Annotated in this window: 51 protein-coding genes and 1 pseudogene; 16 read left to right on the top strand and 36 right to left on the bottom strand. The window is 61.0% G+C overall.

Annotated features, from left to right (window positions below; translation table 11 throughout):
- Positions 1 to 206 precede the first annotated feature (206 nt).
- The 4 genes from I3J13_RS24545 to I3J13_RS24530 all read right to left on the bottom strand — a co-directional run bounded on the left by I3J13_RS24545 (position 207) and on the right by I3J13_RS24530 (position 3,565).
- Positions 207 to 515 (bottom strand): Dabb family protein, encoded by a 309-nt coding sequence (locus I3J13_RS24545; protein WP_003522330.1) that lies wholly within the window; start codon positions 513 to 515, stop codon positions 207 to 209.
- 58 nt (positions 516 to 573) lie between these two features.
- Entirely contained in the window at positions 574 to 1,212 is a 639-nt protein-coding gene (locus tag I3J13_RS24540) for a hypothetical protein (protein ID WP_080852456.1), read from the bottom strand.
- Between the two features lie 569 nt (positions 1,213 to 1,781).
- Positions 1,782 to 3,041 (bottom strand): DNA-packaging protein, encoded by a 1,260-nt coding sequence (locus I3J13_RS24535; protein WP_196380552.1) that lies wholly within the window; start codon positions 3,039 to 3,041, stop codon positions 1,782 to 1,784.
- On the bottom strand, positions 3,038 to 3,565 hold the full coding sequence (locus tag I3J13_RS24530) for a hypothetical protein (RefSeq protein ID WP_196380551.1): 528 nt from the start codon (positions 3,563 to 3,565) through the stop codon (positions 3,038 to 3,040). Before I3J13_RS24530 ends, I3J13_RS24535 begins: the two co-directional genes overlap by 4 nt.
- Positions 3,566 to 3,907: 342 nt before the next feature.
- Here I3J13_RS24530 and I3J13_RS24525 point away from each other — a divergent pair, with 342 nt between their 5' ends.
- Entirely contained in the window at positions 3,908 to 5,548 is a 1,641-nt protein-coding gene (locus I3J13_RS24525; protein ID WP_196380557.1) for an alpha/beta hydrolase, read from the top strand.
- 23 nt (positions 5,549 to 5,571) lie between these two features.
- Here the strand turns inward: I3J13_RS24525 and I3J13_RS24520 are convergent, their stop codons facing one another.
- On the bottom strand, positions 5,572 to 6,411 hold the full coding sequence (locus I3J13_RS24520) for an SDR family oxidoreductase (RefSeq protein ID WP_196380550.1): 840 nt from the start codon (positions 6,409 to 6,411) through the stop codon (positions 5,572 to 5,574).
- A 142-nt stretch (positions 6,412 to 6,553) separates the two neighbouring features.
- On the opposite strand from I3J13_RS24520, the gene I3J13_RS24515 reads away from it, so the two are divergent.
- On the top strand, positions 6,554 to 6,922 hold the full coding sequence (locus I3J13_RS24515; RefSeq protein WP_196380549.1) for a winged helix-turn-helix transcriptional regulator: 369 nt from the start codon (positions 6,554 to 6,556) through the stop codon (positions 6,920 to 6,922).
- 197 nt (positions 6,923 to 7,119) lie between these two features.
- Here I3J13_RS24515 and I3J13_RS24510 read toward each other — a convergent pair whose 3' ends face one another.
- Positions 7,120 to 7,551 carry an Lrp/AsnC family transcriptional regulator gene (locus I3J13_RS24510; RefSeq protein ID WP_003522324.1) on the bottom strand — a complete coding sequence of 144 codons (432 nt, stop codon included), beginning with the start codon at positions 7,549 to 7,551 and terminating at the stop codon, positions 7,120 to 7,122.
- Positions 7,552 to 7,695: 144 nt separating this feature from the next.
- On the opposite strand from I3J13_RS24510, the gene I3J13_RS24505 reads away from it, so the two are divergent.
- On the top strand, positions 7,696 to 8,796 hold the full coding sequence (locus I3J13_RS24505) for a saccharopine dehydrogenase family protein (RefSeq protein WP_196380548.1): 1,101 nt from the start codon (positions 7,696 to 7,698) through the stop codon (positions 8,794 to 8,796).
- A gap of 155 nt (positions 8,797 to 8,951) precedes the next feature.
- Here the strand turns inward: I3J13_RS24505 and I3J13_RS24500 are convergent, their stop codons facing one another.
- Positions 8,952 to 10,412 (bottom strand): protein adenylyltransferase SelO, encoded by a 1,461-nt coding sequence (locus I3J13_RS24500; protein ID WP_196380556.1) that lies wholly within the window; start codon positions 10,410 to 10,412, stop codon positions 8,952 to 8,954.
- Between the two features lie 250 nt (positions 10,413 to 10,662).
- Here I3J13_RS24500 and I3J13_RS26080 point away from each other — a divergent pair.
- From I3J13_RS26080 to I3J13_RS24485, 4 genes and pseudogenes are all read left to right on the top strand, one after another.
- Positions 10,663 to 11,340: pseudogene (locus I3J13_RS26080) on the top strand (phosphatase PAP2 family protein); the annotation flags it as partial.
- A gap of 21 nt (positions 11,341 to 11,361) precedes the next feature.
- Complete coding sequence (locus I3J13_RS24495) at positions 11,362 to 13,509, top strand: autotransporter outer membrane beta-barrel domain-containing protein (RefSeq protein WP_236001142.1); 2,148 nt, start codon at positions 11,362 to 11,364, stop codon at positions 13,507 to 13,509.
- A 255-nt stretch (positions 13,510 to 13,764) separates the two neighbouring features.
- Positions 13,765 to 15,480 carry a glycoside hydrolase family 32 protein gene (locus tag I3J13_RS24490; protein ID WP_196380546.1) on the top strand — a complete coding sequence of 572 codons (1,716 nt, stop codon included), beginning with the start codon at positions 13,765 to 13,767 and terminating at the stop codon, positions 15,478 to 15,480.
- A gap of 68 nt (positions 15,481 to 15,548) precedes the next feature.
- A complete protein-coding gene (locus I3J13_RS24485; protein ID WP_078051557.1) occupies positions 15,549 to 15,722 on the top strand; it encodes a hypothetical protein in 174 nt (57 codons plus the stop codon).
- A 19-nt stretch (positions 15,723 to 15,741) separates the two neighbouring features.
- Here I3J13_RS24485 and I3J13_RS24480 read toward each other — a convergent pair whose 3' ends face one another.
- From I3J13_RS24480 to I3J13_RS24440, 9 genes are all read right to left on the bottom strand, one after another.
- Positions 15,742 to 17,130 carry an MFS transporter gene (locus I3J13_RS24480; protein ID WP_196380555.1) on the bottom strand — a complete coding sequence of 463 codons (1,389 nt, stop codon included), beginning with the start codon at positions 17,128 to 17,130 and terminating at the stop codon, positions 15,742 to 15,744.
- A 165-nt stretch (positions 17,131 to 17,295) separates the two neighbouring features.
- Positions 17,296 to 17,661 carry a type II toxin-antitoxin system RelE/ParE family toxin gene (locus tag I3J13_RS24475; protein WP_196380545.1) on the bottom strand — a complete coding sequence of 122 codons (366 nt, stop codon included), beginning with the start codon at positions 17,659 to 17,661 and terminating at the stop codon, positions 17,296 to 17,298.
- Positions 17,651 to 17,920: a ribbon-helix-helix domain-containing protein gene (locus tag I3J13_RS24470; RefSeq protein ID WP_080817383.1), complete on the bottom strand. Its 270-nt coding sequence runs from the start codon at positions 17,918 to 17,920 to the stop codon at positions 17,651 to 17,653. The genes I3J13_RS24475 and I3J13_RS24470 overlap by 11 nt, the downstream gene beginning before the upstream one ends.
- 69 nt (positions 17,921 to 17,989) lie before the next feature.
- Complete coding sequence (gene mazF / locus I3J13_RS24465) at positions 17,990 to 18,349, bottom strand: type II toxin-antitoxin system toxin MazF (protein ID WP_196380544.1); 360 nt, start codon at positions 18,347 to 18,349, stop codon at positions 17,990 to 17,992.
- Positions 18,349 to 18,615 carry a type II toxin-antitoxin system antitoxin MazE gene (mazE, locus tag I3J13_RS24460; protein ID WP_196380543.1) on the bottom strand — a complete coding sequence of 89 codons (267 nt, stop codon included), beginning with the start codon at positions 18,613 to 18,615 and terminating at the stop codon, positions 18,349 to 18,351. The genes mazF and mazE overlap by 1 nt, the downstream gene beginning before the upstream one ends.
- Positions 18,616 to 18,683: 68 nt before the next feature.
- Positions 18,684 to 18,884, bottom strand: coding sequence for a heavy-metal-associated domain-containing protein (locus I3J13_RS24455; RefSeq protein ID WP_196380542.1), 201 nt, complete (start codon positions 18,882 to 18,884; stop codon positions 18,684 to 18,686).
- A 53-nt stretch (positions 18,885 to 18,937) separates the two neighbouring features.
- Positions 18,938 to 19,360, bottom strand: a complete 423-nt coding sequence (gene cueR, locus I3J13_RS24450; RefSeq protein WP_142778905.1) for a Cu(I)-responsive transcriptional regulator — start codon at positions 19,358 to 19,360, stop codon at positions 18,938 to 18,940.
- Positions 19,357 to 21,939: a heavy metal translocating P-type ATPase gene (locus I3J13_RS24445; protein WP_196380541.1), complete on the bottom strand. Its 2,583-nt coding sequence runs from the start codon at positions 21,937 to 21,939 to the stop codon at positions 19,357 to 19,359. The genes cueR and I3J13_RS24445 overlap by 4 nt, the downstream gene beginning before the upstream one ends.
- Positions 21,940 to 22,113: 174 nt before the next feature.
- The gene (locus tag I3J13_RS24440) at positions 22,114 to 22,722 is read right to left on the bottom strand and encodes a class I SAM-dependent DNA methyltransferase (protein ID WP_196380540.1); all 609 of its coding nucleotides are present in this window, start codon (positions 22,720 to 22,722) and stop codon (positions 22,114 to 22,116) included.
- A gap of 107 nt (positions 22,723 to 22,829) precedes the next feature.
- Here I3J13_RS24440 and I3J13_RS24435 point away from each other — a divergent pair, with 107 nt between their 5' ends.
- On the top strand, positions 22,830 to 23,072 hold the full coding sequence (locus tag I3J13_RS24435) for a type II toxin-antitoxin system RelB/DinJ family antitoxin (RefSeq protein ID WP_196380539.1): 243 nt from the start codon (positions 22,830 to 22,832) through the stop codon (positions 23,070 to 23,072).
- Between the two features lie 213 nt (positions 23,073 to 23,285).
- Here I3J13_RS24435 and blaOXA read toward each other — a convergent pair whose 3' ends face one another.
- A complete protein-coding gene (blaOXA, locus tag I3J13_RS24430) occupies positions 23,286 to 24,110 on the bottom strand; it encodes a class D beta-lactamase (RefSeq protein WP_020811374.1) in 825 nt (274 codons plus the stop codon).
- A 170-nt stretch (positions 24,111 to 24,280) separates the two neighbouring features.
- Positions 24,281 to 24,772, bottom strand: a complete 492-nt coding sequence (locus tag I3J13_RS24425) for a YcgN family cysteine cluster protein (protein ID WP_142778903.1) — start codon at positions 24,770 to 24,772, stop codon at positions 24,281 to 24,283.
- A gap of 267 nt (positions 24,773 to 25,039) precedes the next feature.
- Here I3J13_RS24425 and I3J13_RS24420 point away from each other — a divergent pair, with 267 nt between their 5' ends.
- A complete protein-coding gene (locus tag I3J13_RS24420) occupies positions 25,040 to 27,232 on the top strand; it encodes a transglycosylase domain-containing protein (RefSeq protein ID WP_196380538.1) in 2,193 nt (730 codons plus the stop codon).
- 260 nt (positions 27,233 to 27,492) lie between these two features.
- Here the strand turns inward: I3J13_RS24420 and I3J13_RS24415 are convergent, their stop codons facing one another.
- On the bottom strand, positions 27,493 to 28,398 hold the full coding sequence (locus tag I3J13_RS24415) for a LysR family transcriptional regulator ArgP (RefSeq protein WP_196380537.1): 906 nt from the start codon (positions 28,396 to 28,398) through the stop codon (positions 27,493 to 27,495).
- 376 nt (positions 28,399 to 28,774) lie between these two features.
- On the opposite strand from I3J13_RS24415, the gene I3J13_RS24410 reads away from it, so the two are divergent.
- Positions 28,775 to 29,383 carry a LysE/ArgO family amino acid transporter gene (locus I3J13_RS24410; RefSeq protein WP_059753851.1) on the top strand — a complete coding sequence of 203 codons (609 nt, stop codon included), beginning with the start codon at positions 28,775 to 28,777 and terminating at the stop codon, positions 29,381 to 29,383.
- Here the strand turns inward: I3J13_RS24410 and I3J13_RS24405 are convergent.
- Complete coding sequence (locus tag I3J13_RS24405) at positions 29,380 to 30,768, bottom strand: M20 family metallopeptidase (RefSeq protein ID WP_196380536.1); 1,389 nt, start codon at positions 30,766 to 30,768, stop codon at positions 29,380 to 29,382. The genes I3J13_RS24410 and I3J13_RS24405 overlap by 4 nt on opposite strands.
- Positions 30,769 to 30,879: 111 nt before the next feature.
- On the opposite strand from I3J13_RS24405, the gene I3J13_RS24400 reads away from it, so the two are divergent.
- A complete protein-coding gene (locus I3J13_RS24400) occupies positions 30,880 to 31,467 on the top strand; it encodes a DUF1214 domain-containing protein (protein ID WP_003522305.1) in 588 nt (195 codons plus the stop codon).
- A complete protein-coding gene (locus I3J13_RS24395) occupies positions 31,460 to 32,008 on the top strand; it encodes a DUF1254 domain-containing protein (RefSeq protein ID WP_035261158.1) in 549 nt (182 codons plus the stop codon). The genes I3J13_RS24400 and I3J13_RS24395 overlap by 8 nt, the downstream gene beginning before the upstream one ends.
- 19 nt (positions 32,009 to 32,027) lie before the next feature.
- Here the strand turns inward: I3J13_RS24395 and I3J13_RS24390 are convergent, their stop codons facing one another.
- Positions 32,028 to 32,216: a hypothetical protein gene (locus tag I3J13_RS24390; protein WP_035261156.1), complete on the bottom strand. Its 189-nt coding sequence runs from the start codon at positions 32,214 to 32,216 to the stop codon at positions 32,028 to 32,030.
- Positions 32,217 to 32,777: 561 nt separating this feature from the next.
- On the opposite strand from I3J13_RS24390, the gene I3J13_RS24385 reads away from it, so the two are divergent.
- Positions 32,778 to 33,713, top strand: coding sequence for a DUF2336 domain-containing protein (locus I3J13_RS24385; protein ID WP_206696303.1), 936 nt, complete (start codon positions 32,778 to 32,780; stop codon positions 33,711 to 33,713).
- Positions 33,714 to 33,769: 56 nt separating this feature from the next.
- On the opposite strand, the gene I3J13_RS24380 is transcribed toward I3J13_RS24385, so the two are convergent.
- From I3J13_RS24380 to I3J13_RS24370, 3 genes are all read right to left on the bottom strand, one after another.
- Positions 33,770 to 34,123: a DUF1491 family protein gene (locus tag I3J13_RS24380; RefSeq protein ID WP_059753859.1), complete on the bottom strand. Its 354-nt coding sequence runs from the start codon at positions 34,121 to 34,123 to the stop codon at positions 33,770 to 33,772.
- Between the two features lie 261 nt (positions 34,124 to 34,384).
- A complete protein-coding gene (locus I3J13_RS24375; protein WP_162935910.1) occupies positions 34,385 to 35,284 on the bottom strand; it encodes a peptidoglycan-binding domain-containing protein in 900 nt (299 codons plus the stop codon).
- Complete coding sequence (locus tag I3J13_RS24370; RefSeq protein ID WP_196380553.1) at positions 35,256 to 36,788, bottom strand: sensor histidine kinase; 1,533 nt, start codon at positions 36,786 to 36,788, stop codon at positions 35,256 to 35,258. The genes I3J13_RS24375 and I3J13_RS24370 overlap by 29 nt, the downstream gene beginning before the upstream one ends.
- A 488-nt stretch (positions 36,789 to 37,276) precedes the next feature.
- On the opposite strand from I3J13_RS24370, the gene I3J13_RS24365 reads away from it, so the two are divergent.
- Positions 37,277 to 37,702, top strand: a complete 426-nt coding sequence (locus tag I3J13_RS24365; RefSeq protein WP_003522299.1) for a DUF5330 domain-containing protein — start codon at positions 37,277 to 37,279, stop codon at positions 37,700 to 37,702.
- 197 nt (positions 37,703 to 37,899) lie between these two features.
- On the top strand, positions 37,900 to 38,316 hold the full coding sequence (locus I3J13_RS24360) for a SufE family protein (protein ID WP_003522298.1): 417 nt from the start codon (positions 37,900 to 37,902) through the stop codon (positions 38,314 to 38,316).
- Positions 38,317 to 38,319: 3 nt separating this feature from the next.
- Here I3J13_RS24360 and I3J13_RS24355 read toward each other — a convergent pair whose 3' ends face one another.
- The 10 genes from I3J13_RS24355 to I3J13_RS24310 form a co-directional block, all read right to left on the bottom strand.
- Positions 38,320 to 39,147: a DUF6456 domain-containing protein gene (locus tag I3J13_RS24355; protein ID WP_196380535.1), complete on the bottom strand. Its 828-nt coding sequence runs from the start codon at positions 39,145 to 39,147 to the stop codon at positions 38,320 to 38,322.
- Entirely contained in the window at positions 39,140 to 39,562 is a 423-nt protein-coding gene (locus tag I3J13_RS24350; protein WP_137003095.1) for a helix-turn-helix domain-containing protein, read from the bottom strand. Before I3J13_RS24350 ends, I3J13_RS24355 begins: the two co-directional genes overlap by 8 nt.
- Positions 39,563 to 39,953: 391 nt before the next feature.
- On the bottom strand, positions 39,954 to 40,382 hold the full coding sequence (gene ros, locus I3J13_RS24345; RefSeq protein WP_003509257.1) for a MucR family transcriptional regulator Ros: 429 nt from the start codon (positions 40,380 to 40,382) through the stop codon (positions 39,954 to 39,956).
- Between the two features lie 433 nt (positions 40,383 to 40,815).
- Entirely contained in the window at positions 40,816 to 41,148 is a 333-nt protein-coding gene (gene mnhG, locus I3J13_RS24340) for a monovalent cation/H(+) antiporter subunit G (RefSeq protein WP_003522295.1), read from the bottom strand.
- Positions 41,145 to 41,531 (bottom strand): cation:proton antiporter, encoded by a 387-nt coding sequence (locus I3J13_RS24335; protein ID WP_003522294.1) that lies wholly within the window; start codon positions 41,529 to 41,531, stop codon positions 41,145 to 41,147. Before I3J13_RS24335 ends, mnhG begins: the two co-directional genes overlap by 4 nt.
- Complete coding sequence (locus I3J13_RS24330; protein ID WP_003522293.1) at positions 41,528 to 42,007, bottom strand: Na+/H+ antiporter subunit E; 480 nt, start codon at positions 42,005 to 42,007, stop codon at positions 41,528 to 41,530. The genes I3J13_RS24335 and I3J13_RS24330 overlap by 4 nt, the downstream gene beginning before the upstream one ends.
- Positions 42,004 to 43,581 (bottom strand): Na+/H+ antiporter subunit D, encoded by a 1,578-nt coding sequence (locus tag I3J13_RS24325; RefSeq protein WP_196380534.1) that lies wholly within the window; start codon positions 43,579 to 43,581, stop codon positions 42,004 to 42,006. Before I3J13_RS24325 ends, I3J13_RS24330 begins: the two co-directional genes overlap by 4 nt.
- Positions 43,582 to 43,600: 19 nt before the next feature.
- On the bottom strand, positions 43,601 to 43,978 hold the full coding sequence (locus I3J13_RS24320) for a Na+/H+ antiporter subunit C (RefSeq protein ID WP_003509263.1): 378 nt from the start codon (positions 43,976 to 43,978) through the stop codon (positions 43,601 to 43,603).
- On the bottom strand, positions 43,978 to 44,397 hold the full coding sequence (locus I3J13_RS24315; protein WP_020813166.1) for a Na+/H+ antiporter subunit B: 420 nt from the start codon (positions 44,395 to 44,397) through the stop codon (positions 43,978 to 43,980). The genes I3J13_RS24320 and I3J13_RS24315 overlap by 1 nt, the downstream gene beginning before the upstream one ends.
- Complete coding sequence (locus I3J13_RS24310; protein ID WP_196380533.1) at positions 44,394 to 46,778, bottom strand: putative monovalent cation/H+ antiporter subunit A; 2,385 nt, start codon at positions 46,776 to 46,778, stop codon at positions 44,394 to 44,396. The genes I3J13_RS24315 and I3J13_RS24310 overlap by 4 nt, the downstream gene beginning before the upstream one ends.
- A 253-nt stretch (positions 46,779 to 47,031) precedes the next feature.
- On the opposite strand from I3J13_RS24310, the gene msrB reads away from it, so the two are divergent.
- The gene (msrB, locus tag I3J13_RS24305) at positions 47,032 to 47,439 is read left to right on the top strand and encodes a peptide-methionine (R)-S-oxide reductase MsrB (protein ID WP_003522288.1); all 408 of its coding nucleotides are present in this window, start codon (positions 47,032 to 47,034) and stop codon (positions 47,437 to 47,439) included.
- A 212-nt stretch (positions 47,440 to 47,651) separates the two neighbouring features.
- Here msrB and I3J13_RS24300 read toward each other — a convergent pair whose 3' ends face one another.
- On the bottom strand, positions 47,652 to 48,149 hold the full coding sequence (locus I3J13_RS24300; RefSeq protein WP_196380532.1) for a GNAT family N-acetyltransferase: 498 nt from the start codon (positions 48,147 to 48,149) through the stop codon (positions 47,652 to 47,654).
- 116 nt (positions 48,150 to 48,265) lie between these two features.
- Positions 48,266 to 48,934, bottom strand: coding sequence for a PAQR family membrane homeostasis protein TrhA (trhA, locus tag I3J13_RS24295; protein WP_003522286.1), 669 nt, complete (start codon positions 48,932 to 48,934; stop codon positions 48,266 to 48,268).
- Positions 48,935 to 49,288 lie beyond the last annotated feature (354 nt).

The following is a 49,288-nucleotide window of genomic DNA, read 5'->3' as shown; positions in this document are numbered from 1 at the left end:
AGCTCAGGTCTCTTCGGCGTTTTCTTCGGGGCAACTCAAATCGCAAAGATCAATCTCGAAGATAAACTCTGACTGTCAGGGATGTCTCCGAACACATGTCAGGGATGTCTCCGGTCTTTACAACAAGCCCAAGGATGACGTCGCGCGTGAGGCACCCTGTCCGCACAGCGGCAATATCTCGCGCCGACCTCGGTGAAACCTGACGTCTACCGGATCGGCGCTTTCACCGCCGTATCGCTGTCGAAATCGGCGGCGACGCGGGTTTCGCGCAGCGGCTTTACCGTGCGGGTCGAAAGATCATAAGCGGGATCGGCCTTGTAAGCGGCGAGCGCCGCCTCGTTTTCGAACTCACCGTAGACGATGAAATCGACCGAATTTCCCCATTGGTCCTTCTTCACGTTCTCGCCGATTTCCAGCTTCAGCGAATGCGGTATTGCGGTGAGGCCGGAAAGCCCCCTGCGCACGGCGTCGCGGTTTTCCTCGGGAACGGTGAAAAAGACGATATGGCGGATCACGGTGTCACCTGTCATGCAGAATTCGGAGGCAGCCTTTTCGGCACCGGGTAACGGGTTATCATCTGGCCCGCCCGGGTTCAATCCGCGCCGCGACAAGCGCATGATGAAATGCGCGCCCGTAACCGCCCACCAGCCGCGCCCGGTCGCTGCCATTGATGATGGCGCGGGCGCCATCCCAATCCTCGCGCCTGTCGCTGAAGAAATCGGAGAGCCTGCGGCCGGTAAAACCGCCGCCCGCCATGCCGTGGATCAGGATCGCGGTGGCCACCTCCGCCTCCATGGCGCGCTCGGGCCGTTCCAGAAGATCGACGCCGGTCAGCGCCGACATGGCCTCGTAATTGCGCCGATGCGTCAGCTGCACGAAGCCGCGCCCCAGCCAGCTCTTACCCTCCGTGTCCGGCCGCCAATAGGGCTTGCGCACCATGGGCAGCCTGCCCGCCGCAAAGGCGCGGTCGAGCCTTGCCATCGCCTCGGCATCGCTTGCCGCCAATGTCTCGCGCACCGGCTGCATGGTCGCCGCCGTCTCGTGAAAGGCCGTCGCCAGCATATAGGCGAGCCAGCGCGGATCGCCGCCCGGCATCGACTTTTCAAATCCTGCCAGCATCGTTTTCGTGCCGGCAAGCTGGGCCGCGCGCAGGCGACCGCCAAAAATGGAAATCCGCGCCGACGCGAAGAATCGCGCCTCGTCATAGGCCATGATGGCTCCTGAAAATGTTGGGCGATACGACGCCCGGTTTTTCCACATGCAGGCCGCCGGAACTAAATCGATTTGAAAAAACCTTAATCGATTTTAATCCGCGCCCCGGGGTTTTGGGGTAAAAAATTCCTTGAATTCCGGAACCTTAGCGCGCTAACTCCATTCACCGCGCAATCCCGCAGCGTTAACCATTCAAGGAGGAATGCCACCATGACAGCGACAATCCCCCAGACCGTTTATGACCGTCTCGAAAACGAGTGGCGCCAGATGCGTGAAACCGGCTCTCAGCCGAAACCGGCGCAATCCCCGAAGAAATAATATCCGCCAGACGCCCGAATTCGGGTGACTACGGCACCGCGAATTTCTTCTCCCCGGCGGGGAGAAGATGGCCCGAAGGGTCAGATGAGGGGGCAAGTTCTCCGCATATCTCTACTCTCTCAACACATCTTGACCGTGGCCCCCTCATCCGGCGCTGCGCGCCACCTTCTCCCCGCTCGGGGAGAAGAAACCAGGGGCATCCGCTCGACCGGTAATTGCCTCTCCTTCGTGGCAGCCAATAATCGCCGTCCTCACATGCCCCGTACCTTCGGTTCACTCACCACCATCGTCGTCAGCGCCGTTATCGCCCAGACGAGCGCATCCAGCCGGTCCGGCGAGCGCCCGGAGGATAGGCCGTCAGGGCCGAAATCCGTCATCTGGTCTTCCAGCTTTTCAAACCGCGCGGCGTGGCGCACCCTGCCCTGTTCATAGAGTGCCGCAACCGGTTCGGCGCGGGTAAATTTGCCGCGGCTCGCCCGCACTAGGGTCAGCGGCAGGTTGGCGTCGATGCTCTGCAGCATGGCGCGCACCATCTCGCCGCCCTGATTGACCTCCGCCACCACCCGGTCGGCCTCGTGGCGGCGAAAGGCGGCGACCACGGCGCGGGCCCAGCCGGCCGGCGTTTCGCCCTCCACCGAACAATCCGCCAGCACGTTAAGCCGCCCGGACATTCCGAGCCCCGCCACGACAATGCCGCAGCAGGAATGTTCACCAACGCCGGCGGGCGGGTCCACCGCCACCACGATCCGCGTGAGCGGCTCATGCGCCGCTTCGATGATCGCTTCCAGATCGGCGCGTTTCCACAGCGCGCCCTCGCGCTCGTCGATCAATTCACCGCCGATTTCCTGACGCCCCAGCCGCGTGCCGCCGTAACGGTCCTGCATGGCTTTGAGAAAACCGGGCGAGAGATTGCGCGCATTCATGGCCGTCGGCATCCGCGCCACCCGCGTCGAGGGATCGGCAAGAAGCGCCTTCAGCAGAGGAATGGGCCGTGGCGTGGTGGTCACCAGTTGCCGGGGCGTTTCACCCAGACGCAGGCCGAATTGCAGCATGTCCCAGGTTTCCTGCGGATATTTCCATTTGCCCAGCTCATCTGCCCAGGCCATGTGGAATTGCGGGCCACGCAGGCTTTCCGGGTCTTCCGAAGAAAACACCTGGGCCATCGCGCCATTCGGCCAGAGGAGCCGCCGGCGCGATACCTCGAAGGCGGGGCGATGGCGGCGGGCGATGCGGCATATGCCGGAAATGCCGTCGATCATCACCTCGCGGGCGTCGCCCAGCGTTTCGGCCACGAGCGCGATGCGCAAATCCGACTGCTTGCCGGCGGAGGCGACACGATGCACCCATTCCGCCCCGGCCCGCGTCTTGCCGGAACCGCGCCCGCCGATCAGAAGCCATGTCCGCCAGTCGCCCTCCGGCGGTTGCTGCGGCAGGTTGCCGATGAAACGCCAGTCACGCAGGAGGTTGAAGACCTGCGCCGGCAAATGGGGTCCGGTCGGCATATCCGTCATGTGTCGGCTTCTGCGGAGGGGCTGTGGGCCGGATCGACCTCCATCTTCGCGCGGCATTTCTGTTCAGCCAGTTCGTCGATGCGGTTGAGGAAATGCGCCACCGCCGCTTCGTAGTCCCCGGCCTCAGTTTCGTCTTCGCTGAAAAGAGCTTCCCTCTCTTCCGCCAGCACCCGTTGCAGGGCGTCGATCCGCTCCAGGGTGCGGACGATCAGCGAAAGCTGGTCCGTCGCAGCCTTCACATCGGCGCGCGCCAGCTTGCCCGAAGCATCCTCCGCCGTCGCCAGAAAGGCCGCTTCGCTCGCCTGGCGGAGATTGCGGTACAGGCAGAACTGCTCGCGCATCTCCTCCGTCAGCTCGTTCAGCAATTGCCGCAGGCTGCCGTTGCGCGCCGCATCTTCGGCGGCCAGCCTGTCGGCCCGAGACTTCGTCTCCGGCGCGGCTTCCGGCATGTCCTCAGCCGCATAGGCGGGCGTTTCCGGCCAGACGCCGTAGAGCGCCGGATCGCAATTGCTGGAGATTGTCATGGGATTGGCCTGCGAGAGAAAGATCAAATAAAGAGGAGCGTGGGAACAAGGCACATCTGCATGCACCTCACTCACCCTCATTCCTGTGCTTGTCACAGGAATGAGGTGGTGAAGAAAGCGCAACGGGCAATCCAAAGGAGAACCCATTGCCGTTCAGCCGCAAATCTCCGACCGTAGCCAAACACTATCAAACCACCGTCACGCTGTAAAGGATTATTTTCCTATTTTCATGATTTTTATCCTTCCCGCAGGATTTGCACCCTCGTCCGTCACATATTACACTCAGCACCAGGCGCTGAGTACAAGGGGCGAGTCAAGTTGGTGAAACAATGGGTTGAGCGGTTGTTTGCAGGTCTTTCGGCAACCGGCATCGTCTTCGGCACTATTCTGTTCTGCGCTTCGCTCACGCCCTCGCTCCTGCCGCGTACATGGCTGATGCAGGGGGTGCTGTGCGGCTTTTCCTTCGCCATCGGTTATCTGATCGGTGTGGCTTTGCACGCCATCTGGGCCTATCTGGAGCTGCCCGAACCCTCGCGCCACAATGCGCGCGGCATTCGTTTTCTCATCGCGCTCGCCGCCGCCATCACCGCCATCGCGTTCTTATGGCAGGCGAAGGACTGGCAGAACTCCATACGCGTTTTGATGGAGCTCGATCCGCTGCCCAGCGCGCATCCCACCAAGACCGGCGGCCTTGCGGTGCTGGTCGCCGCCATCCTCATTGGCGCGGGCCGGCTGTTCCAGCTTATCCGCCGGTTCTTTGCCGCGCGCAGCCGTCATTTCCTGCCGCGCCGCCTTGCCAATGTGCTGGGTATCGCGGTGGCAATCATCCTCTCATGGATGCTGCTCAATGGGCTGATCTTCGATATCGGCCTTAGATTTGCCGATTCCTCGCTGAAGCAGGTGGATGCGCTGATCGAACCCGACGTGCCGCGTCCGTCAGATGCGCTCAAGACCGGCAGCAGCGCCTCGCTGATGACATGGGAATCGCTCGGCCGACGCGGGCGTGAATTCGTTGCCGAAGGCCCTGATGGCGCGGAGATATCCGCCTTCACCCATCGCCCGGCAAAGGAGCCGCTCAGGGTCTATGCGGGCCTCAACTCGGCGTCGACGCCGGAAGAAAGAGCGGCCTTAGCGCTGGAGGAACTGAAACGGGTCGGCGGTTTTGAGCGCAAGGTGCTTCTGGTGGTCATTCCCACCGGGACCGGCTGGATCGACCCGGAAGCGCTCGATACGGTCGAATATCTGCATGACGGCGATATCGCCAGCGTCGCCGTGCAATATTCCTATCTCTCAAGCTGGATCGCGCTGCTGACGGAGCCGGATTACGGTGTCGAGACCGCGCGCGCCCTGTTCGAGGCCGTCTATGGCTACTGGACCACGCTGCCGAAGGAAACGCGGCCGAAGCTTTACCTGCATGGTCTCAGCCTCGGTTCGCTCAACTCGCAGAAATCCTCGGATCTCTACGATGTGCTCTCCGACCCGTTCCAGGGCGCGCTGTGGAGCGGACCGCCCTTTTCCAGCCCGACATGGCGCATGGCCACCAATGGCCGGGTGAAGGGCACGCCGGAATGGCTGCCGCGCTTCCGCGATTCCTCCGTCATCCGCTTCGCCAACCAGTATACGACCGCGCATATGCCCGATGCGAAATGGGGCCCGATGCGGATCGTCTATCTGCAATATGCCAGCGACCCGATCACCTTCTTCGAGGCCGCCTCGCTTTACCGGCGGCCGCAATGGATGGCGCATCACGGGCCTGACGTTTCGACATCCTTCCGCTGGTTCCCGGTGGTGACGCTGCTGCAGCTCGGTCTCGATGTCGCCGCAGCTACCACCGCGCCCATCGGTTATGGCCATGTCTATGCGCCGGAACATTATATCGATGCATGGACGGAAGTAACCGCGCCAAGCGGCTGGAACCCCGAGGATATCCAGCGGCTGAAGATGTTCTTCAAGGCCCGCCGCGGCTCCACCGATCCGGCATAAACGCGGCGGGCTTACTTTGAGCCTCAGCCCTTCAGCCGGTCCAGATTGTCGGCGATATAGGTCTCCAGTGAACGCGGCGCATGGCCGGTCAGCGTCTCGACATCGCCGGTCACCACCGCCGTCCAGCCTTCGCGCACGGGATAAAAGATCGAGGCGAGGAACGAGGCATAGTCCTGCGGCACGCCGGCGCCGGTGAGGATGCCGATGAAGACCTCATCCGAAACGGCGGCGTAAGAAACCGGCTTGCCGATCGCCTGCGATATCAGCGCGGCCGCTTCGCCGTAACCTAGGGCTTTCGGACCCGTCAGGTTGAAAGCCTTGCCATTAAAGGCGTCAGAGGTCAGGGCTGCGGCAGCGCTGTCGGCGATATCGCGCACGTCGATAAAGCTCGACTTGCCCTCGCCGGCCGGCACGGCGATCTGGCCGTGGTCGATGCCCGCCTTCCAGTAGCTGTGGAAATTATCGGCAAACCAGTTGGGTCGCAGGATGACGTAGGGCGTGCCCGAAGCGATGATCTTCAGCTCGATCTGGCGATAGGGAATGGAATCATCGGCATCGACACCGAGGACGCTCAGGAACACGATCTTCACCTTGCGGCGCGCCGCTTCCTCGACCACAGGTGTCAGCGCGTCGATGGCATCCAGACGCCCACCCGCCAGGATGAGGAACAGACGGTCAACACCATCGAAGGCATCCGCATAGGTCGATGCGTCGGTATAATCGAAACGCACGCCTTCCGCGCCACCCGTGGCCTTGCCGCTGCGCGAGGCGGCCTTCACGCTTTCGCCCTTCGAAAGGAGCGCTTTCACCAGCGGCGTGCCGATGGTGCCGGTGGAACCGATTACGAGTATCTTGCCTGTCATCTCAAATCTCCGTAGTATCTAATGGAAACCATGTTTCGAAAACACAGGTACTGCGTTTGCGAAATCATGAAAAGAGAGCACTTTTCGGTTAGCTGGTTTCCTTTCGGAAACCGGCATGGCCGTGAAACGACGGAACAAATCCATGGAACGTATCTATGACGTCTATGAAGACCGCTGCCCCACCCGCATGGTGCTGGACAGGATTGCCGACAAATGGGCGCTGCTGATCCTCGACCGGCTGCGGGTGGAAGCGGTGCGCTTCAACCTGCTGCGGCGGGAGATCAAGGGCATTTCGCAGAAAGTCCTGTCGCAGACGCTGAAGAAGCTCGAGCGCGACGGGCTGATTTCGAGGCAGGTGTTCCCGACCGTGCCGGTGACGGTCGAATATTCGCTGACGCCGCTGGGGCGGACGCTGACCGACACGGTGGCGGCGCTTGCCCATTGGGCGGAGGAGAATATCGACGCGGTGATGGCGGCGCAGAGGGCTTATGATGAGCGGGTGGTGGTTTAGATCGAGGCGCGGCATACCCACGCGCCCCTCATTCCTGTGCTTGTCACAGGAATCCAGCCAGCCCAAGTCCTTGGGCTGAAAGGACTTTTCTCGCCGCGCAGACGCGCGTCGGCTGGATCCCTGTGACAAGCACAGGGATGAGGGAGAGAGCGTCTGGATAACAGTCAGCGCTGCGCCTGCCGCACTCCCCAAAATCCCTACCGCGAAATCCGCGTCGACAGAATGATCGACGACAGCGTGCGCTCCACGCCGTCAAGCGCGCCGATGCGGTCGATCAACCGGTCGAGATCGAGGATCGAAGGCGCGGCCAGAATGGCGATGAGGTCGAAGGTGCCGCTCACCGAATGCAGCGTCGTCACCTCCTTGATGGCGGCAAGGGCCGCCGTGACACCGGGCAGCGCCTTCGGCCCGATGGTAATCAGCACATGGGCGCGCACCAGCCCGGAAAGATAACTTTCCGAAAGCCTGAGGCCATAACCCGCGATCACCCCGTCCGCCTCCAGCCGCTCGATACGGGCCTGTACCGTGGTGCGCGAAAGGCCGAGTTTGCGCGCCAGTTCCGCCACCGGCATGCGGGCATTTTCGGAAAGCAGGGCGAGCAGCGCCCGGTCCTTGTCGGCAATCGTCATAGTGACCAATCCTGTCGTCTTATTGCCTAATATTAACCCGCTATTCGCACATAGTGAAGCTGCGAATCGTCAATAAAAACTGGCATTCTGTTATTGAAGCGCATCTGCGCTGACACATTTGCATTCACTGCGGGGAACAAAAACATGAAAAACATTGTCGTCATCGGCGCGGGCAATATCGGCTCGGCCATCGCCTGGATGCTGGCCGCATCAGGCGATTATCGCATCACCGTCGCCGACCGTTCGGCCGATCAGCTGGCCAATGTGCCGGCGCATGAACGGGTCGATACCGAGATCGTCGACATTACCGACCGTCCCGCTCTGGAAGCACTGCTGAAAGGCAAATTCGCCGTGCTCTCCGCCGCCCCCTTCCACCTGACGGCGGGCATTGCAGAGGCGGCCGTTACCGTCGGCACGCATTATCTCGATCTCACCGAGGACGTCGAATCCACCCGCAAGGTCAAGGCTTTGGCGGAAACGGCCGAGACGGCGCTCATTCCGCAATGCGGCCTTGCGCCCGGCTTCATCTCCATCGTCGCCGCCGATCTGGCCGCCAAATTCGACAAGCTGGACAGCGTGCGCATGCGCGTCGGCGCGCTGCCGCAATATCCGTCCAATGCGCTCAACTACAACCTCACCTGGAGCACGGACGGGCTGATCAACGAATATATCGAGCCCTGCGAAGCGATCGTCGAAGGCCGCCTTACCGCCGTTCCGGCACTGGAGGAACGTGAGGAATTTTCGCTCGACGGCGTTACCTACGAGGCCTTCAACACCTCGGGCGGCCTCGGCACGCTCTGCGCCACGCTGGAAGGCAAGGTGCGGACGATGAATTACCGCACCATCCGTTATCCCGGCCATGTGGCGATCATGAAGGCGCTTCTGAACGACCTCAACCTGCGCAATCGCCGCGATGTGCTGAAGGACCTGTTCGAAAACGCCCTGCCCGGCACCATGCAGGATGTGGTCATCGTCTTCGTCACTGTCTGCGGCACCCGCAACGGCCGTTTCCTGCAGGAAACCTATGCCAACAAGGTCTATGCCGGCCCGGTTTCCGGCCGGATGATGAGCGCCATCCAGATCACCACAGCCGCCGGCATCTGCACGGTTCTCGATCTGCTCGCCGAAGGCGCCCTGCCGCAGAAGGGCTTTGTGCGACAGGAAGAAGTGGCGCTGCCGAAATTCCTCGAAAACCGGTTCGGCCACTATTACGGCGCGCATGAGCCGCTGGCGCGGGTTGGTTGAAAAAACATCTCCTCCCATTTCTTCGTCATACCGGCCTCGAGCCGGTATCCAGCCAGCCCAAGTCCTTGGGCTGGAAAGACTTCTCTCGCCGCGCAGACGCGCGGCGGCTGGATGCCGGATCAAGTCCGGCATGACGGCGAGGATTGATGAACCCGTTACGTCCCGCAAAACGTCCTGAACACCCGCTCATGGCTCATCGGCGGCTGCATATAGACGAAATTGTCCGGCCGCTCCTCGAAAGGCGTGGCGATTGCTCTCAGCATGGCATGGAAGGGCTCGAAATCCCCCTCTTCCACCGCTGCTTCGATCAGTTCCTCGATGCGGTGGTTGCGCGGGATGATGGCCGGATTGGCGGAGAGCATCGCGGCTGATCGTTCGGAATCGGAAATCTCCTCGCGACCGGCTCTTTCCCGCCAGCGCGCCAGAAATTCGTCCGCCCCGGCAATATCGATGAACATGCCGCGAAACGGTTCGGCATCGCCATTGGCCGCATGGGAAAGACGCCGGAAGGTCAGCGTATAATCCGCCTCCGATGCCTGCATCCGCGCCAGCAGCGCCTGCACCAGATCGATGTCGCCCTCTTCCTCCAGCGTCAGGCCAAGCTTTTCGCGCATGCCGGCAAGCCAGCGTTTGGGAAAGGCGGCGGCGAAATCGGCGAGAACGGCATTGGCGAGTTCGGCGGCTTTTTCCACCTGCGGATCGAGCAGCGGCAACAGGCATTCCGCCAGCCTTGCTATGTTCCATTGCGCGATGCCCGGCTGGTTGTTGAAGGCATAACGGCCCTGTGCATCGATGGAGGAAAAGACCTTGTTGGGATGATATTCGTCAAGGAAAGCGCAGGGGCCGAAATCGATGGTTTCGCCGGAAACCGCCATATTATCGGTATTCATCACGCCATGGATGAAGCCCACCATCATCCAGCGGGCGATAAGGTCGCATTGCCGTTGCGCTATGCCTTGCAGCAAGGCGAGATAAGGATTGTCTGCCTCTTTCGCCTCGGGATAATGACGATCGATCACATAGTCGGCAAGCTTCCTGATCGCCTCGTCATCCTCGCGCGCCGCGAAGAACTGGAAGGTGCCGACACGGATATGGCTAGCCGCAACGCGGGTGAAAACACCGCCCGGCAGGCCGACTTCGCGCTGCACCCTCTCGCCGGAGAGGACGGCCGCCAGCGCCCGCGTGGCGGGAATGCCGAGTGCAAACATCGCCTCCGACACGATATATTCGCGCAACACCGGGCCAAGGGCCGCGCGCCCGTCGCCCCGGCGCGAAAACGGCGTCGGGCCGGAGCCCTTGAGCTGGATATCGCGGCGCTTGCCGTTCCTGTCGATCACTTCACCCAGCAGAATGGCGCGGCCATCGCCGAGCTGCGGCACGAAACCGCCGAACTGGTGGCCGGCATAGGCCATGGCCAGCGGCTCGGCCCCCTGCGGTACAACATTGCCGGAAAAGATCGCCGCCAGCCTTTCATCGTCAAGGCCTGCCACATCGAGAAGGAGTTCATCGGCCAGCCCACGATTGAAGGCGATGAGCCGCGGCGCCTTCACCGGCGTCGGCAGCACGGCAGCGCTGAACCGTTCCGGCAGGCGGGCATAGGAATTGTCGAATTTCATCACGGGTAAACTCCATCGTTAGAGGGAGATGTAGGGTATCGGAGCCCATTTTGCAGGATCAGGCGCTCCTTCCGCACAATTAAAATCACACGCAAGGCGCTTATTTCGGGGCGAAGTTGATCTTTTTCATCCTGCCGCCAAGACTATCAACATACCGTCATAAACAAAATATACACACCGGCTTCAAAGAAATACTTAAGTATAATTATTATTAATTATCAATAATATAAGCAATATAGGCTAAATATATATGTCACAAAAAATATGCATTACTTCATTGTCCGCTCTATTTTTGTCTGTATCGACTTCCGTTTATGCGCAAGACACAGCCCTTTCGCGTATAGAACAATTTCGGGAAGATTGGTACGCCGTACTTTCCGAGAACGTCGTTCGAGGCTATCCCGCGCCGGGTTCGTGGGAGGCCGAGGCCGACCGCATCGAGGTCAATCGGCTTAAGGCCACCACCGGGCCGCGCCGGGATCTGGCGCTTCTGGACAGGCAAGATTCCAGCTCGGCTGTCTACCGAAGCTTCGCACCAAACGCACTCGGCAGCCATGCAGGTTCAGTCAATCTTCTTACGAATCCCTACTATCGTAACGCGCGCGGCTACGTGGAGGCGGCCAGCCTCATATACGATTGGGATGAGGAAAGGTACCGGTCGCTGGATTTCATCCTGAAGGATTTTTACCAGCGCGCTCGCCCGCAACAGGCGATGCCTGGGGGCAATTATATCGACGGTTACGAATCCCTCGGCGGCTCCTCCTATCCGAGCGGTCATACATGGACAGGATTTGAACAGGCACAGATATTTAGCCTTATATTTCCGGAGCGCGGACAGGACCTTTTTTCCCGCGCCCTGCAATATGGCGAGAGCCGCGTCATTTTGGCCGCACATTTTCCAACGGACACCATCGCTTCACGCACTGCAGCCTATTTCACGATGTCAAATATGCTGGCTGACGACGAGATCGCCGAAACGATCGCTGCCAACAGCATCGCCTTGCGACAGCAGATCGGCGACATCTGCGGCAATACAATGCGCCAATGCCTGGAAGCGCAGGAAACGCCGGTTTACAACGAGCACGCAAGCACGGGTTTTTCGGTTGGATATTACGGTCAGCGGCGATCGGCGGACAACACATTGCCCGCACCTGAAAAATTCAACTTGCAGTCCGGGCAATTGCTGCGCCTGCGTTTTCCCTATCTGTCCGTGGAAGACCGCCGTGCGATCATCGCCAGCACCGCCTATCCCGCCGATTCCCTCGCCGGAAGGAACGTCGACCCGGCGAACGATCATTCGACCTGGGGCCTGATCAACCTGCCCGCCGCCTATAACGGACCGACCTATCTTTATACCGACGTGACCGTGGAGCAGACGGCAGGCAAGGCGGACGACATTGCCGGTTTCGGCGAATGGGATATCTGGAAGAACGACATAGCGGGTGCAGGACGCCTGACCAAAGCCGGAGACGGAACGCTCGTTCTTGCCGGCAACAACAGTTTCGGCGGCATAGAATTGCTGGGCGGCAAGCTCGTCCTGAATGGAAAGAACGATTTTTCCGGCAGCTCCACCATCAGCAATGGTGACTTGGTGATCAACGGCGAATTGCTCTCCGATATCGACGTGAAAAAGGGCGGGCAGGTTTCCGGCAGGGGCAAAGTCAGCAAGATGATCGTCGGCGATGGCGGCGTCGTCGCGCCCGGCAATTCCATCGGCACGGTTTCCACCGCGTCGATAGAGTTTCGTCCGGGATCGACCTATGAGGTCGAGGTCAATGCGCAGGGCGAGAGCGACAAGATTCTCGTCTCCGGGCAGGCCGCCGTTACTGGCGGTACGGTCAATGTTCAGGCGGAAAACGGCAATTACGGTCCAGGCACGCGCTACGAGATCCTGAAGGCGAACGGAGGACTGGTCAGAGGCGGCGCGTCGAACGGGTTCGACGCGGTGACGAGCAATTTCGCGTTCCTGAACCCCTATCTGAGCTACGACACCACGAGCGTCTATCTCGATCTGGTGCGAAACGGCGTGTCGATTTGCCTGCCCGGATCGTCGAAGAACCAGTGCAGCGTCGGCAAGGCCCTCGAAGTCGCGGGATCGGCCAGCGAGGTGTACCGGTCGGTCGTCATGATGGACTCGGCAAGGGCGGCAGGGGCTCTCGATAATTTATCCGGTGAGATTTACGACGCCGCACAATCCGCACTTGCCATGAACAGCGGCCATCTGCGCAACGCGATAAACGAACGCATGCTGCTTGATGGCGCGAGCGCGAGCGGGCCGGGCGGCTGGATGACATCATGGGGATATGATGCCCGCATCCATAGCGGAAATGGCGCGAAAGCAGTCAACGACAACGGCTGGGGCGTCCTGGCGGGTCTGGATGGCGTTCTCGACAACGGCTTGACCGTCGGCCTTTTTGCCGGTCATGGACAAAGCCGCCTGTCCGACAGACAGAAATCGCGTATCGAGGTCGATGCCTACCATCTCGGCGGCTATGCCGGCGCGGCGGTCGGGGCATTCAATTTTCGCGGCGGCGCAAGTTATGCCTATCTCGACAGTGATGCTTCGCGCGAGATCTGGGTTCCGGGGCTTGCCGGCAGAATCCGAGGCGGCATGAATGGCTGGCAATACCAGATATTCGGCGAAGCAAGCACCGACATAGCGGTCGATGCCGATATCGAATTGTCTCCCTATGCCGGACTGGCGCATGTCGGCACCGATCTCGGCGATGCTCGCGAAACCGGCGGGCCGGCCGCGCTTCATGTGCGCGGCGGCGCGGATAACGTCACATTCGCCACCCTCGGCCTGCGCGGCGCGGTGAAGTTGCCAACAAGCGACATCAACGCCTTCTTCTCCGGCAACCTCGGTTTCACGCATGCATTCGGCGAAATTCACAGCGCAAGCCAGCAATCCTTCGCAGGTGGCGGAACCGCTTTCCCGATCAGCGGTGCCGAAGTATCGAGAAACGCAGCGGTCCTCGATGCGAAATTTACCTTCGACATTGCCGAGCAGAACACGATAACCATGGGATATCGCGGGACATTCTCCAAAGGCTCGACCGACAACGGCGTGAACCTGCGCTGGGACGTCAAGTTCTGACGGCAATGGCAAAAACAGGAAAACCGGGGCGTAGCCGACGCGCCGGTTTTCACTACGGTGATAAAAATCCGGCGAGAGGCCGCAGCTTTGACCATCCGGGCCGGCTGCCGTTCGAACCGGGAGCCAAATACGAAACTTCACCGCCGGAATGAAGCCTGGACGGTTCGCGAAGGCGAGACCTCCGACGATTGAACTTTCTTTCGTCCCATTCGTTGCGTTTCCTGAACGAGAAACGCCGCAACGAAAGGAACGGGAATGACCGTCGTTGAAGCCGCAGCCGAACCGGAAAGCGCCATCCGCACCATTCATACCGATCTGCCCGTCAACGCCACCTTCCATGTCTGGCTGAAGGCCAAGAAAGATGCCGAGCCGGGTGCCGTCTCCTTTTCCAATCAGAATGGAAAATTCGCTGAGGTTTCAAGCGTCAACACGGAAGAGTTCGGTTTTCGAATCTATCAGGTTTTCGGCGGCGGCCATGTGGAGCTGAGTTACGACACGGTCACAACAGCCGTTTCCGTCATCTACTGGTTCACCGCTTCGGATGTGCTCGAAACCGGCATTACCGTCGTCCATACCAAGCCGGACAATGCCGCACCCGAACTTCCCGGCAGCTATCACTTCCGCCCGCCCTTCGGCTGGATGAACGACCCGAACGGTTTCGGCCGTTTCGAGGGGCGGCCGCATCTGTTCTATCAGCATTATTCGCATGGGCTGCGCTGGAACACCATGCATTGGGGCCATGCCGTCTCGTCGGATTATCTGCGCTGGCGGCACCTGCCGATTTTCCTTTTCCCTTCCGAAGATCTGACGACGCGGCCCGACAAGCGCGGCGGCGCCTATTCCGGCTCCACCATTCCGCTGGTGGAAGGCACGGGCATCCGCGTCTTCTTCACCGAGCAGGTGCAGGACCGCATTCCCGAACAGCAGATACAGCTCACCGCCACCTCCTCCGATCTCATCATGGCTGGGCAGGCAGACGTCATTCTCGGCCACCGCCCGGACGGACAGGGGCTGACGCCGGATTTCCGCGATCCTTACGTATTTCGCGGCCCCGACGGGCTGTGGAAAATGGTGCTCGGCAGCCAGAGCGATGGCGGCGGCGTCATCCTGCTCTACGAGACGCTGGACCCCACCGCCGCATCGGGCTGGACCTATGTGGGCAAGCTGTGGGTGGAAACGCGTTATAAAACCACGGCCATCGAATGCCCATGCCTGCTGCCGCTCGATGGACCCGCCAATGCCCGCTCCACACGCTGGGTGCTGGTCTATGGGCTGATGCATTCGGAGGACCCGGAAACCGGCCGCAAGAACCTCACCATGGCCGATGTCGGCTGGTTCGACGGCAAGGTCTTCACCAAAGAATCCGGGCAGGAACTGGATTTCGGCACCGATAATTATGCCTTCCAGGCCTTTCTGGATGGCGACAGCATCATCGGCATCGGCTGGCTGGCCAATTGGGCAGATGCCAATCCGGAGATCGATTTCCCCACCTCCATGACGCTGCCGCGCCGGATTCACTATGCAAACGGCGAGCTTCTGACCCCGCCCATCGGTGCGGCGGAAAGCCTGCGCAGCCATATTCTCGACCGCACGCGGCTGGCCGCCGGCGAACGCGTTACCTTCATCAACGGGGCGGTGGAAATATTGTTCGAGCTTGCCTCGCCCGGCGCGCCCTTCGAACTGGTGCTCGATCATCCGGCGGTCAGGCTGGGCGTCGTTTCCGATGAAACGGGCCTGTGGATCCGCCATGAGGACGGGCGGGAAGGTCCTTCGCCGCATTATATCGCCAAAGGAGCGAAGGCATCCCGCATCCGCATCTTTCTCGATTATGGCTCCATCGAAGTCTTCGCCAATCGCGGCCGATATGTGGGCACCAAGCGCCTCGAAGGTTTCGAACCGGTGCGCTCGGCGCTGCTGAAGGCCGCCCCCGGCGCGGTGGTGCATGCCACCAGCTGGGCGCTGAAACCGTGAGGAACCTTTTGGCGGATTGGGCGGTTGATAGACCGAAACCGCCCAATCCACGGATAAGGAGAAACGGCATGACCAAAATCCGCGACACCAGCGATCCGATCCTGTTTCCGACTGAAGCCAATGAAAACAAGGCCGAGAAAAAACGCGCAGGCAAGGGCATAGTCGTCATCATCGGCGCGATCGCGATCATGGCCTTCGTCGTCTATCTGGCGGCGATCACCATCGCCACAACTCAGTCCTGATCGGAGCCGTGAAGCAGCATTACCGCCGCTCACCCCGCAACCCGCTGGCGGTCATGATCGCCAGCAGCGATACGACCACACCCAGCCCATAGAGATAAACCATCGGCATCGTCACATCCGCCCGCTCGATCTGCCCTACCAGATCAGTCGCAGTGGCGACGGTGCCGCTGGCGCCCGCACCGGCGGCGGCGCCCAGTGTCGCGACCGTCGGTAGCAGCGCACCCGTCATCTTGCGTTCCTCTTCCGGCGCGGCCTCCATGGCGGCCTGGCTGATGCCGGCCCATGACATGCCGAAGGCGGAGCCGATCAGGATTTGCCCGACGAGCATTTCTCCCCAGTTGCCGGTCGCCAGCCCGAGCCCGAGCAGCGCGCAGCCGGGCACCATCTGGTAAGGGCCGTAATGCAGGCAAATCTCCCGAAGGCGGGCAGAACGCAGGCTGCCGATCAGCATCGCCACGAAGCTCCAGGCAAGCGGCATCGTCACCACGATGAAACCGGCAAAGGTCGGTTCATGCCGCCAGAGATTGATGGCGACATAAGCGAGATAGACGCTGCCCAGCGCATGGGCATAGGACATCAGGAACAGCACCCAGAAACCGCTACCGAGCACCGTCTTCAGCCGGAAGGAATCTTTCGGGAAAAGACCGATGGAAGGCCGGATGCCCGCGCGAAGCGAAGCCCACAACAGCGCCGCCCCCACCAGCAGAGAAAGGGCGCGCAGGCTCGCATCCTCGAAGGCGGAAGGCGCGGAAAATGCCAATGCGCCGACAAGGCAAAGAGCCAACGGCACCAGCGGTTTACGCGTCGCCGCCACCGGCCGCTCGGCGGAGACGGCAATGGTGGTATAGGCCAGAAGCAGCAGGATCAGCGGCGCCGACAGCAGGAAGGTGGCGCGCCAGGAGATGTGTTCGGTGGCGAAACCACCGGTCAGCGGGCCGATGAAGGAGGCAACCGCCCAGATCGCCGCCTCGATGGCGAAGACCTTCGGCAGAAGGCCGGAGCGGAAGCCGGCGGGAATGAGGCTGTAGCACACGGCGACGATCAGCCCGTCCGCCAGCCCCTGCAGGGCACGGCCGACGACGACCCACAAAAAGTCGCCGGCGATTGCCGAGAGGACCGAACCGAGCGAAAAGATCAGGCAGCACAGAAGCAGGACGGCGCGCGCACCGAAACGCTCGCGAAACAGGACGGCGGTGACGCCACCCGCCACGGAACCGACGAAATAGAGACTATAGGCCCAGCTATAGAAGGCAGCGCCGCCGATTTCATTGACGGCCACGGGCAAGGCCGTCACCACCGCGAACTGATTGAAAGCGTGCAGGCCGATACCGGAGGAAATGACGGTCAGAAGCGAGAGATTCGCCCCGCTCAGCAATTCGCTCCAGCCGTTTTTTTCCGTCATTTCCATACTCGACAAAGCCGTATCCTTTCCATTTTTTCGGGTACGGCGGGCAAACTAGAACCTCAAGCGCCATTGAGGTCAAGACGGCTTTTTCACGCAATCCGGTCTGACAGAATTCAGCGGCAGCAGGAACCCCAATCCCTCGCGGAAAGGCAGAGCTTTCGATGAGATTTAGGGAAGACCCGGAGCGCGACGGGACACGAGGCGCGTGAGCATATGGCGTAGATGATCCTGCCCGTCGAAAAAGACCGCAAGAATACGCACGGTCTTTTCACCCTCATCGACATCGAAATAAAAGACAGCCTGATTTTTCGTTACCCTGCAAAGGCCGGGCAATATTTCGGGCAACAATGTCCCCTGAAAAGGCGCTTTGTGAAGCGCTTCCATATCCGCTTCAATTGACCCCACGCGTCGCGCAGCGCGCGCGAAGGCCCCCGGCAAGGCGTCGCCAAGGTCGAGATAGGACTGGATGAGATGGTCGAGAATGAGGCCGAGGTCCTGATCCGTCTGTGTCGAGCGCACGACCTTAAAGGCCATAGCCGGCCTTCTTGGCTGCGATCATCGCTGCCGTTCTTTCCTTGCCGTCTTCCACAGAAACGAAATCGCCCTGCCCGCGCTCGACCAGCAAATCGCGAAGCGCGGCAAGTTCGGCGTCCTTCAGTTCCGTTTCCTGCCGGAGCAGCTCCAGCCCACGCTGGACGACGGCGCTGAGGCTGGCGTAACGCCCTTCCTCCACCAGCCTTCGGGCGAAGCTGTCCTGTTGATCGGAGATGGAAACTGAGGCCTTGACGGACATTGTGGCTATCCCGGTGCAAAAGAGATGCTACTCAGTAGCACATTTCGCCCGTTATTCCAATGGGCGTTCTCAGGCGGGATCGATCATGCTGATGACACGACCGGCGATTTCGTCGATCGTCGCATCGTCAAGGGTTTCAATATATTTCGCTTTCTTCTGGGCGACACGGGCAACAATGTCCATGCTTCTCACCTGATTGCATAGTGCGACACCCGTTGTCCTGTGGCCCGATATGTTCACGGCAAGCCCTGCCCTGCGTGTGAATACTCCACCCGTGGTCACGGGAACGACAAGGCACAGTCCAACCGAATTGATTTCTCTGGGCGTGATGACGATACAACGATGCTCGTCCCTGATTTCGCTGCCGATGACAGGATTGAGGTCGACCAGATAAACGTCGCCACGTTTTGGAACCTGGCCGCGAACCATCAAAGGGCTTCTTTGCCAACTGGCGGCGCTTCGTCCCACTCCCGCGCGCTGGCATTGAGGGCGACGACTTCATCCGCACCCTCCAGCAGTTCGGCAAGCGTGAAGCGTTTCTTTTCCTGCCGAACCGGGCTGGCGACCAGCGCGCCGTTATCGACCTCGAGCGTCAGTTGCTCACCGATTTCCAGCCCCAGCATCTTCAAAAGAGCGGGCGGGATGGTCATCACCGCCGCACCGCCCTGACGTCTTATTCTCGTCGTTACGGTCATCCGTTTACGCTCCATTTTGTGCAACATATGTAGCACATTTTTGGACCTGTGCAAACGGAAGCCGTCTATCAGCCCGCCCGTTCCGGCGAATAACCGGCGTCGCGGATCGCCGCTTCCGCGGTCGCGGCGTCGCCCGTAACCGTCAGCTTATGGGCATCGAGGTCGATGCTGACGGACGCGCCGGGCAGCACCTCCGTTAGAGCGCCGCGCAGCGTCTTTTCGCAATGGCCGCAGGTCATGTCCGGAATGAGGAAGGTGGTTGCACTCATGGTTTTCTCCTTATCGCCGGTCGCGATGTTCTCGCACCGGCTGTCATTAAAGGTCAGTGGGTTCGCGCGGGTCTGGCGTCGGTCTTATCCGCGCCCGCGAGATCGTCGAGGATGGGGCAGTCGGGTCGATGGTCGCCGCCGCAGCAATGGGCGAGATGGGAGAGCGTCTTCACCATGCTCTTCATCTCGGCGATCTTCTGCTCGAGATCGGCGATGTGGACGAGCGCGATTTCCTTGACCGCCGAACTCTCGCGGCTCTTGTCCTGCCAGAGTTTCAGCAGCGTCTCGGTTTCTTCCAGCGAGAAACCGAGCGTGCGCGCCCGCTTGATGAAGCGCAGATTATGCACGTCCTGCTCGCCATAGACCCGGTAATTATTGCCGGTGCGGGCGGCCGGCGTGATGAGGCCGATCTGCTCGTAATAACGGATCATCTTGGCGGAAACGCCCGATGCTTCCGATGCCTGGCCGATATTCATGACGTCACCTCCCGATGGGCCACCTTCGCCCGTTTCAACCGCAGCGCATTGGCGAGAACGAAGACGCTGGAGAGCGCCATGGCGCCCGCGCCGATCATCGGCGACAGCGTGATGCCGAAGGCCGGATAGAGCACGCCCGCCGCAACCGGTATCAGCGCCACATTATAACCGAAAGCCCAGAACAGGTTTTCCTTGATGTTGCGAATGGTCGCCCGGCTCATCTCGATGGCGTTGACTGCGCCCAGAAGATCGCCGCCGACCAGCACAACATCGGCGCTTTCGATGGCGACATCCGTTCCCGTGCCGACGGCGATGCCGATATCGGCTTCGGCGAGCGCCGGCGCATCGTTGATGCCGTCGCCCACGAAGGCCAGCACCTTGCCGCCTGCGCGCATCTCATGGATCGCCTTCACCTTGCCCTCGGGCAATACTTCGGCCACCACGCGGGAAATGCCGACCTGCCGGGCGATTGCATTGGCCGTGCGTTCATTGTCGCCCGTCACCATGGCCACTTCGATACCCATGGCCTGCAACGCCCGGATGGCGGTGACACTCGAGGGTTTCAGCGGATCGGCAACCGCAATCGCGGCCGCCAGCCTGCCGTCGATGGCGGCGTAAAGCGGCGTCTTGCCCTCGTCACCCAGCCTTGCGGCGGCCTCAGCGAAGATATCCACGGAATGGCCGAGTTTCGCCATGAACCGATCCGCGCCGACTTCGACCCTGCGGCCATTGACGGTGGCGGCGATGCCATAACCCGTCACGCTTTCGAAGTTTTCGACGGTCGCAGGTTCGAGTCCTGCAGGGGTCGCAAGCTTCTTTTCTTCCGCAGCCCGGACGATGGCTTCGGCAATCGGATGTTCCGAGCGGCCCTCGACGGCGGCGACGAGCGCCAGCACCTCGTTATCGGCGAAGCCTTCCGCAACCACCAGATCGGTCAGTTCCGGACGACCCTTGGTCACGGTGCCGGTCTTGTCGACCACGACGATTTCAGCCGAGCGCAGCTCCTGAAGCGCCTGTCCCTTGCGGAACAGCACGCCCAGTTCCGCCGCCCGGCCGGTGCCGACCATGATGGAGGTCGGCGTGGCGAGACCCATGGCGCAGGGGCAGGCGATGATGAGCACCGCCACGGCATTGACCAGTGCGAAAGTATAGGCAGGCTCGGGGCCGAAGATCGCCCAGACGATGAAGGTTAGCACCGCGATGGCGATGACAACGGGTACGAACAGCGCGGTAACACGGTCCACCAGCAGCTGGATCGGCAGCTTGGAGCCTTGCGCCTCTTCCACCATGCGTATGATCTGCGACAGCATGGTATCCGCGCCCACCTTGGTCGCCTTGAACTTGAAGGCGCCGGTCTTGTTGATGGTGCCGCCGACGACCGTTGCGCCAATGGTCTTTTCCACCGGCACGGGCTCGCCGGAGATCATGGATTCATCGACATAGGAGGAGCCTTCGACAACCTCGCCATCCACCGCCAGCCTTTCGCCGGGACGGATGACGACGATATCGCCAGCCATCAGATCATCGGGGGAAATATCGATGGTAACGCCGTCGCGCTCCACCCGGGCGGTCTTCGCCTGCAGGCTCATCAGTTTGCGGATGGCGTCTCCCGTGCGGCCGCTGGCGCGGGCTTCGAGAAGCCGCCCGGTCAGGATCAGCGTCACGATGACGGTTGCCGCTTCATAATAGACGAACTGCGCCTCGTCCGGCAGCAGGTCGGGCGCGAAGGTCGCCACCACCGAATAGAGATAGGCGGCGGTTACGCCGAGCGCCACCAGCGAGTTCATTTCCGGCGCGCCGCGCAGCAGGGCCGGAAAACCGGTCTTCAGGAAACGCAGGCCCGGTCCGAAAATCACCGCCGTCGCCAGCGCGAAATAGATGTAATAGAGGTTCTGTGTGTCGATGATGCCCATCAGCCAGTGATGCATCGGCTCATAGAGATGCCCACCCATTTCCAGCACGAAAAGCGGTGCGGTCAGGATCGCGGCAATCGTCAGGTCGCGTTTCAGCGCGCCCTCTTCGCCGGCATGCTGCATATGGTCGTGGCCGCCGGTCTCGCCCGCCGCCATCTGGCCGTGGCCCTGATGATGTCCGTGGTGCTGGCCGTGACCATTGTGGGCGGAATGGTCGTGCGGCGCCGGCGTCTTCAGCGCAAAACCGGCGAGCTTTGCCGTTTCCACAAGCGCATCCCGTTCACGCCGGCCGCCAATCGTTTCCACGGAGGCCTTGCCGGAGGCAGCATCGACCTTGACGGCGATTGTGGTGGCGACCGCTTCCAGAACGGCCTTCAGCCGCTCGGCCTCAGCCTCGCCCCGCAGGCCCTCCACCGCAAATTCGTGACGCTCCGGCGCGATATCGTAACCGACCTTCTTGATGGCGGCGCCAAGCGTTCTGGCCGAAAAACCCTCGGCCGGCTCGACGGTGAGCTTCTTCGTGGCGAAGTTCACGGAACTCGACATGACACCCGGCACCTTGGCCGCGGCCGTTTCCACCCGCCGCACGCAGGAAGCGCAGGTCATGCCTTCCACGGGAATGGAAACCGGTTCATGTCGATGGGCGTGTTTGACTGTCTCGTTCATGGGAAATCCCCTTTCGAGACCCTATGTAGAGATTCCCATGATGGGAAGGTCAAGGGAAGCGGAAACTTTTTGTTGAACACACAATCGTGAGTGCAGCCCCCGCTGCAAAAATATGACGTCCGCCGCGATCATTCGATCTGTGGGCCCGATACCGGGCGGGCCTGCCAGGCGCGTTCAGAGGGCTATGCGTCGCGCCAGATAAACCGTGGCGCCGCCGCATTCGGGATCGTTGACGACATGATCGAGAAGCCGGAAACCGTGCGCGGCGAGCAGGCTTTCATATTCATCGCGTGCGAGGCTCGCATGATAAAGCGGCCGGCCCTGAAAGGTGCCGATCGCTTCCCCGTGATCCGGTCCGGCCGTGAACATCAACGCCGCGCCGTCATTGGCATGCTGGTGAAAAATACCGAACATGCGGCGCTGATCCTCCACCGTCAGATGGAAAAAACTGTGCCACGCGATCAACCCGTCGAAGCGGCGGCCGAGGGCCAGCTTTCGCATGTCCGCAACCGCCCAGAGGTTCCCGGGAAATCTCTTCCGGCAAAGCTCGACCAGCGGCAGGGACGCATCGATGCCCGTGACGTCATAACCGCTGGCGATGAAGTAGCCGGCTATCGGCTCACCGGAACCGCAGCCAATATCGAGAATGGACGCGCCCTTCGGCAAAAGCGAGATGAACCTGTCGAGCCAGGGTTTTTCGGCAAGGGAGCGTCCACGCTGCCTGTCGAAATCGGCCCCGTGTTCGGTATAGAGCCCGATGACATCGCAGGAGGCATTCGACATTTCCGCTCGTCCTTTCCCAAGTTCAGGATAGCCCGTTGCCTGTGCATCGAACATTGAAACTGATGCTCATTTGAGCTACATACAGCATTATCCAAAGGAGGTCGATCATGACCGCAAATGCTTATGTGAGAGCGCGCATCGATCAGGCGCTCAAGGATGACGCGACTGCCGTGCTCGACAGTCTGGGACTGACTGTTTCCGATGTCATGCGAATGATGCTGACGCGCATTGCCCGAGAAAAAGCACTGCCGATAGAACTGACGCAACCGAACGCTGAAACGCTCGCCGCGATTGAAGAAGCGCGCGCCATCGCGGCTGCCAGGCGCGGTAATCTGACGGATACCTACTGACCGCGCTATCTCGGTCCACAGCGTTCACATTTCCATGCGCCAAGATATCACCCTCATTCCTGTGCTTGTCACAGGAATCCAGTCGACGCGCGTCCGCGCGGCGGAAAGAGTTCTTTCAGCCCAAAGACTTGGGCTGGCTGGATCCCTGTGACAAGCACAGGGATGAGGGAAGGAGCACGTCGCAAAAACTACGCTTTTATTAGATGCGTGCGGCTACCGGTGCACGGCCAGTCGGGGAATATCGCGCAGGAAGGCATCGCGCACGGCGGGGCCGAGCGGCTCGTCGGACGGTTTGTCGGAAACGCGCAGTCTTGCGAAGACGATGTGCTGGCCTTCGCGCTCCGCCCAGCCGACGAACCAGCCGAAGGGGCGGTTGCGGTCGGGATTGCCCTTTTCGTCACGCATGTAGCCCGTGCCGGTCTTGCCATGCACGCTCCAGCTTTCCGGCGCATCGAAGACCGGCACGATTGCCCTGGTCTTGGCCTGCGCATCGCGCGAGACCGGCAGATTGCCGGCCAGAAGGCGGCGGAGAAAGCCGACCTGTTCCACCGGCGAGACCGTCAGCGACGATCCGAGCCAGGAATGGGTCAGGCCGTTGTTCTTGCCCGGCTCACCGGAAACATCGGCATTGCCGTAACCGAGCCGCTTCACATAGGCGGCGAATTTTTCCGGACCGAGGCGGCGGGTGATTTCACGCGAATACCACAGCACCGAATCCTGCTCCCATATCGAGGGATCGACCGTCTTGCGGTCGGAGGCGCGCGCTTCCGTGCCGGGTTTCCAGTCCCAGGCGGGCGTCTTTTCATCCTGAAGAATGCCGGCGTCGTAACCGATCAGCGCCAGCGGCACCTTGAAGGTGGAGGCCGGCGCCACGCGCTGGTCGCAGGCGCCCTGCTGGTTGATGATGGCGCCGGTCTCGATGGAGGTAACCAGCGTGCATTCGAAGGCCTGGGGCTGTTGCTGGGCGTCAGCGGAAAACGGCAGGAGCCCCGGAAGGGCGAGGCATGAAAGAACGATGGCGGGCAGCCGGTAGCGCATGCGTTTTGATGTCCCTCGTCCGCTTTTGCGGATCATTTGCCGGAATGGCCGGAAGTTGTCTTTGATTTCAGACAAGTCGTACCCCGAAACCGTGACACGCTTTCGGGCGACACTGCCTTAAGGGAACGATGGGGCAGGAATAGGACCAAAACGAAAATCGACGTTTTCCGTCACATCCGCTCCTTTTCGCCCGCCTTCTCGCCGACCGTCTCACCCACTGTCAGGGGCCAGTCGACCACATAATCCTCGAAGTCGTCAACATCCACATCGGCCTCGCTGACGGTGCGGCCGCGGGCGGATATGCCGGCCTGATGCACCGTTTCCGTATCGCCGGAAACGAGATAGTGCCACCAGTAGAGATCCTTGCCGTCGCGCACCAGCGCATAGGCGCAGGTGGGCGGCAGCCAGCCGATCTCATGCACCTTCTTCAGGTCGAGCTGGATACAGTCCGGCACGGTGGCGCGGCGGTTTTCGTAATCGGAGCATCGACAGCTCTCGCCGTCGAGCAGCACGCAGCGAACCGAGGTGAACACCACTTCGCCGGTGTCCCAGTCCTCCAGCTTGTTCAGACAGCACAGGCCGCAGCCGTCGCAGAGGCTTTCCCATTCCTCGCCGGTCATCTCGGTCAGCGATTTGGTTTTCCAGAACGGCGCGTCATTCATCGTTAACATTTCCGTTTCATTTTGATCTCTTGGACGGGAGTGTTTAACCGGTCCCTAATCCTTTATATCGTATCGCCAAGGGCTGGTTTGTACGATATTTTAGCATATTGGCAGGCGGCAGAGGGGTCATTGGCCCGCGAAAGGCCGCCGCGTCAAGCACTTCCGACATAACCATGCCACGGTTTTGCGTCGGGAATGGGTTGAAGCGTAGAATATCAGGCAGACATATCGATGGCAGCGTTGCGTTGAACAGGAAAACATCGCCAGGTGCAGGAAGAAAAAGACGATAAAAAAGGCCGTAAAAAACGGCACATCCTGCTCCGGATCGATAGCTTCATCGACTCCGGCCTGTGGACGGCTGCGGCAAGGCTGGTGGATTTCTGGGAAGACGTCACCATCGCCTCGCGCAAGCTGCATGTGCGCGGCTGGAAGAAGCTTCTCGTCAACCTCACCTGCGACGCGCTGACCTTCGGAACGGCGGGGTCCGTCGTGCTTCTGGCGCTCGCCATGCCCGCCTTCGAGGAAACCAAGAAGGACTGGCGTTATCGCGGCGATTTCGCCGTCACCTTCCTCGATCGCTACGGCAATACCATCGGCCATCGCGGCATCATTCATGAGGATTCCGTCCCGATCGACCAGATGCCGGATCATTTCATCAAGGCGGTGCTGGCGACCGAAGACCGGCGTTTCTTCGACCATTTCGGCATCGATTTCATCGGCCTTGCCCGCGCCATGAGCGAAAACGCCCGCGCCGGCGGCGTGGTGCAGGGCGGCTCGACGCTGACGCAGCAGCTCGCCAAGAACCTGTTCCTCACCAATGAGCGCTCGCTGGAACGCAAGATCAAGGAAGCCTTCCTCGCGCTGTGGCTCGAGACCAACATGTCGAAGAAGGAAATCCTCAGCCTTTATCTCGACCGCGCCTATATGGGCGGCGGCACCTTCGGGGCGGCGGCGGCGGCGCAATTTTATTTCGGCAAGAACCTGACCGATGTGACATTGGCCGAATCCGCCATTCTGGCCGGCCTGTTCAAGGCGCCGGCCAAATATGCGCCGCATGTCAACCTGCCCGCAGCCCGCGCCCGCGCCAACACCGTGCTTTCCAACCTGGTGCAGAGCGGGTTGATGACCGAGGGTCAGGTCATCGGCGCGCGGCGCAACCCGGCCACCGTCATCGACCGCGCCGATGTGAAGGCGCCGGATTACTTCCTCGACTGGGCTTTCGACGAAGTGCAGCGGCTGGCCGCCGAGGGCAAGTTCAAGGACCACACCGTGGTCGTGCGAACCACCATCGATACCGGCCTGCAGCAGGCGGCCGAACAGGCGATGGAAATGGGCCTGCGCGAATTCGGCGAAGGTTACCGCGTCAAGCAGGGCGCGATGGTGATGATCGAGAACGGCGGCGGCGTGCGCGCCATGGTCGGCGGGCGCGACTATGGCGAAAGCCAGTTCAACCGCGCCACGGCGGCGCTGCGCCAGCCGGGTTCCTCCTTCAAGGTCTATACCTACTCGGCCGCCATGGAAAAGGGCATGAAGCCGGAGACGCTGATCTCCGACGCGCCGGTGACCTGGCGCGGCTGGTCGCCGCAGAATTACGGCCGCTCCTATGCCGGCAAGGTGACGCTGCAGATGGCGCTCGCCAAGTCCTACAACACCGTGCCCGTGCGTCTTGCCAAGGACGTGCTCGGCACGCAGGTCATCGTCGATACCGCCAAGGCCATGGGTGTCGCCACGCCGCTGCGCAGCGACAAGACCATTCCGCTCGGCACATCGGAAGTGACGGTTCTCGATCAGGCCACCGCCTATGCCGTTTTCCCGGCCGACGGCATGCAGTCGCGCCGCCACGGCATCGAGCAGGTGCTGGATTACGAGGGCAATGTTCTCTACGATTTCAGCCACAACGAAGCGCCCGCCAAACGGGTGCTTTCCGAAGACGCCAATTCGAAGATGAACCAGATGCTGGTGACCATCCCGGTCATGGGCACGGCCCGGCGCGGCGCGCTGGATAACGGCATCGTTTCCGGCGGCAAGACCGGTACCTCGCAGGCCTATCGCGATGCGTGGTATGTGGGTTTCACCGGCAATTACACCACGGCCGTCTGGTTCGGGAACGACGATTTCACGCCGATGAACAACATGACCGGCGGCGCGCTTCCGGCCATGGCCTTCAAGCGGCTGATGGACTACGCCCATCAGGGCATGGAGCTGCGCCCTATTCCCGGCATCCAGAACCCGCTGCCGACAGGCGCGCGCCCGCAACCTTCGGCGGAAGTGGCGGCCGCAGCCGCCAGCACCCCCGCTTTGCCGGCGCTCACCCGCCCACGCTCGCTCTCGGCCGAGGCAACGCGTGTGATCCGCTCCATCGCCAAGAAGATGAAAGACGCTTCGGCGCTCAGCGTGACGACGCAGAAGGTGGCGGATGCGTCGTTGCGGGAAGGCGCGGAGGATGCGGCGCGGCGGTGAGGTGTGGGGCATTGCCTGAAGATTCTGTCGGAGTGTGTGGCTCACCCCCCTCTGCCCTGCCGGGCATCTCCCCCACAAGGAGGGAGATCGGCAAGACGCTTTACAACCACTTCAATCTCAAACGTTGAGATGGGCGAGACATAGCCTCGGGTCGATCTCCCCCCTTGTGGGGGAGATGTCCGGCAGGACAGAGGGGGGTAAGCGTCACGCTCCCCGTCTCTACAATCGGAAAACCGCGACCCCGCCTGGCGCAAGATGCTTTACGGCATCGGGATCAACACCCCCCTCGCCGTCTCCACCACATGCGACGTCAACACCCCCAGCCGCTCCGCCGCGAGCCGGTTGACCTGCCAGTAAAGCGGAATATCGAGCGGCGTGCCGGGAACGACCTCCACCAGCCTCCCCGTCTTGAGGTGATCCCCCACAAGCTGCACCGGATTGAGCCCCCAGCCCATGCCGGAAAGGCTTGCCTTCACGAAACCGTCGGTCGAGGGCAGCCAGTGGGTGGGATAGGCGATATCCTCGCCCAGCACCTTCCTGACCCAGCTCGCCTGCAGCCTGTCCTTCTGGTTGAAGGTGAGCCCCGGGGCGCGGGCAAGGGCGGCGGGCGTGACGCCCCCGGCGAAATGGCGGGCCATGAAATCCGGGCTGGCGGTGGCATGATAGCGCAGCACGCCGAGGGCCAGGACCCGGCAGCCCTGCACAGGCTTGGCATGGGCGGTGACGGCGGCGAGCACCCTGCCGCCGCGCAGCCATTCCACCGTGTGGTCCTGATCGTCCACCGCGATATTGACGAGATAATCGCTGCCGCCGGTGAATTTCGAAACCGCATCCAGAAACCATGTGCCGAGACTGTCGGCGTTTGTGGCGATGTTGAGCGTCACGCGCTCCTGCGCTGCGCCCGCTTCCGCCAGCGCCGGAAGCTGTCGGAACAATTCGCTTTCCAGCATGCCGACATGATCCATGTGACGGCAGAGCCATTCGCCCTTTTCCGTCGCCACGCAGGGGTTGCCGCGCACGATCAGCACCACGCCCAGCCGCTCCTCCAGTTGCTTGATGCGCTGGGAGACGGCCGACGGCGTGACGCACAGCACCTGCGCCGCCTTTTCGAAACTGCCGGTTTGAGCAACGAGCGCCACGGCCCGCATGGAGGGATAGTCGAGCATTATGATACCCGCTTTGAAGGCTGGTTTCGACACAGCACATGCAAGGGCTCGGACCATCGGCAGCGATCCTCCCTGCCCTCATTCCTGTGCTTGTCACAGGAATCCAGTCGACGCACATCTGTGCGGCGGAAGAGCCTTTTCAGCCCAAGGACTTGGGCTGGCTGGATTCCTGTGACGAGCACAGGAATGAGGGTGGAGAGATGGCAACGTCGCGGAAAATCGAGAGGTTGAAGAGAGAAGTGCGACATTAGCTCAGCTTATCCGGATTGAGTTTATTTAACTGGATTAAACTATCTGGCGGAAATATCCAAGCACTCGGTCCGGAAGCAACGCCTTCGGCCATTCCACAGGGACAGAGGCAGGGGCCGCGACGCGCATGGACATCCAGATCTTCTTCACCGGCCTGACGATGGGCCTCAGCCTCATCGTTGCCATCGGCGCGCAGAATGCCTTCGTTCTGAAGCAGGGGCTGGCGCGCTCGCATGTGTTTGCCGTCTGCGCCACCTGCGCCATTGCCGATGCGCTGTTGATTACCGTCGGGGTTTTCGGTTTTCAGCGGATCAGCGCCATCATGCCGGCGCTCGATCCCATAATGCGTTATGCGGGGGCTGCCTTCCTCATCTGGTATGGCGCCAAAAGCCTGCATTCGGCGCTGCGCTCCTCCGAGGCGCTTTCGGTAGCGGAGCGACAGGAGGCGAGCCTGTGGCAGACGCTGGCCATCTGCCTTGCGCTGACCTTTCTCAATCCGCATGTCTATCTCGATACCGTCGTGCTGCTCGGCACCATTTCCACGCAGTTTCCCGGCTTCGAAAAAACCTTCGCAGCGGGCGCGGCCACCGGCTCGCTGGTGTTCTTCTTTTCACTGGGTTACGGCGCGCGCTGGCTGCGGCCGATCTTCGAAAAACCCTCCGCCTGGCGCATTCTCGAAGGCGTCATCGCCGTCACCATGTGGGCCATCGCCTTCAAGCTTGTCATGGGCGCCTAAAGCGGCGGCGTATCCCCCTCTCCGATATCCCAATAGAGCCCGGCCATAAGGGTAAGCGCCTCGCGGGCGATCTCCTTCGGCAAATGTTCGTTCGGCGCATGCTGCGAGCAGCCGGGATAGGAATGCGGCACCCAGATGGTGCGCAGTTTGAGGATATCGGCAAAGATATCGTTGGGCAGCGAACCGCCGAGATTGGGCAGAAGCGCCGGTTTTCTGCCCGTTGTGCGCGCAATGGAGCGCAGCGTGAAATCCACCCATGGATCCTGCGGATCGAGCCGGGTGGCGCGGAAAATCTCGTCGCCGGCAGGCGCGATTTCCACCATGGCGAAACCCTGCCGGTCGAGGTGACGCCGCACGGCGGGCAGAACCGCTTGCGGATCGATACCGACGACGAAGCGCAATTGCAGCCGCGCCCATGCCCGTGGCGGAATGGCGTTGACCGGCGCACGCGGATTGCCGGTCTCGAAAGCCAGCACTTCCAGCGCACACCAGCCGAAAACCCGCTCAGCGGTGGAAAGGCCGGGCTCGCCCCAGTCCGGATCGATCTTCGGACCGTCCGGCCCGCCATCGATTTCACAATCGGCAAGGGCCTCACGCACCGCTTTCGGCAACTCATCCGGCACCAGTTCCGGCACGCGGATCTGGCCGGTCGGGCCGACGAGACTTGCGACGGCATGGGCCAGCTGCACGCCGGGATTGGAGAGCGCGCCGCCCCAATTGCCGGAATGATGGCCGCCCTCACGCGCCTCGATCACCAGATCGAAGGTGATGCCGCCGCGCGCGCCGAGAAAAACCGTCGGCCGTTCCGCATTCAGGCGCGGGCCGTCGGAGGCGATCAGAAGATCGGCTTTCAGCCGCTCGCCATGGTTCCGGCAAATCTCCCTCAGGCCGGGGGAGCCCCTCTCCTCGCCCATCTCGATCAGATATTTGGCGTTGAAACCAAGTCTGCCGCGTGTCTCGAGCACGGCTTTCAGCGCCGCCATATTGACCGAATGCTGCCCCTTATTGTCGGCGGTGCCGCGCCCATACCACCTGCCATTGCGCTCAGCCATCACAAAGGGCGAAAGCCCCTCGGCCCAGCCCTCGTCCTGACCGCGCACCACATCCCCGTGGCCGTATCCCAGCACGGTCGGCAGCGTGTCGCCTTCGAAACGCTCGGCGATCAGAAACGGCAAATTCGCCGTCGGGTCACGCAGGATGGTGCAGGAGAAACCCATGGCGGCGAAAGCAGGCAGCATTTCCTGTTCCAAATAAAGCGTTAGCTCCTCGCCCTGCTCTTCATTCTGGCTTTCGGTCCGTCGCAAAACGCGTCGCGACAAATCCCGCTCGAAGCTGCCATCGTCGAAACAGGCGGCGGCACGGTCGATTGCGGATTGTCGCGACATGATGGAATATCCCCGGTTGTGATCATTTTCACGGAGAGTAAACAAGCCGCGCCATTTTCCAAACAGGGAATCAGTGATAGTCCTCGACCTGTTCATAAACGGGAAAACAGCGTGTTCCGAGTTCCATTCCTTGTCGGCATCGCCCTTCTGATCGCCTTTGGCGGCGGTATTGCCGCGACGCTGGCAGCCCTTGAGGCGACATCCGGCTTTGGATCGATCCGCATCGGCTCCTGGGATGCCTTTCCCGAAGCGCAGACGATCGAGGCCGATCCTTACGCCAAATCGCACCGCGCCGACGCCGGCAAGCTCCTTTACGGAACCGCGGAAGGGCTGGCTTTTACCGCCTCCGTCGACAGCGATGGGCAACGCCTGAGCGGCGAATGCCGCTACCGGCTGGCCGGCGCCGTGCCGCCTGCACGGTTCTGGACGATCTACACCGCCGACCAGCAGGGCAATGTGCTGGCGGAAGATGCGGGGCGGCCCTTCGCGCTGAATTCCCGTACGCTTTTGCGCAGCGCCGATGGCGGCATCGATATCACCATCGCCGCTGACGCCCAGACTTATAACTGGCTGTCGGTGCCGCAGGGCCAGACCTTCAGGCTGGTCATGACCCTGCTCGACACGCCCGTCGCGGGCAGTTCCGGCCTGATCGATATTTCCATGCCGCAAATCCGCAAGCTGGGGTGTGGCAATGCTTAGGGTCCTGCTCGCCATCCTCACCGGTCTCGTCGGCGCAGCCGTGCTGCATGTCATCATTCTTCTGGCGATACCGCATTTCAGCAATCGCGACGCCTATACGCGCGCGGTGGCGGAAGGAAAGCCGCATCAGTTTCATCTGCTCGAAGAGACGACGGAGAAAAAGACGCTTGGCAGCGGCGATCCCTTCATGCGGGTCGCGGTCTGCACCTTCGATATCGAGGACAAGCCGGTCAGGCTCACCGCCATCGGGGCCGTGCCCTTCTGGTCGGTCGCGGTTTACGACAAGGCCTCGAATGAGGTTTTCAGCATGAATGACCGCACATCCGCCGGCGGGGTGATGGATATTCTGGTGGCGGATGCGGTGCAGATCGCCGCCATCCGCAAGGCGCAGCCACCCGCGCTTTCGCAGGCCATTCTGGCGGAATCGGATCAGACGGAAGGATATGTTGTGTTGCGGACCATGGTGCCGCAGCCGAGTTTCGGCGAAGAGGCGGAACGGTTCCTGAACGAGGCGAAATGCCAGCCGACGGCGTGGAAATAACGTCGGTTATTCTCTGTAGTCAGGATTTGAGGGCGGTTTCCGCTGCGGATTTGCCCTTGCGCGCGACTTTGCCGGTCGGCTCGGTATCGCGTTTTTCATAGCGCACGCCGGTAAACAGCACGACTTTCGCCGGGCCGATCACCGTTGCCACCGCGCCGGCAGGGCGCAGGCTTCGTCGGGCGTCGCCGATTGGAATAATCTCTGCCATGCTCATCTCCTCTTCGGGACATGATTGTCAATGTTGCCCATGGGAACCGCGCAAGCCTCGTCTTGCGTCGGGAATTTCATCACCATCACATTGCGCATAGGCCAGTCCACAGACTGGTTTTCGCACGATCCAAAAATCCAAAGCGATTCTCATAAGGGGATCGTGCGCAGATTCAGGCTTCGCATGCCATTTTTGCATTTATTCCGTCGATAAGAATAACATGGAATCCTAATACTGCCCATGAAATTACAAACAGACAGAGGTTAATGATCCGTTAACCTTAATTGCCGGACCCCAACTTATTCCGGCGGGAGCCGCACCCCTTGAAAACAAAGGCGATGCGGTAAAGTTCCACGGCTTTTCGTCCGTCATCAAGGTTTTAAAATTTCCTTGTTGATAGAGGCGGATTCTCTCTTGCCACCCCCCATAGTTAACAGGACGTCAACGCATTTGCTCTAATTTGAGCCGATATTGTGTTTGCGTTTGTTGGGTAGTGCGTTGACCGACCGGTTTCGAGAACTTGAGAGGCCAAGAGCCGTGAGGAAGAAAGATGTGGTGCTGATGGCCACCGTGACGAATTTCGAGAATGTCTCCCATCCGTCAAAAACGGACCTTCGGCAGTTCGCCGAACTTTTCATGCCGCTTTTCAACGCCTCCACCGATGAAGCCAAGCGGGAGGCCATTGCCGCGCTCTCCCAGCATCCGAGCGTGCCTTCGGCTGTCGCCTTCTTCATCGCCTGCCAGCCGATTTCGCTTGCGGCGCCCTTCCTCATCTCCTCCAAATGCCTCGATGACGACACGCTGATCACCATTGCCCGCACGCAAGGGGCGGCGCATGCGCGCGCCATCGTGCGCCGCGAGGACCTCTCCCCCACCGTCATCGATGCGCTTGTCGGGCTGCGTCACGCCGAAGATCTGAAGCGGCCGGATGGGGAGACGACGGCTGCCGAACCGCAGGCGGCGGAAAGCCCCGAAGAGCCGAAAGCGGAAGAAAAGACGGACACCATCGCCGCCGCTTCCGCGCTCGAAGAGGAAATGCGCCAGCGAATCAAGCAGATGGCGCATCACCTGAACCGCCCGGAAAGCGACGTTCTCGGCCTTCGCCGGTTGAGCGAGGTGCAGGAAGCGCTGCTGGTGCGTTTCGCCCGCGAGCGCAATGCCCGGCAATTCGCGGTGGCGCTGGCGGATTCTCTCTCCTCCAGCTACTGGCTGTCGGAGCGCATCATGCTCGATATATCAGGCGCGCAGCTGGCAACGACGCTGACAGGCCTTGGCATGGAATTTTCCGAGGCGGCTTTCGTGCTGCAATGTTTCTATCCGCATCTTTCCGCCGCCGAAGGCGATATGAGCCGTGCCGAAGCCCTGCTCGACCGTCTCGACATCGTGGAATGCGAAGAGCGGCTGGAGAGCTGGCGGCGGGCCGACAGCTATACGCATGGCCGCGAACGGCCGGGCCACAGCGCACCGGCTGCGCAGAGAACCGGGACGCAAGGGTAAGCGCGGCTGGCCTTGCACCTTCACGGATTGAAGAAGCGGGCCATTGCCGGACGATTCTAAGCCTTGGGCTGATCCACCAGCGTCAGCAGAGTCCCGATCTCATCTGTTTCGATCTCCACTACCCACAGGTCGCTGTCGAAGCGTCGTTCCCTCTCAAGAAGAGCGGCGCTTTCCTCGCCATCCGCACCGGCAAGGCGCGTTTCGAAACGGCGCTCGGCGCGGATGTCCTCGTCATCGGCAAAGCTCTGCGGCGCGGGTCCGTAGAGATTTTCGCGGCCATCGCGCAGGCGCTGACGAATGAAAATCGCCCCCGCCTCCTCCGCCCCCTTCTTTTCGACAGCCGCAAATCCGCCGGCGGCGAAAACGCGGCGGATGAGGGCTGAGACGAACATTTCGGATTTGAGGCGCATGGGGGTGCTTTCGATGGAAACGGTGGGCGTGCTTCTCAATGTTGATTTTAGGCGGACGAAGGTGCGTGGGGCTTACCCCCCTCTGCCCTGCCGGGCATCTCCCCCTCAAGGGGGGAGATCGATCTGTGGCAATGTCTCGCCCATCTCAACGTTTGAGAATGGAGCCGCGAAAGAGCCTCTTGCCGATCTCCCCCTTGAGGGGGAGATGCCCGGCAGGGCAGAGGGGGGTAAGCCCCACGCACCTTCGCCCGCTGTCAAAATCTAAAGCGCACCAATCGACTTCAGCTTCTTCAACACGGCCTCGCTCGGCTCACCGGTTTCCGGCAGGCGATAGTGCTTCTCAAACGCGCGGATGGCGTTGCGGGTCTGCTGGCCGGCCACGCCGTCCACCTTCACGTCGGCATAGGCGATATTGATCAGCCCCTGCTGGATCTTGGCGATCAGATCGCGGCTTGCCGGTTTGGCCGCGCTGTTGAGAGAGGCTGGTTCGGCCTTCGGGCGCGGCGCTTCCGCCTTGCGGATGGCGGCGGCCACGGGGTCGATCTCGACGCCGCCGCTGGTATCGGCTGGCCGGTCCCTGGGGATCGCGGCAACCGTCGCGCCGTCTATCCTGAGCGCCGCCAGCACGCGGGTTGTCGGCTCGCCGGTCTGTTCCATGCCGAGCGTTTCTTCAAAGAACATGATGGCGGCGGCGGTGCGTGGGCCCATGCGGCCATCCGCCTCGCCTTCGTAAAGCCCGCGTTTCTTCAGTTCGGCCTGAATATCGGCAACGATCTGCTGCGGCTTCTGGTTTTCGGCAACGGGTTGCGCCGGCGTTTCGGCCGCCGGCTGCTGCGCGTTTTGCGTCTCCGCCGGTCGTTCTATGCGGAAGGTGGTGACATTACCCTGCGTGCCGAGCGGCTCGGCCGGGCGATAACCGGCGATGCCGTTCGGGTTTTCCGCATCGCGCGTGCGCAGGAAAGGCGACGGGTGCACGCCCGGCTGATACCAGAGCGCATTGGCGGCGACAAAACCGAAGACGACCGCGAAGGCGCCGCAACTGCCGACCAGTTTCGGATGGCGCAGGATTTCGCGCCCGATGGCCGAAACCACCAAGGAAACAATCCCGGCGCCAATCTGGGCCGTTGTTTTCTTAGGCGATTTTCGCTTTCGCGGGGCCATCGTCACCATCCTTTTTCATCATTGCGGCCATATCGCCGAGCTGCCGGATGCGCGGCGGAAATTCCACCATGCTTTCGGCTTCGGCGCTTTCGCCGCCACCCGCCATGCCCGAACCGTCGGCAGGCAGGGTGATCGTTACGACCGTTCCCTCGCCGGGCTTGCTGGCGATGGCGAAAGTGCCGCCATGCAGTGCCACAAGCCCCTTGACGAGGGACAATCCCAGACCCGTGCCCTCATAGCGACGGGTATATTCATTCTGAACCTGCATGAAAGGCTGGCCCAGGAGTTCGATCTTGTCGGAAGCGATGCCGATGCCGGTATCGCTCACCGTCAGCTTCAGCATCGCACCCTCACGCGCGGCGTCGATCGACACCACACCACCGGCATCGGTGAATTTTATGGCGTTGCCGGCAAGATTGATCAGAACCTGCCGGATGGCGCGCTGATCCGCCGAGATTTCGCCGATACCGCGCTGGATGCGGCTGGTCAAAGTCAGGCCTTTTTCCTTCGCCTGCAGGCCGAGCATAGCCTCGCAGGACGAGATGGTTTCGGCAATCGGGAAGCTTTCCATCATCAGCTCGTAACGGCCGGCTTCCAGCTTGCTCATATCGAGCATGGTGTTGACGACAGAGAGAAGATGGGCGCCGGACTGGCGGATCAGGCCGACATATTCCCGCTGGCGGTCGTTCTCCAGCCGGCCGAAATATTCGCCGGCCAGAATATCGGAAAAACCGAGGACGGCGTTGAGCGGCGTGCGCAACTCGTGGCTGACGGCAGCGAGAAAGCGGGATTTCGCATCATTGGCCGATTCCGCCTCGGCCGCCTTGCGGGCGACATCGCGGCGCAGGCGTTCCATCTCGGTGACATCGGAAAGCTGGGCGACGATGCGGCGTAGCCGGCCGCTGGCGCTGCGGATAGCCGTCATCTCGATACGCGCATGCATGAACTGCGCCTGACGCGACTTTGCACCGGTCTCGAAGCGGAGTTCAGCGGTTGCCCTGTCCTCGCCCTGCCGCAGCAGGTCGAAAGCCTGCATCAATTCGATACGGTCCGAGACATAGACATATTCAACGAGGGCATGGTCCTTGCTGGCCTGCAGATCGGCCGGGAAGGTCGTAAGATCGCGGCCGGAGACGTGTTCGACGAAGCCGGTATCACCGATCATGAGCACGAGGCCCGGCACCTGCGTAGCGGCGATCAGGTCGTTATCGCCAGACGAGGCGGAAAAGGAGGATGCACCGCGCGCGGGACGCGAAAAGGCAATCAACAATGCTGCGGCGGCCAGAAACAGCGCCAGCACCAGGGCAGCGCCGATGGGCAGCGCGATGGCGGGGCTGAAAACGAGGCTGAAGAGGGCTGGTACCACCAGAAGTCCGACGGCGCTGAAGGCGATCAGCCGGCGCAGGCGCGCAACGGTTTCGGCGCGCCTTTCGGCGTCCTCTTCCATGCGCGCAAGCCATCTGCCTGCGGCATGGTCGACCAATGCGACCGCTTTTTCTCTCATATTACGCAATACCAACACCGAATCCCTGAGGCGGTTCTAACGGCTCCGACAATAGAAGGCGGCGGCTTAAGGAATGGATAAAAAGAATGGCCTCAAAGGCCCGTCAAATGCCTCGCAGTCCCATTACGGGGCATTTCTTCGAAGCTTTGCCAATCATGGTTAATGACGGGTAAGCGACGGATTTCGCTTCATTTTTGCCATCGCGTTAACTTTTGTGGCAAAGCTTTGCGCCGCTTTCGCCCGGAACGCGCGGCCTCTGTCGCAATTATGCTTAACATGGACTGTTAAAATGCGAATGAATTGATGGCAGGCGTCCCGATACGAGGAGAATAGATACAATTTGAATTAAATTGCGCCGCTTTTTGCAATCGGCTGTTCGCCGGTCGCGTGTAGCTTCTTCACAAGCCCGAAAAACGGGACAAAGGCCGATGACCCGAAACCGGGCGGGGCTTTAGAAAACAAAGATCATCTGGCAGGGTAGTCTGACAATGTGGTTTCTGATCAAGGGAACATTCTGGTTTTCGCTGGTGCTGGTGGCGCTGTCCTATTTCGGCAGCAGCAACGATCCGGCCAAGGAACCTTCGGCCTTCGATATTCCCAGCGCCGTTTCGGCCGCCGGTGAAGCCTATCGTTATGTCAGCGCCATCTGCATCGAAAAGCCCGATGTCTGCGTCAAGGGCGCCGAAACCTTCCATGCGCTCGGTGAGCGGGCAAAGGAAGGCGCAAAGGTGGCCTATGAACTGCTGGACAAGCAGCTTGCTTCCGGTGACAAGCCGGCCCCCGCCGCTGAACTCGCGGCCGAGACCGAAAAACTGGCCGAAGCCCCGGTCGTAAGCGTCGAATTTCCGAAGGATGCCGACATGCTGAAGACCGGCACCGTCATTCCCCTGCCGCAGAAGCGCCCGGCCCCCTGATACTGTTGCCCTGATCCTTGCCGGCCTCCGCGCCGCACCCTTTTTGCAGCCGAAAATATCCGGCTGCCGATTGCCTGCCTGACTTGCCCACGGAAACCTGCTTTCCGTGGGCTTTTTCGTGGCCCATGGTTCAAAACCGGCCGCACTTCGCCTATATCCTAACAAAGACCTGCAATAATGGATGATACGGCGCGCAAATGGCCTCTCTCGAAACGATCCTTGACGACTTCGCCTTCCTCGACGACTGGGAGGATCGTTATCGTTATGTCATCGAACTCGGCAAGGCGCTTCCCGATCTGCCGGAAGACAAGCGCACGGCCGAGAACAAGGTGCATGGCTGCGCAAGCCAGGTCTGGCTCGTCAGCCACAGCAATGGTGCGGAAGACCCTCTCCTGACCTTCGAAGGCGATTCGGATGCGCATATCGTGCGCGGCCTCGTCGCCATCGTGCTCGCCGTCTATTCCGGCAAGAGAGCCTCCGAAATCGCCGGTCTCGACGCCATTGAGGTATTCGACAGGATCGGGCTGGTGGAACATCTGTCGTCGCAGCGCGCCAACGGCCTGCGCTCCATGATCAAGCGCATCCGCGAGGAAGCCCGGCTGCTGGCCGCCTGACTTTCACCTCTCCATCGACGGGCGATAATCTGCATCGCCCCAATGGTGTTCCTTCCTGCCGGCGCGGGCCGCAGGCGGCGCATAATGGCGGGCAAGCGCCAGCAGTGCTGCGCGCAGCAGCAGTTTTGCCGACCGCGCCGGCCATTGCCTTTCGCGCTCCACCGTCTCCAGCCCCTTTTCGAAACAGCAGATATCGATGGCGACGCCCGACAGTTCAGGCCCCATCGCATCGGCCGCGCGGGAAAACCGCGTTCTTGCGGCCATTGCCGCCTCGGTAAGATCGAGCGCGCCTCCCGCCTCGCCTTTTGTGCGGTTCGCTATTCTCGGCTCCCATGTCGCCGTTACCTTCGGGTTGAGATGGCCGCGATGAAAATCGGCGGCAAGGCGCTCGCCCGCCTCCAGAGCATCCGCCGGGAAAAACGCCGCACCGTCCCGTTCCTTCAGCCTTGCAAGGCTGGTCAGGGGAGAGGTGTTGAGATTGCGCCGGGCCTGCTGCTTCGCATCGCCGACATCCACAACAACCGTCTGCATATGCCGGTGCTGTTCCTGAAAAACCTCGTCCCGGTCTTTTGCCATTGCACGTTTCAGGCAGGAGGCGAGCGGCGGTGCGGCGGAAAGGGTGTTTTCCCGCTGCTCGACCAGCCCGGAAGAAATGGCAAACCGCACCGTCGCGGCCGGAAACCGCAGCGCGGGATGGCCCGCCCGCGCCCGGCGCAGGACGATATCGCCGCCCTCCTGCGACATCTCGGCCGCGCCCGCGGCGATGCAACGCAGCAGCCGCAGGAGATGAGGGTTCGGGGAGGCAACCGGGATGCTTTTTTCCTCACTCATCCCGGGCGCCTTTCATCGCGTTGAAGATACTGCCGGTGAGCCGCTCCAGCACGGCGACGAACTCATCGAATGCCGGTTCGTCACGCCGGTCCTCCACCACCTGGCAGGCATGGCCCACCGTCGTCCTGTCCCGGCCGAAACACGGCCCGATATCCGACATGGGAATGCCCAGCTGCACATGGCACACATACATGGCGATCTGGCGGATGTGGCATTCCGTGCGCCGGCTGTCGCGGCGCACCAGCGTTCGGTCGCCCGTCAATTGCACCATCTCGCCGGTGAGCTGCCGTACCAGACGGCAAAGACGGGAAATCTCATCCCGCCCGGCCGCAGACGGCCAATGACGAAAGGGACGATCACCGACCCGCACGCAAGGCCGCGCGGCGGCAGGCAGAAACACAGTATCCGACGGCATATGCAACCCCTCTACGAATAGGAATTAATTCATACACCTGAGAGCAAGCATGGGGAAGCGCAAATTTGGCATGGAGGATTATGCGATTGATACGGCTTCATTTTTGCAGAGTTGATATGCGCAATAAAGGATTTTTTTCCTCAATCGAAATTTTGCGCGACATAAAAGTCGGTCAAGGGAACGGCCCCCGGGTCTGGTGCGATGCAGTTCTCGATCGCGAAAGACCCCTCTCACGGCGCAGACGCGCCATAGCTGGATGCCGGATATGGTCCGGCAGGACGGAGGTGAGATCTTCGAACCCCAGAAACGAAATCGGCCGGTCAAAGGACCGGCCGTATTGCCTTGCGACTTCCGGCTATCTGTCAGGACAGCAGCCGGACCGTCTTTAAAATCAACGGCTGGCCTTGCGGCGCTGACCGAGACCCATTTCCTTGGCGAGCCGCGAGCGGGCTTCGGCATAGGCGGGCGCAACCATCGGATAGTCGACCGGCAGGTCCCATTTTTCGCGATATTCTTCCGGCGTCATGCTGTGATGCGTCGTGAGATGCCGCTTGAGCGACTTGAACGAGCCGCCACATTCCAAACAGACGATGTGGTCATCCTGAACCGACTTGCGGACGGAGACGGCAGGCTTCTGCTTTTCGACATTGACCGCCACCGATGCCGGTGCCGATGTTCCGCTGAGTGCCGTGTGAACATCCGAAATAAGGCCGGGAAGCTCAGTTACCGGAACGACGTGGTTGCTAACATAGGCAGCCACAATATCCGCAGTCAGTTCGACCAGCAGATCCTGGGCGTTACCGTATGCAGTTTCCGTCATTTAAGTATCTCCTGTTTATTGATCCCCTGACGCGGGCGAACGCCGCATCGAGCGATGTGAAGTTACCCGGTGCCCCACCTTCGCCTTGTTGAAACCAACATGAAACCTACCCCTAGATTTCGAGCGAAAACCGGAAACGAATTGGTCCGAGATTCAACTTATGGCCCGCGACATGGGCAGCAATGGTCCGATGGGCCATAGATTAGACATTAATAAAATGCCTATGCCGACTATGAAGAGGCTAGATGCAAATCGCGATTAGCAACTTTACACTTAATTTGGATAACAGCAAAACAGCAAAAGTCAAATTCCTATTGTGAATTTTTCAGTTCAAAACAGTCTAATCGGAATACAAAAAATTACGGGTAATAAAATACTATGCCAAGTAGTAATTGAAAATGAATACCCCCAATTATTAGGGGGATTTTCAACTTCAAATTTTCTTGATGTCATCAACTACCGATTTAACGGCAAGCGGATAACCTGCCTTGTGAGCGGCCATGGCAAGAAGATGTGCCGAGACCGGCGCGGTAAGGACAAAGAAGAAGAAACCGGCGAGCGCCCGCGCCAGCGTCGATATTTCCATGGAATGGATGCCGACAGCCAGAAGCAGCAAGCCGGACCCCACCGTTCCCGCCTTCGAAGCCGCATGCATGCGGGTATAGACATCCGGCAGCCGATTGAGGCCGATTGCCGCGATCAGCGAGAAAATGGCGCCTGAGACCAACAGCGCCGCAACCAGAATAGCCACGATCCAAGCCATCATCGCCTGCCCTTTCCTTTTCTGTTGGCGACACCTTTTTCCATATTTTTTTCAATGGCTTCAGATGCCCTTTCGCCATCGAGAACCGCCGCCGGCCTGCGCCGGCCGTCCGGGCCGCGCGACAGCACGAAGCGGGCGAAGGCCACCGTTGCCAGAAAACCGACCAGCCCGAGCGCAATCGCAATATCGACGTAAAGATTGAAGCCGGTGCGGATGGCGATGACTGCGATAAAGCCGATGGCGATGCCCACCAGCATGTCGAGCGCAACGATACGGTCCGGCAAGGTGGGGCCGACGACGACGCGATATACTGTCAGCAAAAAGGCGGCCGACAGAACAACCGATGCAAGTATAGTTGCAAATGAAACTATTTGTTCCGGCGTCATATCTGAAACGCCTCCATGATCTTTCTTTCAAAGCCGTTGCGGATGTCGTTTTTCGTGGCCTCGATATCGCTGCAATCGATCGCGTGCACGTAAAGCGTTTTCCTGTCCGCCGAAACATCGACCGACAGCGTGCCTGGCGTGAGCGTGATGAGATTGGCGAGCAGCGTGATCTCGAAATCCGTCGTCACCGTCAGCGGATAGGCGAAAATGCCGGGCTGCACGTCGAGCTTCGGCCGCGTCACCAGCACGGCGACCTTCCATGCGGAAAGCGCCAGCTCCTTGAAGAACAGCAGCACCAGCGACAGCACCCGGACAAGCCTGAGCCAGTGGTTACGCCCACCGGGAAGCTGGTGGCGGATGATGCCGAGCGCCAGCGTCGAAACGACAAGGGCGAAAATGATGTTCGCGAGGGTGACGCTGCCTGTCACGGCGAGCCATACGGCAACGAAAAGCAATTGTACGAGATAGAGGCTCATGGTTTGCCCCCTTCGGTAAAGACCGACTGGATATAGGCCTGCGGATTACCGAGGCCTGCGGCCGCCTGCTGGCTGAGATTGAGCAGGCTTTCCGGAAACAGGCCGAAGAACACCACCAGCAACGTCAGCCCCACCAGCGGCGCGAAAGACGGCGCTGCCGAGGGCGACGCCTGCGGCACGGAAGGCTGACCGGGGGATGCCGCAACGGGACGCCAAAAACACAAAAGGAAGATCCGCCCGAAAGCGATGGTGGCGATGAAGCCGGAGGCGAGAATGGCGCCGGCCAGCCACCATGCGCCGATATCGATCGCCGACTTGACCAGCACCGCCTTCGGCCAGAAGCCGGAAAAGGGCGGCAGGCCGGAACCGGCGAAAAACAGCGCCAGCGCCAGCGCCGAAAACCACGGAGCCTGCTGGTAAAGGCCTCTGAGCGAGGTGAGGCTGAAACCGCCGCCGAGGCGGGCCGCATGGCCGGCAGCGAGATAAAGCGCCGTCATCAACACCATCGAATGCAGCGCGTAAAAAATGGCGCCGGTGACACCCGACGGCGTGCCGATGGCGATGCCGGCCATCATGTAACCGATGCCCGAGATGACGATATAGCCGAGCATGCGGCGGATATCGTTCTGGGCGAGCGCGCCCATGGCCCCGAGCACCATGGTCAACGCCGCCGAGATGGCGATGACGATGCTGAGTTCTTCCCGCTCGACCGGAAACAGCATGACCATGACGCGCAGCAGCGAATAGATGCCGACCTTGGTGAGCAAGCCGCCGAACAGGGCGGAAACGACAATGCGCGGCGTGTGATAGGAAGCGGGCAGCCAGAAATTTACCGGGAAGGCGGCGGCCTTCATGGCGAAGGCGAGCGCGAACAGGCTCGCAAGCGTCATCAGCGGCGCCGAACCGCGCAGCCCGGTCGCCTTCTGCGCGATATCGGCCATGTTGAGCGTGCCGAAGATGGCGTAGAGATAACCCACAGTTATCAGGAACAGCGTCGTGCCGATGAGGTTCAGAATGGCATATTTCAGCGCGCCGTCGATCTGCTCGCGCGTCGAGCCGAGCACGATCAGGCCGAAGGACGAGATCAGCAGCACCTCGAACCAGACATAGAGGTTGAAGATGTCGCCGGTCAGGAAAGCGCCGGTGACACCGGCCATCAAGAGCATCAGGAAGGGATAGAAACCGTATCGCCTGCCGCTGGCGTCGATATCCGCGCCGGCATGGATGGCGCCCGCAAGTGCGACGATGGCGGCGGCAAGCGACAGCAGCGCGCCCGTCAGATCGGCGGTAAAGGCAATACCGAAGGGCGGCAGCCAGCGGCCCATGACCATGGTGAAGGGGCCATCAGTGGCGACCTTCCACAAAAGCGCGGCATCGAGCAGCACCAGCAGGAAGAGCGCCGCGATGGCGACGGTCGCGTGGTGGCGGATGGCGTGGCGCATCATCATCAGTACCGCGCCTGCGCCAATGCAGAGCGCGATGGGGAGAATGATCAGCCAGCCGGACAGCGGCACGGGCGTCGTGACGAGCGCTGCGGAAAGATCGGTGACTGCGGATGTGGTGGAGGATGCCATGGTGTCTCAGCCTCGCCGCTCAATAACCGAGCGGCGGCAAGGGCTCGCCTGCGGGTTCTGCGGTGCGCATTTCGTCCGTATCGTCGGTCTGCAGTTCCTGAAACGCACGCCAGGTCAGCACCAGAAGGAAACAGAAGAAGGAAAAGGAAATGACGATTGCCGTGAGGATGAGCGCCTGCGGCAGCGGATTGGCCGCACCCGCGGGCAGCGTATCCATGCCGGGCGGAATGATCGGCGGCACTTCGCGCGTCAGCCTGCCTGCCGTGAACAGCAAGAGGTTCACCGCATTGCCGAGAATGGCGATGCCGAGCAGCATGCGGATGCTGTGGCGCGACAGCATGAGATAGATCGCCACCGAAAAAAAGATGCCGACGAGAATGGAGAAGACCGCTTCCATCAGTCGCTTTCCCTTTCTTCCAGCGCCAGCGCAATGGAGGTGATGGCGCCGACCACGACGAGATAGACACCGATATCGAAGGACATGACGGTGGAGAGCGGTATTTCGACCCCGAACAGGCTCGGATAGACCCACAGCCCGGTCATGAAGGGCACGCCGGCGGCGATGGAAACGAGGCCGGAAAGCATGGACAGCAGCAGCCCCGCCCCCGCAATCGACAGCGGATGAAACATGATGGCGCGCCTGACTGCGGTGACGCCATAAGCGATGCCATAGATCGCCAGCGCCGAGACCGCGATCAGACCGCCGATGAAGCCGCCGCCCGGCTCATTATGGCCGCGCAGCAGCACGAAGATGGAAAACAGCACCATGAGGCTGGTGACGACAGGGGCGACGGTGCGCAGAATGAGCGTGTTCATGCGCGCGCTCCTTTCTTCTTCGCGGTTTTGGCCGGTCCCTTGACGGCGACTCCCTTGATGGCAGCAGCCGGGCGGATGCGGATCAGCGCCAGAATGGCAAGACCCGTTATCATCACGACAGCGATTTCACCGAGCGTATCCGTGCCACGGAAGTCGACGATGATGACGTTGACCACATTGGCGCCGTGGGCGATGACCTTGGAATAGGTGTTGTAGAAATCCGTCAGGCGGTTGTCGAAACTCGCCTCGGTCGCGCGCATCAGGAACAAAGCGAAGCCGGTTCCGCAGGCGATGGCGATGGTGCTGTCCAGCAGCTTCTGGCCAAGGCCGCGATGGTCTGACGGCGACAGGCGAAGCCGCGTCATCACCAGCGTCAGAATGACCACCGACAGCGTCTCGACCATAAATTGCGTGAAGGACAGATCGGGCGCGCCGAAGAGCAGGAAGATGACCGCCACCGCAAAACCCTGAATGCCGAGCGCGATGATGGCGGTGAGCCGGCTCGACGCCGTCAGCACTGCGATGAGCCCCGCCACGGCAATGACGATGAAAGTCAGCTCATGGATGGGCATATCGCGCGGCCAGGACGGCATGGACGGCAATTCCCCATAAAGGAACAGCGGCACCAGCAGCACGGCGGCAATGACGGCAAAGGTGGCGGTGACGTAAAATTCCAGCCTGCCCGGCTGAATGAGCCGGGTGATGTGGAACGAGACTTTCACCAGCATTTCGATGAAGACGTCAAAGCCCCTGTCCGGCCCTGCCCCCAGCGCCTTGAAGGTGCGGTCGATCAGTCCACGGACGGCGGAAAGCTGCGTGTAAAGGACGATGCCGAGCGCGATGGTGAGCAGCGACAGGCCGAGCGGCACGCCGATATGGGGAATGAGCGAGATTTCCACCGGGCGCGCCTCACCGGCAATGGCGCTCGCCATCGGGATGGAGATGTAGAAATGCGCGATGCCGGAAAAGAGCGCAATCGTCAGCCCCTTCAGCGCCAGAAGCGCCGGGCCGAGCCAGAGCAGCAGCGGGCCTTCATGCGCGTGTTTCGGGGTCTTCACCGGCTTGCCGAGGAAGGGTTTCAGCGCCACCGCAAAGGCAACGGCGAACATCAGTCCGTTGCCGAGGATGGCGATGCCGGTGAACAGCACGGCGCGCGGATTGCCATGCGCCAGCGCGTAATAAATCTCTTCCTTGGCGAGAAAACCGAAGAAAGGCGGTAGGCCGGCCATGGAAATCGCAGCCGTCAGCGCCGCCGCGAAGGTGATCGGCATGGCTTTTCGCAGGCCGCCGAGCTTCGTCACGTCGCGGGTGCCGGTCTCATGGTCGATAATGCCGGCGACCATGAACAGCGCGCCCTTGAACAGCGAATGCGCCACCAGATAAAGCACCGCCGCCTCGATGGCATGGTCGGAGCCGAAACCCGTCAGCATGACCAGCAGGCCGAGCGACGACACCGTCGTATAGGCGAGCATCAGCTTGAGATCGGTCTGGCGCACGGCCAGCAACGCGCCGGTGAGCATGGTCAACCCGCCGAAGAAGGGCAGCAGGATCTGCCAGGCGGCGGTATCGCCGAGAACCGGGTTGAGCCGCATCAGCAGATAGACGCCGGCCTTCACCATGGTTGCCGAATGCAGATAGGCGGATACCGGCGTTGGCGCTTCCATGGCGTTGGGCAGCCAGAAATGGAAGGGAAACTGCGCCGATTTGGTGAAGGCGCCGCCGAGAACCAGAAGCAGCGCGGCCAGATAAAACGGGCTGTCGCGCAAGACATCGCCGCCGCGCACCAGCATCGACAATTGCGTCATGCCGCTGATATCCCAGATGAAAATCAGCCCGGCGAGCAGCAGCAGACCGCCGCCGCCCGTCACCACCAGCGCCTGCAGCGCGGCGCGGCGCGAGGCGGCGCGCTCATGGTCGAAGCCGATCAGCAGGAAGGAGGTGATGGAGGTGAGTTCCCAGAAGACGAACAGCATCAGCAGGCTGTCGGAAACCACGACGCCCAGCATCGCCCCCATGAAGAGCAGCAGGAAGGACAGGAACCGGCCCTGCTGCGGATGCCCTTTCATATAACCGCCCGCATAAAGCACGATCAGCAGGCCGATGCCGGTGATCAGCAGCGCAAAGGTCAGCGACAGGCCGTCGATGAACCAGGAGAAGCTGAGATTGAAGCTCGGCACCCAGGCATAACCGCCGGTCACCACCCCGCCTGCCGCGATCTCGGGCAGCATCAGTGCAAAATGCGCAAAGGCGAGAGCAGGCGCAATCGCCAGGACCCACGCCGCATTGTGACCGAACCTTTTAACCAGGACGGGTGCGGCAAGCGCTGCCAGAAACGGCAGAAACAGCGACAGGAATGTCAACGGCGTGACATCTGATGTCATTCACATCTCCCGGGATGTCCCCCATCCCTGCGCGCCAATAATGGCGTTCTTCTTCAAATCGTTTTTTCAGTTAGAGCGCATTTCCGGGCGGAAAACCGGGCTCCACTTTTCCTGGAAATGCTCTAAGGCATAGACAAAGCCATCTCAACCCAAATCGGTACTCCCGGCCCATAACGAACGCGTTATGACGCCCATCCCCTTTCAATCCGCCTCCGCGATGACTATTTGAGGCGGGAACAGAAAGGATCATTCCATGAGCGATCTGACATCCCCAAAAATCAAAAAGAGCGATGCCGAATGGCGTGAGCAGCTGACGCCGGAGCAATATCGCATCCTGCGCGAACACGGCACCGAGCGTGCCTTCACCGGGCCCTATTGGGATACATTCCAGAAAGGCCTCTATCGCTGTGCGGCCTGCGACGAGCCGCTGTTCCTCTCCGATACGAAATTCGATGCCGGCTGCGGATGGCCGAGCTATTTCGAGCCGGTAAAGCCGGGCGCCGTGACGGAACATCGCGACGCCAGCTACGGCATGGTGCGCACGGAAATCCGCTGCGCCAATTGCGGCGGCCATCTCGGCCACGTCTTCCCGGACGGCCCGAAGCCCACCGGCCTGCGTTATTGCATCAACGGCCATTCGATGGTGTTCGAGCCGGTTTGATTGGGCAATGGGTAACGCCTATACGGCATGCGACGTCGGTTTGCGGACGTCCACCCCAAGCACTCAGCGTCATCCTCGGGCTTGTCCCGAGGATCTGCAACCGATTGATTTAATTCGACGTGGTTAGATTCTTGGGACAAGCCCAAGGATGACGGAGGAGAGGTTGGACGCCCCGCGCCGGGGCCACTTTCTCTAGGCAACCCGCCCGGGAACTAGTTCAGCTTCAGCTCCATGCACGTCAAATCCAGCCAGCGGCCGAACTTGGTGCCGACTTCCGAAAACCGGCCGACGACTCTGAAGCCGAGGCTTTCATGCAGGCGGATGGAGGCGGTGTTTTCCGCCTCGATGGCGGCGATCAGCACATGCACGTCGTTGCCGGAGGCATGATCGATCAACGCCTGCATCAACTTTTTGCCGATGCCGTGGCCGCGCGCATCCTTATGCACATAGACCGAATGTTCGCGGGTGTGGCGATAACCGTCGAAAGCGCGCCAGTCGCCATAGGAAGCATAACCTGCGACCTTGCCGTCGAGGATTGCGACGATGACCGGAAAGCCGCGTGACTTACGGGCGGCGAACCATTCCTTGCGGTTTTCCAGATCGACCAGCACGTTGTTCCAGATCGCGGTCGTATTCAGCACCGCATCATTGTAAATCTCCATGATGCCGGAGAGATCGTCCACGGTCGCGTCGCGCAGTTGCACGCTCATTGTCGTTCACCCTTTTTCCTGCTTGCAGCGGCGGTATTTTCGGCCGCCATCTGCACGAGGATTAGGCGATGATGCGAATGGCTGTCCAGTACCCATGCGCCATCGGGGCGCATTCTTCAGGATGCCAGCGGCACGAGGCTGAAGGAGGTGACCACGGCGAAATAATGAACGGCGGCGGCGGCGACCACGAAAGCGTGCCAGATGGCATTCTGGAAACGCAGCTTTTCCCAGACATGGAAGATGACGCCGAGCGAATAGATGACGCCGCCGGCGACGATCAGCCAGAGCGTGACCGGGGCGAGATGCGACGACAGCGGCCCGACCACCATGACGCCGCTCCAGCCCATGGCGAGATAAAGGCCGATGGCGACCCGGTCGTAACGGCCGGGAAACAGGCATTTGAGAAGGATGCCGCACAGCGCCGCGAGCCAGATCAGCCCCAGCATGACGGCGATCAACGGATCGTGGATGCCGCGCATCAGAAAGGGCGTATAGGTGGCGGCAATGAGGATGAAGATCGCCGAATGATCCAACCGGCGCAGGAACCATTTCACCCTGGAGTGCGGCCAGATATTATAGGTGAAGGACACGGAGAGACAGGCGACGAGGCCGAGACCGTAAATCCACGCGGCGGCGATCGCGCTGAGCGTCCCCCAGGCGGTCGCGTAGAAAATCAGCGCCGTGGCGCCGATAAGCGCAAACACGATGCCGACACCATGGACGATGCCATCGGCGACAATCTCGTGAAAATCATACTGGCGCCCGAACCGCCATAAATCGCTCATAGTCCAATCCCGTCTGCGTGCTTTCCTCGAAGCATGGAGACAATATTAGACAGGAACAAGACAGCACCCGGTTAACGGCAATCAAATTGCGTTCGAGGCTGTTGCGAAAGGAGAGGTCCACTACTTCCCTCATTCCTGTGCTTGTCACAGGAATCCAGCCGACGCGCGTCTGCGCGGCGAAAGGACTCTTCTCAGCCCAAGGACTTGGGCTGGCTGGATCCCTGTGACAAGTGTAAAGACCGGAGACATCCCTGACATGTGTTCGGAGACATCCCTGACAGTCAGAGTTTATCTTCGAGATTGATCTTTGCGATTTGAGTTGCCCCGAAGAAAACGCCGAAGAGACCTGAGCTA

Source organism: Agrobacterium leguminum, assembly GCF_015704895.1.
Lineage (GTDB): Bacteria > Pseudomonadota > Alphaproteobacteria > Rhizobiales > Rhizobiaceae > Agrobacterium > Agrobacterium leguminum.
The sequence above is the reverse complement of the archived record's forward strand: the minus strand, read 5'-3'. Positions and strand labels throughout refer to the sequence as shown.

Coding starts and splice junctions, on each gene's coding strand:
- cueR (WP_142778905.1), bottom strand. CDS start 19,360: ATGAATATCGGCCAGGCATCGGAAGCATCGGGCGTTTCCGCCAAGATG.
- I3J13_RS24500 (WP_196380556.1), bottom strand. CDS start 10,412: ATGAAATTCGACAATTCCTATGCCCGCCTGCCGGAACGGTTCAGCGCT.
- I3J13_RS24415 (WP_196380537.1), bottom strand. CDS start 28,398: ATGCTCGACTATCCCTCCATGCGGGCCGTGGCGCTCGTTGCTCAAACC.
- I3J13_RS24425 (WP_142778903.1), bottom strand. CDS start 24,772: ATGAATGACGCGCCGTTCTGGAAAACCAAATCGCTGACCGAGATGACC.
- I3J13_RS24490 (WP_196380546.1), top strand. CDS start 13,765: ATGACCGTCGTTGAAGCCGCAGCCGAACCGGAAAGCGCCATCCGCACC.
- I3J13_RS24320 (WP_003509263.1), bottom strand. CDS start 43,978: ATGGAAGCGGTCTTCTCCATTCTCGTCGGCATCTTTTTTTCGGTGGCG.
- I3J13_RS24520 (WP_196380550.1), bottom strand. CDS start 6,411: ATGACAGGCAAGATACTCGTAATCGGTTCCACCGGCACCATCGGCACG.
- I3J13_RS24355 (WP_196380535.1), bottom strand. CDS start 39,147: ATGAGTGAGGAAAAAAGCATCCCGGTTGCCTCCCCGAACCCTCATCTC.
- mazF (WP_196380544.1), bottom strand. CDS start 18,349: ATGGTTCGCGGCCAGGTTCCAAAACGTGGCGACGTTTATCTGGTCGAC.
- ros (WP_003509257.1), bottom strand. CDS start 40,382: ATGACGGAAACTGCATACGGTAACGCCCAGGATCTGCTGGTCGAACTG.
- I3J13_RS24325 (WP_196380534.1), bottom strand. CDS start 43,581: ATGGCATCCTCCACCACATCCGCAGTCACCGATCTTTCCGCAGCGCTC.
- I3J13_RS24385 (WP_206696303.1), top strand. CDS start 32,778: ATGGCCACCGTGACGAATTTCGAGAATGTCTCCCATCCGTCAAAAACG.
- I3J13_RS24390 (WP_035261156.1), bottom strand. CDS start 32,216: ATGGCAGAGATTATTCCAATCGGCGACGCCCGACGAAGCCTGCGCCCT.
- blaOXA (WP_020811374.1), bottom strand. CDS start 24,110: ATGCGCTACCGGCTGCCCGCCATCGTTCTTTCATGCCTCGCCCTTCCG.
- trhA (WP_003522286.1), bottom strand. CDS start 48,934: ATGAGCGATTTATGGCGGTTCGGGCGCCAGTATGATTTTCACGAGATT.
- I3J13_RS24350 (WP_137003095.1), bottom strand. CDS start 39,562: ATGCCGTCGGATACTGTGTTTCTGCCTGCCGCCGCGCGGCCTTGCGTG.
- I3J13_RS24380 (WP_059753859.1), bottom strand. CDS start 34,123: ATGCGCCTCAAATCCGAAATGTTCGTCTCAGCCCTCATCCGCCGCGTT.
- I3J13_RS24535 (WP_196380552.1), bottom strand. CDS start 3,041: ATGACGGATATGCCGACCGGACCCCATTTGCCGGCGCAGGTCTTCAAC.
- I3J13_RS24360 (WP_003522298.1), top strand. CDS start 37,900: ATGGCCTCTCTCGAAACGATCCTTGACGACTTCGCCTTCCTCGACGAC.
- I3J13_RS24435 (WP_196380539.1), top strand. CDS start 22,830: ATGACCGCAAATGCTTATGTGAGAGCGCGCATCGATCAGGCGCTCAAG.
- I3J13_RS24455 (WP_196380542.1), bottom strand. CDS start 18,884: ATGAGTGCAACCACCTTCCTCATTCCGGACATGACCTGCGGCCATTGC.
- I3J13_RS24445 (WP_196380541.1), bottom strand. CDS start 21,939: ATGAACGAGACAGTCAAACACGCCCATCGACATGAACCGGTTTCCATT.
- I3J13_RS24495 (WP_236001142.1), top strand. CDS start 11,362: ATGCTGGCTGACGACGAGATCGCCGAAACGATCGCTGCCAACAGCATC.
- I3J13_RS24530 (WP_196380551.1), bottom strand. CDS start 3,565: ATGACAATCTCCAGCAATTGCGATCCGGCGCTCTACGGCGTCTGGCCG.
- I3J13_RS24485 (WP_078051557.1), top strand. CDS start 15,549: ATGACCAAAATCCGCGACACCAGCGATCCGATCCTGTTTCCGACTGAA.
- I3J13_RS24395 (WP_035261158.1), top strand. CDS start 31,460: ATGCTTAGGGTCCTGCTCGCCATCCTCACCGGTCTCGTCGGCGCAGCC.
- I3J13_RS24440 (WP_196380540.1), bottom strand. CDS start 22,722: ATGTCGAATGCCTCCTGCGATGTCATCGGGCTCTATACCGAACACGGG.
- I3J13_RS24365 (WP_003522299.1), top strand. CDS start 37,277: ATGTGGTTTCTGATCAAGGGAACATTCTGGTTTTCGCTGGTGCTGGTG.
- I3J13_RS24330 (WP_003522293.1), bottom strand. CDS start 42,007: ATGAGCCTCTATCTCGTACAATTGCTTTTCGTTGCCGTATGGCTCGCC.
- I3J13_RS24475 (WP_196380545.1), bottom strand. CDS start 17,661: ATGGCCTTTAAGGTCGTGCGCTCGACACAGACGGATCAGGACCTCGGC.
- I3J13_RS24300 (WP_196380532.1), bottom strand. CDS start 48,149: ATGAGCGTGCAACTGCGCGACGCGACCGTGGACGATCTCTCCGGCATC.
- msrB (WP_003522288.1), top strand. CDS start 47,032: ATGAGCGATCTGACATCCCCAAAAATCAAAAAGAGCGATGCCGAATGG.
- I3J13_RS24335 (WP_003522294.1), bottom strand. CDS start 41,531: ATGACGCCGGAACAAATAGTTTCATTTGCAACTATACTTGCATCGGTT.
- I3J13_RS24370 (WP_196380553.1), bottom strand. CDS start 36,788: ATGAGAGAAAAAGCGGTCGCATTGGTCGACCATGCCGCAGGCAGATGG.
- I3J13_RS24410 (WP_059753851.1), top strand. CDS start 28,775: ATGGACATCCAGATCTTCTTCACCGGCCTGACGATGGGCCTCAGCCTC.
- I3J13_RS24310 (WP_196380533.1), bottom strand. CDS start 46,778: ATGACATCAGATGTCACGCCGTTGACATTCCTGTCGCTGTTTCTGCCG.
- I3J13_RS24375 (WP_162935910.1), bottom strand. CDS start 35,284: ATGGCCCCGCGAAAGCGAAAATCGCCTAAGAAAACAACGGCCCAGATT.
- I3J13_RS24540 (WP_080852456.1), bottom strand. CDS start 1,212: ATGGCCTATGACGAGGCGCGATTCTTCGCGTCGGCGCGGATTTCCATT.
- I3J13_RS24510 (WP_003522324.1), bottom strand. CDS start 7,551: ATGACGATTGCCGACAAGGACCGGGCGCTGCTCGCCCTGCTTTCCGAA.
- I3J13_RS24470 (WP_080817383.1), bottom strand. CDS start 17,920: ATGTCCGTCAAGGCCTCAGTTTCCATCTCCGATCAACAGGACAGCTTC.
- I3J13_RS24315 (WP_020813166.1), bottom strand. CDS start 44,397: ATGAACACGCTCATTCTGCGCACCGTCGCCCCTGTCGTCACCAGCCTC.
- mazE (WP_196380543.1), bottom strand. CDS start 18,615: ATGACCGTAACGACGAGAATAAGACGTCAGGGCGGTGCGGCGGTGATG.
- I3J13_RS24505 (WP_196380548.1), top strand. CDS start 7,696: ATGAAAAACATTGTCGTCATCGGCGCGGGCAATATCGGCTCGGCCATC.
- I3J13_RS24405 (WP_196380536.1), bottom strand. CDS start 30,768: ATGTCGCGACAATCCGCAATCGACCGTGCCGCCGCCTGTTTCGACGAT.
- mnhG (WP_003522295.1), bottom strand. CDS start 41,148: ATGATGGCTTGGATCGTGGCTATTCTGGTTGCGGCGCTGTTGGTCTCA.
- I3J13_RS24515 (WP_196380549.1), top strand. CDS start 6,554: ATGGAACGTATCTATGACGTCTATGAAGACCGCTGCCCCACCCGCATG.
- I3J13_RS24480 (WP_196380555.1), bottom strand. CDS start 17,130: ATGGAAATGACGGAAAAAAACGGCTGGAGCGAATTGCTGAGCGGGGCG.